The following is a 57671-nucleotide window of genomic DNA, read 5'->3' as shown; positions in this document are numbered from 1 at the left end:
TGCGAGTATTTTATCTCCAGGCTGAACGCCTGCTTTTTCCGCTGGCGAGCCTTTCATTGGACTTGAGACGATAACGTTTTGATCATCTTGCATAATTTCAGCACCAATACCGTAAAATTCGCCGGTAATTGATTCTTCAAAATCAGCTGTTTCGTCTACTTGCATGTATTCACTATATGGATCGTTTAAACCATTCACCATACCTTTAATCGAAGATTCAATTAAATGTTCTTTGTCAACGTCTGTATAATATTCTGAAGATAGAGTGTCGTACACGTTATATAATTTAACGAACTCTTGTCTCGTATCAGTTCCGACGTTTACTGCGCGTTCCGTTTTTCCACCTAAACTTAGTGCGGTAATTAATACAGAGAGAAAAATCGTCGTTAGTATGATGACGATAAACCAGAATATATTTAAACTGACTTTTAAACGATGACTACTTTTTGGTATTTCGTTGTTCACAGTTTCACCTAATTTCTAATATTACAATGATTCTGCAAATGGAAGAGCTGCATCTAATGCAATTTCAATCATCTCATTAAATGTCGTCTGTCTTTCCATTGCTGAAGTTTCCTCACCTGTTATTACGTGGTCAGATACTGTTAAAATACTCAGCGCTCTTGCGTTATATTTTTTAGCAATTGTAAATAATGCGCTTGACTCCATCTCTAACGCAAGTACACCGTATTCTGCAAGTTGTTCGATGTTTCCTTTTTCATCGTAAAATGAATCAGCTGTAAATACGTTACCGACAATCGCGTTCGTTCCGCGTTTCGTTGCTTCATTGTAAGCGGACGCGAGTAATTCAAAGTCTGAAGTCGGTGCATAACTGATATTATTAAATAATTTCGTGTTTTGACTAGAATCAGTCGATGCACTTTGAGCGATAATTAAATCACGTACATTAATATCTTCTTTAATCGCACCACAAGTACCAACACGAATTAAGTTTTTAACTCCGTAATCACGCATTAACTCATGGACATAAATAGAGATAGAAGGAATTCCCATTCCTGTACCCATAACAGAAATTCTTTTTCCTTTATATGTTCCAGTAAAACCGAACATGTTTCTTACTTCATTAAATTGTGTAACATCTTCTAAAAATGTTTCTGCAATGTATTTTGCACGTAACGGATCTCCTGGTAGTAAAATAGTTTCTGCAATGTCGCCTTGTTTTGCACCAATATGAATGCTCATGTTCATCCTCCTAATATTTTAACCAATTTTCATATTCTTCAAATAAAGTATCAAACGTGTGTAATGACGCACCGTCGTATGGTGTTTTTTCTAAATAGTCTGAAATATTATTATAGTCAGTAGAAAATTTGGGGAAATCTAAATCATTCACTACGTGTGTAGCGAACACTCCGCTTTCACTCTTTTCACCGACTTTTGTTTTCATAAACTGATAAAAAGAATAACTTTTCATAGTATCACTCAAACAATGTTAAATACTTTTCGTAATCTGTATCTTTTAACTCTTCTTTTGGAATAAAAGTTAATGCAGCAGAGTTAATACAATATCTCATTCCCCCTGATTCGACAGGGCCATCATTAAATACATGACCTAAATGTGAATCAGACGTATCGCTACGTACTTCAATACGACGCATTCCAAATGAATCATCAAAATGTTCAGAGACAGATTCATCGATTGTACGTGTAAATGATGGCCAACCACATCCAGCATCATATTTATCCGTCGAACTAAACAATGCTTGACCGGATAATTTATCGACGTATATACCCGCTTCAGTGTGCTGATCATACTCATTTTGAAACGGTGGTTCAGTACCATTTTCTTTCATGACGTGATATTCCATTTCAGTAAGTTCAGAAATGTCTTTTTTCATTAGTTTTCACTCCAATGTTTCTCAATAAACCCTTTACGACCAGAACCTTTATAAAACGCATTATAATGTGCACTGTTTTTCTTATAAAAATCTTGATGATAATCTTCTGCTGCATAAAAGTTCTTATACGGTAACACAGGTGTAATCACAGGATCGTTAAATACTTTTGAATCGTTTAATTCATCGATATATTTCTCTGCTTCTTCTTTTTGAGTGTCATCATGATAAAAGACAGCAGGCATATACATCGATCCACGGTCACCGAATTGTCCATCATTATCTGTTGGGTCAAATGTTTTAAAGAATACTTTTAAAATTTCACGGTATGAAATAACATCTGGATCAAAATCAATTTGTACCGCTTCTGTATGACCTGTTGTACCAGATCCAACCTCTTCATATGTCGGATTTTCTTTGTGGCCGTTTGAGTAGCCACTTGTTACTGAATTTACACCATCGTATTGGTCGAATGGTTTAACTAAACACCAAAAACAACCACCTGCTAATGTCGCTTTTGCCATCATATCACTCCTCTAAAATAATCCATCAACTGAAAAATACCACTTATCATTTTTATAATCAATTTCATCGATAGTAACGTCGTATTCAAGTTGTTGTTTAAAAACTTTTGAATCGATAATAATCTCTGGTGCATCATCACTAAATTCCATGCCATTATCTAATGTTACATGGTTTTTAAGTGTATCATATATTAAATCTAAGCTGACTGAAAATCTTGCGATATCAATATCTTTTAATTGTAAAATAATCTGATCGTCTTTTACAAGTGGTTCAATTGAAACGTTCACTGGAACATCGAAGTTTAAAACAGAATATAACGTTTCAATTTCGATGCCACTTGTTGAAACATTGACGTACATATTATCGTCTATGTTGTCATTGATAATTTTTTCAATTGTTTCGTTGTTGGCAACGACTTGTATATTAGAATCTTTTGACTGTGCGGAAGGCTCACTTAATTGGTCATAATCTGGTAACGTTATTACCTTATATCCAATTGTCCCAATAATTATTGCATTAATTGAAAATAATATTATAAATAAAAGTTTCCAAATATTATTCATAAGAATCCTTCTTTACGTAATGTAAATATGCGTACGGATAATTTACTTCTTCTGAAACGTCATAATCTTCTCTTGAAACTAATTCAAAATCATTTTTGTCATATTCCGGGAAGAAAGTATCTCCAACAAATGATTCATAAATTTCAGTGACGTACATCTCTTCAACATCATCGATCATTGCATCGTATAATTTGCTACCACCGAATACAAATACTTTACCGTCTAAAGATTTGATTTCATCGAGACTACGAATAATCTCAACACCGTCATCATCTATATCTTGACTCGTTAAGACGACATTTTTTCTATTCGGTAATGGTCTACCAAGTGACTCATACGTCGTTCGACCCATGACGATTGTATGTCCTGTTGTAATTTGCTTTAATCGTTTTAAATCATGTGGTAAGCGCCACGGCATGTCGCCTTTAAATCCGATAACGTTTTGATTTGCATATGCTACTATTAACGATAACATTATTTTTCTCCTTTAGACCGCAATTGGTGCTTTAATGCTTTTATGACTTTTATAATCAACGAGTTCAAAGTCCTCATATTCTAAATCGAACATAGATTTATCTGTGTTTATTTTAACAGTTGGTGCATCAAACCCATCTCTAGATAGTTGAGTCTCAACTGCTTCGATATGATTTTGATAAATATGAACGTCACCAAAAGTATGAACAAATTCACCGACTTCTAGTCCTGTTTCTCTTGCGACGAGTAACAATAATAGACTGTATGACGCGATGTTAAATGGAACTCCTAAAAATACGTCCGCGCTTCTTTGGTATAGTTGTAGACTTAACTTACCATCGTTTACGTAAAACTGAAACAGCGTATGACATGGCGGTAATGCCATCGTTTCAATTTCTGCAGGATTCCATGCTGAGACGATATGACGTCTAGAGTATGGAGTATTCTTAATTGAATCAATCAAGTTCTGTAGTTGGTCAACAGACTCTCCATTTGGACCAATCCAATCTCTCCATTGTTTACCATATACATTACCAAGTTCACCATATTTTTTTGCGAAGACATCATCTGTTAAAATGCGTTCTTTATATTTTTCCATTTCTTGCTGATAGACTTCATTGAAAGCTTTATCCTTTAACGCACGTCGACCAAAATCTGTCATATCTTCGCCATGATAATCTTCAGATTCAACAAAACGTTTAAATGCCCATTCGTTCCAAATGTTGTTGTTATACTGTAGCAAGTATTTAATATTCGTATCTCCGCGCATAAACCAAATGAGCTCTGTCGCAATCAATTTAAACGAAGTACGTTTTGTCGTTAGTAACGGAAAACCTTTACTTAAGTCAAAACGCATTTGATATCCGAAAGTTGAAATTGTACCCGTTCCTGTGCGGTCATCTTTAGTTGTTCCTTTATCTAACACATGTTGTAGTAAGTCGTGATACGCTTGATCGAAAGTGTTCATTAAAATCTTCCTTTCTTTTATTCGGTATTTTTAATATAATATAAGTAATCATATATACTTCAAACGAAGGAGTGTTCCGGATGGAAGCAGTAATGTTTACTGGATTAGTATTACTTTCACTTTACATGATTTCGATGTGTATTTTTGAATAATACTAATTAATAGACTAAAAAGGAAAGCATAATCAGTGCTTTCCTTTTTTATTGACAATACTCGTCAAAGACGTCTTTTAAATCCATCATAATATCTTCAATTTCTCTGCCCTCAATAAACATTCTCGGTAAGAAGTATTTTAACTCTTTACCTTTAAATAGTGCCATTGATGGGCTCGAAGGTTCCTGACCAATATATGTTCTCATTTCTTCAGTTGCTTCTTTATCTTGTCCCGCAAAAACAGTTACTAAATGATCTGGTGTATTTGGGTTTTGTAACGCGACTGTACGTGCTGCTGGTCGTGCAAGTCCTGCTGCACATCCACACATACTATTGATAACAACGAAAGTCGTCTCATCGTCATTTACATTGTCCATAAAGTCTTTGACCGCTTCTTTAGTTGTGAATTCTTCAAAATTGTATTTTGTTAGGTCTTTTCTATAAGCATCAACAAGTTCATTCATATATGCTTCATATGGATTCATTATTGTTTCCTCTTTTCCATTTGTTTCCAGACACTTCCAAGTGCTCTTTCGCCTTCTTCAATTCTTGAAATCGCAAGTTCTTTTTGCAATTTACATTCGTATGATGAATCTTCTCTATATTGATATAAAAATGGAAGACTAGAATCGTCACCGACTTCATATACAAACATCGCTGCACGCCAACGAACGATTGGACTTTTATCATCGAGTAACGGATACATATCTTTTAAACCAGACTTAAGACCAAGATCACTATATGCATCTCCTGCAGTTCTACGAACAGTCACGGATTTATCTTGGAGCGCCTGCTTTAAATAATTTAAAGTTTTCTCTTTTTCAATCATTGCTAGAAGTGAAACTGCCATACGACGAATTTGTACTTTTGAATCGTTTAGTGCGTATGATAAGATTTCATAATCGCCTTCATCCGGTGTATCAAAGTGATTTAAATAATAGAGTCTCTTCTTCCAATCCTCTTCTTGCTTGAAAGTATCTAAATCAATTTTAAAATAGCGTTTTGGTTCTGGTTGTTTATTTTCTTTAGCAGCCTTTACAAGATTAGTCAGACGCTCTTTTGTATAAAGTGCACCGATTTCTTCTTTTACTTCAGTTAGAACGTCATTAAGTTCACCATAATAGTATCCGATAGACTCCCATTTTCTACTAAATATAATATTGTCTTCAGGGAGTGTGGCAGATTCTACAGCGTTTAAAAAGTCATCGTTTAACGCTTCTCTCACTTCGCCATCATTAAGTTTAATTTGATAAGGAATTTCTTTAAATGTTAGTAATTCCACTTTTACTTCTCCAAAATGTTCGTCGACGTGCGCAATTACTTTTTTGTATCTTGTCCTTCAAATTGAGCTTCAATTTTAGGAATTACAACGTCCCACTCTGCTCGTGGATCTTTATCTACAGATATGAAATCTAGAGCGTAAAATACGCTAGTCACTTCATCGATTTCAAGTACACGGTTGATGAAGTCTGGATTTTCTGGACTTACTTCTTTATGTGTTGAAGATTTCATATCTGGTTTTTGCTCATCTAAAACAACTTTCATCGTATTTGGGTTTGGTGTTGGTTCGATTTTGATAATATTCATATACTTTCTCCTTATTTTACGTATTACAGTCATTATACTATTTTAAGAAATGTTTTTTAATTTTATTTGTTTAAATATTTATATAGCTCAGTTTTAGCGAGATGATCTGCGTGTTTATTGTGCTCACGTGTGATAAAAGAAACTAATAATAAATCAAATTTAGACTCGTAATTAACGTATGATGTTAAATATTGTTTAAAGCGCGGATCTTTTGCGAAACGTTTTTCAATTGAATCGACAACAATTTGTGAATCGGTATATATAATAGCTTGTTTGATATTCAATTCAATACACTTTTCAAGTGCAAAGATTAACGTCGCCCACTCTGCTTCGTTATTATCAATATGATGAAAAACTGACGTAAATTCGTGTGTAGTTTCATTTTTGATGATCACTGCTCCAACAGAAACGTGAGGATGTTGACGTGTTGCTGCATCGATGTGTACCGTTGCCATTATAAATCTAACCCTTCTACGTAACGTTTAGCGATTGTTAAGTCGTATTTATCGAGCACTTGTAACGTACGGTCAAGATTAAATGTATAATCACTATACTGAATCACATCGTTAACATTTATCGGAACATCCGTAATAATTTCAGCGAGTCGTCGGCTGAGTATTAAATGGTCGTAGTCTTTTAAAATGTTTTCTTTTTGACGTTTTGTTAAGGTGTCTAAATTTTCTAGTAAATGGTCTAAGGACTGGTGTTTTTGGATGAGTTTTAACGCGGTCTTTTCACCAATACCAGTGACGCCAAAATATCCGTCACCACTATCTCCCATTAACGCTTTTACATCGATAAATTGATGTGGTGTAATTGAAAATTCTTCAGTAAAACGGTTTAGATTATATATATCGTATTCTGTATATCCTTTTTTCGTTAGCCATAACTCGTTATCGTCATTAATGACTTGTAAAAGGTCTTTATCTCCAGAAATAATCACCGAATCATCATAGTGTTTTGTAATCGTTCCGATGAGGTCGTCTGCTTCATACCCTTTTAACCCAACTTGATATAAATCAAGCTCGGCAAGTACATCTTTCACTAAATCAAATTGAGGAACGAGTTCTTCTGGTGGTGCTGGTCGATTAGATTTATAATCTTCATACCACTCTGTTCGAACTGTCTCACTCCCCATATCCCACGTAATGATTACTTTTTCAGGTTGAATGATCTCAATTGCTTTATAAATATGACGAATTGTCCCTTGTACACCATTTGTTGGTAGATCACAGCTGTTATAAAAAAATTGTTTACTAAAACTTGTTGCAAAGAAGTGACGGAATAACAGAGCCATTCCGTCGACAATTAATAATTTACTCAATATTTAATACACGTTCCTTTAGCGTCGTTTCTTTCGTGACAATCGGTTCATCTTCACGAATCCACTCAGAAAAACTACCACCATATAATTTTACGGGAATGCCATTTTCATGTAAAAACGTAAACATCGGTGTTGCACTCATTCCTGACCCACAAGAGACAGTCACTGAATCAAACTTTTTAATGTCTTTTAATTCATCATGTAAGACGTCTAACGACATCGTACCGTTTTTAAATAGTGTCGTATTTGGAATGTTAACGGCTGTCGGAATATGACCACTTTTACTATCCATGTTATCTCCCTCACCGAGATAACGCGAACGTTCACGTACATCTATTAATAAATGCTTCGGATCTTTTATGCTGTTTTTAACATTTTCAAACGTCGCATATAAAGATTCATCAGGTAATTGATCAACATCTTCAAATACAGTTGGTAGTGTTACGTCATTATATTCAACTTTTTTCGCAACTTCTTTTAGCACACCTAAACTACCGATATATAGCGTCGTTTCATAGCCATATAGTTTAAAAACAACATATAAACGTGTATGAAAGAAACTGTTGTCGTTCGCAAACAATACAATTTCTTTACCTGGTTGACTTAATGCATCATATAATCCTTTTACGACACCTGCTGTTGGTATAGGGCTTCTCCCATTGTTATGGCCATCCGCTTCAACGATAAATGGATTCTCTTGAATGTGAATCGTATTCTCAACCGGATCATTAAGTACTAATTCTTTTGTCTTCTCTTCGTTCCCCATAACGTTTCTCGTGTCGACAAGTAATAATGTGGAAGGGTCTAATTCTAGTAGCTCTTTTTCATTAATGATTGTCATTTTCTTCACCTACAATTGAATGTATTTCGTTTAATAAATCGATACTTTCTTTGTACATTACTTCATCTGGTGCTTCGATTGGTGTATTTAACATCTGTAATACTCTAGTTTTATCTTCTAACAACTTATGATCGATATCATTAAAATAATACGTCGCATTTTGAATGACGTTATCTTTTAGTGCGTCTAATTGAATAGAATCTACAATCGTTTTACTCACTTCTAATAATTGCTCTCTCAGTTGTTTATGCGTTTTAACAGATTTTTCGAAGCGTTTTAATTCCGCGTTCACCTGTCTGTCATCTACTGAAACTTTTACTTGATGCTGTTCTACTTTTGGATATTGTAGCGTGTCTACAACGTTGCTTGCTCTCAGTTTAACATTAAAATCATTGATATGTTGATTTACTAAATCATCGATAAATCTATACACGTTGTTGATAATTGTATTACTTTCAATCGTTACATACTGCTCAATATCGTTTTTAATTAACTGACGATTTGCACTTAACATTTTTTTAGAAACGTCGTTCATCGAAATATTAGATGATAGATAATCATACAATTTAAGCTCTAGTTGCTTTCGTATGAATGCAAATAAATTTTCGATTTCATTCACTGTTTCATTTTTGACCGTATGTGCTGTAAAGTCATTTAACAAATGAGACGTATTTTGACGGTTTTCTTTAAGAGTGTTTATATACGACTCACCTTCATTGAATTGTTTAATATTTGATTTTAGTAATTCGATAAACTGCTTAATATTTTCATCAATAGATAGTGCAAGTAATTCTTTTGATTTATTTTCTGCATCTTTTAAAAATGATAACTTCACTGCTTCAAATGATGCATCTTCATGTTCTAATGCAGATTTACTTGAAACACCATAAATCTGATGTTGAATTTTTAATTGGTTTAGTGACTGATGCATATACGCTTCAACGTCTTCAATTTCTTTATCATTTTTTGCTAAGTCAACAGCGTTAATAACGACCGATAACGGAAACTCTTTTCCTTTAATCGATTGAATATACTTTAAAAACTGCGCATCAGACTGTGTAAACACATGGTTGAAATACGATACGTAAATGATTAAGTCACTATTTGCAATTATTTGGTGAGTTTCTTGTGTATGACGTTCGTTTATTGAGTTAATACCTGGTGAGTCGATAATCGTAAATTGATTTAATAACGGTGCATGATGGCCAATAAACGCTTTATCGATAAATATCGCATGTCTGTCTTCACTCGTTTTATAATCAATGTCTTCTCGAGTCGTTTCGATCTTTTGACCGAATAGTGGTCGATACGTCTCTAAATTTTCATTCACACCATTTTTAAGTGGTACAAATAATTTCGGCACATCCATTTTATTTAAATGTTTGACCTGGTCATCTAACGATAAATTGCTCTTTCCAGTGACGGATTCTAACAATTCAACGATTGATTCCTCAGATTTATATTGAATATAACTTTTATCGCTGTTACTAATCTCAGTAATTGAAGCGGTTGTTGGATTAGGGCTTGTCGTAAGAAGTTTTTCTTTTAATAAAGCGTTGATAAAAGTGCTTTTCCCTGCGCTAAATCCACCGAATACACTGATATTCGCTTCGTTATGCTTTAAACGGTTAAGTTTATTCGTTAATAATTTATAAATATGTCGATAGTTATTTGACTCTTTGATTAAATCAGTAATGCTATAAAATTTTTCTGTATCTAATGCTGTTGATTTAAAGTCATAACTCACAACGTCTTCTTTTTTCTCTGTTAAATCTTTTATCGTATCGAGTGACAATTCAATGTTCTCATTTAATGCTTTTAATTCATCTTCGACATGCGTATATAAATGTTTGTAGCTACCAGATAAAAATACAGATTTTAACTCAGCGAGTTGAAGTGCTTTTTTGTAACGATTTAATTCTTCGTCTACCGTATTATCTGCTTTAACATCATAAACTTTAATATCTAATTGCTTTATAAATACTTTAAGGAGATTTCTTACTTCTTTAGAAATCGTTTGTTTTAATTCTCCTAAATAGACATCTAAAATTTTCTCATTACTTTCAACGATTTCATAATCTGTAAGTAAAGCGTCGTGATACTCATATTTAAAGTATTCGTTTGAAGAGATTTTAAGCTCTAAAAACAAGTCATTGATTTGCGTATTAATTTGACGATCAATAACGTCTTGCATCAGTTGATGCACAATCTTTACTTGATCTTCTTTCATCGCTTGTAACTTTTTCTTTTTCCCAAATAAGCCTTTTACTTGTACGTCCCCAGTACTGATTTTGAAGAACTCTCGTATACTATCCTTTACGTCATGTGGGAATAAGTAACTATTACTTACAATATCTTTCGCATGCGCATCGACGTATTCAGTTAATTTATGAATATCACTTTTAATATGTGACGCATCGTGTGCTTGTTTTTCTTCTAGTAAATAATGGATATGTGTTTTTAGATCTGAATCTATTTCTGAATCTACGTCTAAACTATTTAACTGATCATCTAAATATTCGATATGCTTTTGCTCGATATTTTGAATGATTCGTTCATGATACAGCTTTTTAAACGACGCTCTTGAATCGTCTAATTCTTTTAAAAATGATTCTAATTGATCGTTTTGACGGTATGGTGTGCCGTAAATCGACGTAGTAAATATATGTTCTGGATGAATGTTGTGGTTTGATAACGTCGACTTTAAGCGATTAATGAACGTATCGTATGATAATTCACTATCGTCGTGTTTATCGATTTGGTTGACGATTAAAGAAAACGGAATATTATAAGATGCGATTTCTTCTAAAAATGATAAATTTGATTCACTTTCGACATGGTTATACTCTACTGTAAAAAATACATAGTCTGAGTTGAGTAAAAATTTATGCGTACTTTCTTCGTGTGCTGATGTTTTTGAATCCACTCCTGGAGTATCTTGAAACACGAACGTATCATTGTATTTTTTACTATCATGCATAATTTTAACGTATTCAATCTCAACGTCTTTTTTGTTAATTTGTTTTACTTCGCTTAAGTCATTAAGTTTAACGTAGTGATTTTTATCAATATAGACACGCGCACGTGTCTCATCGCAGATTTCTATTTGCACTGTTTTACTCGTCGTAGGAATCGGAGAAGAAGGCAACACTTCATCTTCTAATAAATAGTTAATTAAACTCGATTTCCCGGCAGAGAAATGTCCGATAAACGACACGACAAATAAGTCATCATAAACTTTTTTAATCGTATAATCGATTTCTGACAAAAGTTGTTTGTTGTTAGATTTACTAATTTCTTTTCGAATCTTATATAAAATATTTAAAGTATCATCGTTTACCATTACTTTTTACCCCAGTACTGATAATAAGTTGTTTCAATATAGCCGTTAAATAATTTCCTTCTATGTGTTGCACGTTTTCCAATAATGATTTCAAATTCTTTATTAGACGTCATTAAATAAACGTTTAACGTATCATTTTGCTCCATTAATTGTCCGATTTTGCGGTACATATCTTCGACTGCTTTAGCCTCTCCGATACGTTCACCGTAAGGAGGGTTTGTGACGATTTGTGTATGATTTTTTAAATGGTCAATATCATGGACATCTTTTACGCTGAATTGTATTTCTTCTAACAATCCGACTTCATCTGCATTTTGCTTTGATACTTCAATCATTCGTTCGTCGATATCACTCGCATATATTTCGACATCTTTATCGTAAAGAGCGTCATTTTCACATTGATTTCTTATATCTGACCATAATTCTTCAGGGATAATGTCCCATTTTTCTGCGTCAAATGTTCGATTTGAACCAGGTGCAATGTTTTTAGCGATCATCGCCGCTTCAATCGCGAATGTTCCAGATCCAGAAAATGGATCAACTAACGGGTTTTCACCAGTATAGTTAGCGAGTTGCAACATCGCTGCAGCAAGAGTTTCTTTAATCGGTGCGTCACCTTGAAGAACTCTATACCCGCGTTTATGTAACGCATCTCCTGACGTATCAATTGTGAGTAATGCTCTGTCTTTTAATATATTAATGTCTACTTTATAACGCGCACCTGTTTCAGGTAATTTACCATCGAGCTTAAATGCTTCTTTTAAATGTTCAACAATTGCTTTTTTAGTAATACGCTGTACGTCAGGTACAGAATATAACGTTGATTTATGTGAGCGACCTGTCACAGGGAAATTCGCATCAGGGCCTAAAATATCTGACCATGGTAAATCTTTGACAGCTTCAAAGAGACCATCAAACGTCGTGACTTTAAAATCCCCAATGATAATACGGATACGTTCTGCTGTTCGTAATTTTAAGTTCGTTTCGACAATTGTTTTTTCATCGCCTGAAAAATATACGCGTCCATTTTCTAAAGTCGTCTCAAGCCCGAGTGACTCGATTTCATTTGCAACAACACGCTCAAGTCCCATTGGCGTATTCGCTAAAAATTTAAATTTCATATTACGCATCCCTTTATATTGTGTTTATACATATTTAAAAAAAGACTCTCCATATACATATACGGAGAGTCACCTAGCCCGGCTTCTCTATAAGCCATGTTCTGTACTAATGTGTTCTAACGTGCACTAGATTACACTCACACAATAGTGATAATCATCTGTCTATATTACTTTCGTAATATCTCTTTCTTCTGTTGAATTCCAGAGAAAAAGTGCTCCTACCAAATTTGGATTGCTCACTCGAGGGGTTTACCCGTTCCACTTTTTACGTTTCCGTAAAACATCGTCACTGTGGCACTTTCAAGTTTTCTTTCATATCTTACGACTTAGAAAGTTAAACTGCCGTTAGCAAAATTTGCTACCTTGACTTATTGTTTCGTCAAGCACGAACACTACAATCATCTCAGACTGTGTGAGCATGGACTTTCCTCTAAGTTTCCTTAGCGATTATCCGATCCACCGGGAATTATTTACTTTGTCCAAATACTTTTTTCTCTAAATTAGAAAGACGTTTTAAAATATCGATATGTTGGTTTTGACTGTCTGACACATCACTACGTGAACGCGTCGCGACTCTAATTCTTAACTCTTCGATTTCTTTTTTTAAACGTTTGTTTTCTTCTTCAAGTTTTTGTAAGTTTTTGTTCATATCTGCCATACGCTGATAATCTGCAATGACATCATCTAAAAATGTATCAACTTCAATTGGTTGATACCCGCGAAGTGTTTTTTCAAATTCTTTTTCGAAAATATCTTTTGCAGACAAGTTAAGAGAGTATTCACTCATTTTTTTCACCTCTTAGTTGTCATATTGATAAGTGATAAAATCATTTAAATCATCAAATTGAATTCTTTCAATATTATAATCAGATTTGCTGCTATTTTCAAGTAAATCATCATATATGTACTTTAAATTAGATTCCGTAGATTCATCATAAAAAATTAATGCATCTGTCGTATTGTCTATTAAAAACTGATTGATTTCTCTAAACATACGTGGACCTTCGTACATGCGTTTATATACATACGAAGAAAACTCTGCATGAGATTCTATATCTTGTAAAATTAATTTGTCTTCTTCTTTAAATCGCTCGTCATATTCATAAAAAGGTTTTAAAATCGCATACTGAAAAGAATAGTCGTCTTTTAAATCTTGTAGCACTTCTCCTGCGTACATATCGATGCCAGGATAGTTTTGTAAGATAAACCACTCTGCCCCATTTTCTAAGTATTCGATTATTTTCATCTTTAAAAAAGCTTTTAATACTTCTACCTCTTTTTGAGTATGACTAAATATACCGAGCTCAAAACTTCTATACCCTAATATAAGTACTCTCATATAATCTCCTTATTTATAAAATAATTAAACCACATATTAATAAATTTAATCTTTTCATTATAAAGTCTTGGTTTTAACTCTTTTTTATGACACGCCATTGCAAGCTCTGTAATCTGTTTTGAAAGTTTTAACTGTGTAGAATCGTTAAAGTATCGATCAGTCGGCAATGACTCTATAAATGATGCAAGGGCATCTGCTTCTAATAGAAATGGTTGGATCTCATCATCAAAATGATACTCATACCCATCTTGTGCGAATCTGTATTTACGTTTTACGTCATCAATATATTTTAAAAGACACTCTTTAGTGTACGGTCTATTCAACGTTATCACCCTTTAAAACATTAGATTTATGTATGTATATTATTGTATAATAACTAAACATGAATGAATATAGCTAAGGAATGATCTAATGTGAAATACCCTGCTGGTATTCAAAAAAGTAATGTTACTAGTAATTCAAGGAAGAAAAAAGTACAATATGGACATCGTGGGATGACTCTTGAAAAAGATATTGACACGACAAATAAGTATTATTTAAATACGAATCGCGCGATTATTCATAAAAAACCGACGCCGATTACTGTTGTAAATGTCGATTACCCATCGAGACAAAAAGCTAAAATTACAGAAGCATATTACAAAACTCCATCTACAAGTGACTATAACGGTATTTATAGAGGGAAATATATCGACTTTGAAGTAAAAGAAACACGAAACGAAACTCGCTTCCCTTTTATTAATATCCATGAACATCAAGTTGAACATATGAGAAAATGTCACGAGCACGGTGGCATTGTTTTTATTATTATGAGATTTCATGCACACGACGAAGTGTTTTTATATCCGATTGAGAAGTTTTTAATCCACTGGGACAATTACAAACTTAAGAACGGTAGAAAATCCATTCGTTATGAGGACGTAAAACGTGACAGTCATATTATTACAGAAAAATTTAACCCGCGTTTTGATTATCTTCAAATGGTAGATGAATTATATTTTGGAATGAGGTAGCAGAATGAAAGATCCTTTATCTAGAAATAAAAGGAATAAAATGAATAAGAAAACATTGTGGAAACGAATTGCACTAATCTTTATGATGGCAGCTGTTTCTATCTTTGTTTTAGGGATAGTCGTATTTGCTTATTTTGCATCGACTGCGCCAGCATTTAGTGTTGAAAAGCTAAAAGACCCTATCCCTTCAAGAGTATTTGACCGTAACGATGAACTCGTTACAACAATTTATCAAGGTATTGAACGTGAATATATCGATATTACCGATACACCAGAACTTGTTACGGATGCAGTCCTTGCGGTTGAGGATAATAGATTCTATGAACATGGAGCGATTGACTTCAAACGTCTTGGCGGTGCTGTTATTAGTAACATAACAGGTGGATTTGGTTCTCAAGGTGCGTCGACGATTACTCAACAAGTTGTAAAACGTGCGTTTTTAACTGAAGAAAAAACGATTAAACGTAAAGCTCAAGAAGCATATTTATCGTACCGACTCGAGCAAGAATATGCGAAAGACGATATTTTAGAAATGTATTTAAATAAAATATATTATTCAGATGGTATTTACGGTGTAAGAACAGCAAGTTTATATTATTTCGATAAAGAACTCGATGACTTAAACTTAAAAGAAGCGGCTTATTTAGCTGGATTACCAAACTTACCAAACGTTTATAACTTATATGTAGACGCTGAAGCAGGTAATAAACGTGCGAACCAAGTACTCGCGCTTATGTTACACCACGGACGTATTACTGAAGATGAGTATAACGAAGGAGTAAATACTGACTTAACAACAAATTTAGTTGCAAGATCTGATGAAGAACGTTCTTCAACTGAACCGAAAGACCCACAATATGCATCATATATAAACGTGGTCAAGCAACAACTTGAACAATCAGATGAGTTTAAAAATATAGATATTTCAGAGCTACTCTCGTCTGGTATAGATATTTACACAAATATGGATGCAAATATTCAGCGTACGTTACAAAACACTGTAAACGATAAAGACTTTTTCTATGGTGATAAATTTAAAAGCGATGATTTTAATATCGCATCTTCAATTATAGATACACAGTCAGGTGCATTAATTGCGATTAGTGGTGGTCGAGATTATCAGGAAGTCGTTAAAGAAAACTTAGCAATCACTCAGCATAATACAGGTTCTACAATGAAACCGATTCTTTCATATGCACCAGCAATTGAAAATATGGAAGTGCCGACGAACTATACGATTCAAGATGAATACGAATATAGCCCAAAACATTTTGAAGGTAAAATTTATAACTATGATAATCAAGGTCATGGTACTGTCACGATACGTGATGCACTGCGTAAAAGTTATAACATACCAGCCGTTAAACTTTTTGAAGAAGTTCGTGAAGAATCAGGAGATAATGTACCTGAACAGTTCGCAAAAGATTTAGGGTTAGATTATTCAAAAAAATCTGATGGTAATTATACGTTATCATTTAACGATGTTCTCGGAGGTAACGAATCTAGATTTAGCCCACTTCAAATGGCGCAAGCGTATGCCGCATTTGGTAACGGTGGTACATTCAATGAAGCGGGAGCCGTTCGTTACATCATAAATTCTGAAAACGAACAAGTCGACATGGAATATGAAAGCCATGAAGCAATGAAAGACTCTACAGCATATATGATTACAGATATGTTAAAAGGTACGTTCCAGCCATACGGAAGTGCGGATTATATTAATATGAATGGTTTAAATATCGCAGGTAAAACAGGAACGACGTCATATTCAGAAAGTATGTTAGCTGAATATAATTTACCTTCAAACGCTGCAAAAGATGCGTGGATCGTCGGATATACACCTGAATACACAATGAGTGTGTGGACAGGATTTACAAGTACTAAAAAAGACGGTGCGACGTCATTTGTCGGAACACAAGAACATATCACACCACAGTGGTTCTTCCAAAATATTATGACACAAATTAGCACGTATAACGGTCAAGACTTCACGATGCCAGAAAGTGTGACTTGGGTGGGTGGTCAAGAATTAGGTGTAGTAAATAGTTCTTTCCAATTTAACCCAAATCGAATTAGACGATACTATTACGAAGCACCTGAGGAAGAAACTGAGGTTGAAGAGGATAATACTGATGAAGAAGTTATCGATGAAACTGAGCCAGAAGAGCCTGTAGAGACACCAGAAAATGGTGATGATGGCAGTACGGATAATTCAGATACTACAAACCCAGACACCGATAGCGGTGAGTAAAATTTAATACAAATAAAAAAGCAAAGTAATTTAGAAATTACTTTGCTTTTTGTTTTAATAAATTTCTCTCTCTTTTTTGTCCTTCTCGGCACATGTACAAAAGTGGACATTCAAAACATTTAGGATTTCTCGCTAAACAATGATAACGTCCAAAGAAGATAAGTTGATGGTGCGCTTTACTCCATCTATTTTCTGGGATTTTTCTCATCAATGTTTCTTCGACTTGGTTTACATTATCTTTCCAACGTGCGATTCCTAGTCGTTTTGAAACGCGTTCAACGTGTGTATCGACAGCGATTCTTGGAGTGTCAAACGCGACACTTAATACGACGTTAGCTGTCTTTCGACCGACTCCTGCGAGTGTTATGAGTTCTTCGTAAGTCGTCGGTACTTCTCCATTAAATTTATCGATTAAATCTCTACATAACTTTTGTATGTTTTTTGCTTTCGTACGGTATAGTCCAATTGATTTGATATCGTTCTCTAGTTCTTCTAGTGGAACGCTTAAATAGTCTTCAGGTGTCTTATATTTTTGAAATAACGTATCTGTCACTTTATTTACAGATACGTCTGTTGCTTGAGCAGATAATAATACTGCAATTGTCAGTTCAAAATCATTTGTATAATTTAGCTCTGCTTCCGCATCTGGAAACATCTCATGGATAATATCGAGTGCTTCCATCGTCTTTACTTTACTCAGCACGACTAAATATCTCCTTTTAACCAATTTTTAAACGGAATAACCGGTTCATCGTTTGATTCTTTTTTTATACTATTCAGTATTTTTTCGACATAACTTAATGATGTAATATCATTTTTATAGGCAATATCAACGCCTTCCTTGATTTGATCTACAGAATATCCATCATCTCTTAACCACGCCGTCATACGTTCATACTCACTCGGCCCGAGCGTTCGTCCATATAGCTTTTCAATATATTGAAATAGATCACTCACATCATTTTTTGTATAAGTATGGGTAGCTTTATTTGTTATGATATTTTCAAGTTTTTTATACAGCGGATTAAAATCGTAACTTTCTACGTGTTTTCCACTAACCACTTTATTATTAATTCCAATAAATTGATTAGCAATTAAATGTTGTATTAACTTTGATAGTTCTTCACGAGTAAAAGTTGAACCGTCAATAATATCATCAAATGTAACTTCTGTTAGACCGTCATTACTATAACTCATTAGACGGATTAAAAGCATCGTCATCTTTTCATCGAGCCCAATAGTTGCATAGTGATCGATTAAAATTTTATTGACAGGAATATTTATATATTTAATATATTCATCCATCCTACTCTCTCCTAGTCGCTAACAATAAAGAGATATTAGCAACTAATATCTCTTTAGATCGATTATTTGTTTAAATATTTGTTAACAAAAGTTTGAATACGTTCTATCGCTTCAGAAAACTTTTCTTCACTTAATGCATAACTGAAACGTAAGTTTGACGGTATACCAAATGCAGATCCTGGTACGAGTGCAACGTATTGTTCTTTCAGTAGCTGTTCAGTGAACTGATCTACACTTTCGAAATTACATTTTTCAACGAGTTCACTCACATCAGGGAATAAGTAAAACGCTCCATTTGGTTTTGCACATTTTATATACGGAAGCTTTTGAAGTTGACTATATGCGTGATCTCTTCTTTTCTTAAATGTTTCATTATATTCTTTTAAGTATGAATTATCTAACTCATAAGCTTTTAATGCTGCGTACTGCGCAGGTGTTGTAACGTTTGAGACAGATTGACTTTGAAGTTTAGACATCGCTTTGATTAATTCTTTGTCACCACAAGCAAAGCCGATTCTCCATCCCGTCATTGCATATGATTTACTAACACCATTAACGACAATTGTATTTTGCTTCATCTTTTCACTCATTTGAGCGATTGAGTAATGCGCGCCTTCATAAACGAGCACTTCGTAGATTTCATCTGAAACGATAATAATATCTGTTTCATCTAAGTAATCTGCAAGTCTTTGAAGCTCTTCTTTACTGTAAACTGCACCAGTAGGATTGTTCGGTGAATTTAATACGAGAGCTTTTGTTTTATCTGTCACGTACTGATCTAATATTTCAGGTGTAAGTTTATAGTCTGTTTCACTTGTCGTTTCAGCAATTACCGGTACACCTTCTGCAAATTTTACTTGATCACCATAAGATACCCAGTACGGAGAAGGAATAATTACCTCATCTCCCGGGTTTAAAATCGCAAAGAATATATTAAATAATACTTGCTTTGCACCTGCACCGACAAAAATTTCATCGACTGAGTAATCCAAGTTATTATCACGTTTCATTTTGTCTTTTATTGCTTCACGTAGTGGCAAAATACCAGGTGTTGCAGAGTATTTTGTTTGCCCATTTAACGCTGCTTCATGTGCTGCTTCTATTACTTTTTTTGGAGTGTTAAAATCTGGTTCTCCGGCAGATAAACTGATGACGTCATTTCCTTCTTCTTTTAGGCGACGTCCTAAATTTGTTATCGCTATTGTCGGACTTGGCTGTAAGAGGTCCATTCTATTTGAAATTTGCACTTTGTTTCCTCCTAAAAATCATATTAATATAATTATAATCTAGATAACATCTCAATGAAAGCGGTCCTATCACCGTGTATAAGACTTTTCTCATTAAAGTACTTTAAAAATGCATTACGATACGGTTTCTCGAGCAATCGCTCATCAAATAGCACAACACGGCCACGGTCAGAATCATCTCTTTTAATGCGCCCAACAATTTGTCTAAACATAAATACTGCATCAGGCAGGTCGTGTTTATAAAAATGTCTAAAACCTTTACCTGTTGGTACTGGGAAAGGTAACTTAGTTAAAAAGATTGTACGATCGTTTAGATTTTCCAAATTAATTCCTTCAGTAAAACTTTCAGTTGCGAGTAATATACAATTTTGAAGTTGATTATACTGAAGTAATAATTTACTAGGTGTATCGTTTTTATTTTGTTTGATAATAGGAATATCAAACAGTTCACCGTCTAGTAAAAATTGATAGACTTCGTTTAGCAATTTATAATTCGTAAATAAAACGATTACTTTATCTTCTTTAATTGAATGATAAGTCGATAAATAATCGACTAAATCTTCAATATATGAATCTCTATCATTTAGGTCGTGAATATCGTTCGGTATAAATAGTTCTACGTCTTTAAACAAATTATCATTAGCAATTATTTTTGTATCAAATTCATCTAAAAACCACGGTTCTAGATGGTTAAATGATCCATTAACTTCTAATGTACCAGAAATTAAAACTTGTCCGTGTAGCCCTTTTAAATGATGAAATAGACGGTCTTTACAATTATTGTTAACGAGTAACGCTGTTTTTTGATAATTATTGTCTTGATGGATAGTATAATTATCTAACGTTAAACTCTTTTGCATATCTTTTAATTTAAACTGAAAATGCTTTAAATAATTATAAAGAGATTCATAATTGTTCGTGTCGACAATCGATTTTAGAACGAAATCGATTAAGTAATTTGAGTGATTTAATTGTTGAATTGCTCGTTTTATTTCCTCGATACGTAATGATGAAAATACATCATCGATTGTTTTATTTAAATCTGTAAGCATACGTACAAGAAAGTCGTTTGCTCGAATATCATTATGTTCAAGATATTCTTTTAACATTTTATCTTTATTGTTTATACCGATTTGAGATAGTAAAAATTTAAGGTCCATATATTTATATTCTGTGATAGACTGACGCTCTACAGTATTTAACACTTGGTGTGCTTCATCGACAATTAAATACTTATTATCGAGTTCTGATAAGCACTCTTCAATAAAGTAATGATTTGTAATGCAAATACGGCTATTTTTTGCATGTTCCACTGCTCTATTATAAAAATAATTGTCATGAGAATTGATTTGAAAATGTGCAGTGTCATAGTAAAGTCGTTCTGGTCCTTTTAATGAAATCTCACCTAAATCACCGGTCATCGTCTCTGTTAACCAAACAAGCAATTTCATTTTTAACATGACAATTTCATAGTTATCATCTTTAAAACTTAAGAGCTTTAAAATGGTATCTATGTCGACGTAATTTGTTTTTCCTTTTAACATAGATACTGGTAATTCATTTAATTTAGACGACTCCAGAAGACGAATTAAACTTTGATAATACATTTGATCTTGTAAAATCTTCTTACTTGTAGAAATCAATACATGCTGATTTGTCTCATTTGTATATACGATACTCGCGATTAGTATTGCTTCTGTTTTACCTAGTCCCGTATAAGCTTCTAGAGCAATATTTTTATTTTCTTTTAGTGCACTATAAATCGTATATATTAAATCGAGTTGATCTTGGCGATGCTTAAAGTTATTTTGATCTATAAAATTTTTATACAAGTCCTCTATTGTAATTTTGTGATTTGATTCAAAGTCAAATTTTGGATGTTGTATAGATAGTGACTGCACTGTATAATCCGCGTCTCTATGATTATTTTCACTTAGAGAAGCAAATAAAAGATCACTGACATTTGTTTCGAGATATTTTGAAATGTTATATAGACGTATTATCGTCTCTTTGTCGAGTTGATTAATTCGCTCTAAAATTTTAATAAATAGTTTTGCTGTTGCAAGTGCATCATCATAGGCACGATGTGCATGTTTTAAAGATAAATTAAGAGTCTCAGACAACATACCAAGTTGATAAGAGTTGAGTGTAGGGAAAAATATTTTAGATAAATCGACTGTATCGAGTGTTAAGTGTGGTTGAAAATGAATACCTGTATTTTGGAATGCGACTTTTAAAAAATTAAGATCGAATTCAATATTATGTGCGATGAAACAACAGTTCTCTAGTAATTCGTATACTTCATTTGAAATATCGTTAAACTTCGGTGCTCCTTTAATATCCTCTAATGTAATAGAAGTTAATTCTGTTACAAAAGCTGGTATATCAGAAGCATCCGACAATAAAGTACTATATGAATTGATTACTTCGTTATTTTTTACAAATACAATGCTTAACTCGATGATATGATCTTTTAATGGATCATTACCTGTTGTTTCTAAATCCACAACAGCAAAACAACTGTCTAACATACTAAATCCCTACTCTTCTATATCTGCACTCAAAACTGATTTAATTTGACCGTCTCGGTCGATTACTTTCAGTATACCAAAATCATCTATATCTATCGCTGTAGCCTCATACTGTTCTGAAGGTGTTGTGATGATAATTTCTTTACCTAATACGGTTGAATAACTGACATACGTATCTCTAATCATACTAAAATCATTTTTTAAAAATAAATCATAATACTTTTCTATATTTTGAAAGAGTGTTTTTACAAATGCTCCAACATCTATCTCTTCATCAGCAAAAGTTTCTAATGCAGCTTTCTTACCTACTTCAGATGGTGAATTGAAAATATTTACACCAATACCACAAACGATAGTATCAAATTGACCGTCTGGGATCATCTCTGTTAAAAAACCACAAAGTTTTTTGCCTTCTACGTATATATCGTTCGGCCATTTTATACCAATCGGACGATTTATAAAGCGTTCAATTGTTTTTGTAATAGCGAGAGCAATAAATAAATTAAACTGCATAAGTTTGTCTCGATTTACATTTGGGCGAACGACAAACGTGCTATAAAACCCACAATTATCTGGTGATTCAAATTCTCTTTTAAATCTACCGACACCTTGTGTTTGATGTAGAGACGACACGACAAAAGAATTTTCAATTTCAAATAGTTTCTCTTTAGCTATTGTTTGTGTCGATGTCACGACATCTTCAAAAATGATATATTTAAAATATTTACTATTCTCTGCTGATTGTAAAACTGACTGTTTAATGATATTCATTGTGCACCCACTCTATAATTGCGTCAAAATCGTTTGGTAATGTTTCGAACAATATTTGGCGTTCAATTTCATCTAATAACTCTTTTAGCCATGGTCCACCACGTTTATTTAAAGAATTCATTAAATCGTTACCGTTCACTGCAAGGTCTTTTTTACTTTGAATTGTTAATGATTCTTTCTTTTGAATTGCTTCTAATAGGTCATCTTCCATATTTATATTTAATGCAGAGTTATCACTTAAGATTTTTAACATATTTTTTAACAACATTGTGTCGTATTTATAGGCAACAATGACTGTTTCTAATTTGTTTTTTAAGTCATCGTATAATTGAATTGAAGTGTTTATATACTTTTTGTCTTCATTCGATAGTTTTAATTCATTTTTAAATGAGACACTATCATTGAATAATAACTGTATAATAATCTCATTATTTAATGTATGTACTACAGACTTTTTTAAATCATCTTTACCCACACGATTAAAAAATGGAATGTATTTATACATATCGCTTTCTATTAGTAATCTTTTAGACGCTTCTATATTTATACCCTTATATAGCTTTTTCAATTCTTGCACAATACGTTCTACCGATATATGTTGAACGTTAGAAACTAACTTTTTAATCGCATTATATGAATCTTCATTTAAATCAAATTGTAGTTGAGACATAAAGCGTAATGCACGTAACATTCTAAGTGCGTCTTCATTAAATCGTTCGTCTGGATTACCGACGGTGATAATTTCTTTATCCTCTATTGCGGATTGTCCGTCATAAGGGTCATACAGCTTAAAATGTTTGTCCATTGCGATTGCATTCATCGTAAAATCACGTCTTGCGAGATCTTCTTTTAACGATGTTGTAAATTCAACACTGTCCGGACGTCTAAAGTCTGAATACGTCGTTTCAGTACGGTACGTCGTCACTTCATAAGGTGTTTTGTTAATAACGACTACAATAGTCCCATGCTCAATACCAACATCTATCGTATGTTTAAATAATGCTTCAATTTGTTTCGGTAGCGCATTTGTCGTGATATCGATATCACCGACTGATTTACCCATACAATAGTCTCTAACTGATCCTCCAACATAATATGCTTCAAATCCGTTAGATTCTAATGTATCTAGAATAAATTGTCCTTCTTTAAATGCGTTCTTATTTGTCATCGTTATTGTCCTTAATAATCGATCTGTATAAGTCTTCATATTGAGCGACGATTTCTTTTTCTGAGAAACGACTTCTGACGTCTGTAATCATCGCTTCTCTCATCTCGTTATATAACGCTTCTTTTGTCATAAGCTCTACTGCATATTGAGCTGCATTTTCTTTATCCATCGGATCAACGATAAATCCTGTTTTTTCATGTTGAATCACTTCAACAATTCCTCCCGCATTTGAACCAATTGGAACACAGCCACAGTTCATAGCTTCAAGAAGTGCAAGACCAAAACTTTCTTTTAAACTCAGTAACATAAATAAGTCACTCATCTTATAAAATGACGTCATATCTGATTGTCGTCCGACGAGATGTACGTTATCACCAACTCCTAGTTCATGTGCCAAGTCATATACAACACTCATTTCTGGCCCATCCCCAACTAACACAAGATCACTTTTAACTGATTCTCTAACTAATTTAAAAGCTTCTACAATTGTCGTTATGTTTTTAATTTTTCTAAAGTTGGATGAATGAACAATGACTTTAGAATCTTCATCAATACCAAGCTGCTGTTTCATACGACTTCTAACTACTTTAATATTGTCACGATTAAATCGTTTTTCATCGACAAAGTTATAAATTGTTTTAATCTCTTTATTAGGTTGAATCATTTCTTCTGTTTGCTTTTTTAAACTATAAGACACAGCCGTTGTAATATCAGATTTCTCGATACCAAAGCGAATTGCAGGCTCTAAACTTCTATCATGACCTAGTACTGTAATATCTGTACCGTGAAGTGTTGTTATAATACCTACGTCACGTTTTGACATTTGATTTGCTAAAATACCTGCAACCGCATGAGGAATTGCATAATGCATATGTATACAATCTAATTGATGTACATCGATGACTTCAGCAATTTTCGACGCGAGTGTAATATCATATGGTCTATATTTAAAAACGTTATAATCATTAATTTCTACTGTATGGACATAAATGTTTGAGTAGTTTCCTGCGAGACGAAATGGAACACTTGATGATATAAAATGGATTTCATGACCGAGTTTCGCCATCTCAATTGCGAGTTCAGTCGCAACAATTCCACTTCCACCAACACTTGGATAACATGTTACTCCTATTTTCATTTAAATCCTCCTAACATACGTATTCTTTATAAGTATAATAAAGAATAGTTCTATTGTGAATTAAAAAAACTACTCAATAAATATTGAGTAGTTTAGTTATTACGTGCTATGAGTATTAAACGAACGAGCTCTGCGATAGCAGTTGCTGTTGCTGCTACATATGTCATTGCTGCTGCACTTAATACTTTTTTAGCATGTCTGTATTCTTTTTCGTTAACGATATTTAAACGTTCTATTTGTTTCATCGCTCGATTTGATGCGTCGAACTCAACAGGTAATGTGACGATTTGGAATAATACAGCGAATGCAAATAGTCCAATACCACCCCATAATAGGTAAGTTCCAAGAGTCGGACCAGATGATTGCATACCAGCTGTTAAAACGATACCTGCCATAATCAAGAAGAAAGCAAAGTTACTTCCGAATTGTGCAAGAGGGAAAATCGCGGCTCTTAAATTTAAAAATTTGTAGCCAGTTGCGTGTTGAATCGCGTGCCCTACTTCGTGTGCTGCAACTGCTGTACCAGCAACTGATGGTTTGTCATAGTTATCTGGTGATAATACGACAACTTTTTTCCCTGGATCGTAGTGGTCTGTTAAATGGCCTTTGCCTCTTAGTACTTCTACGTCATAAATACCATTTTCTCTTAAAATTAACTCCGCAACTTCCTTACCAGTTAAACCACTCGTCGAACGTACTCTACTATACTTTCTAAACGTAGACGTAACATTCATTTGAGCGAGCATAGGTACGATTAATAGAATTGCGAAATAGATAATATACATTAACATAAAACAACTCTCCTATTCTCACTTTACATCATACTTTAATTATTAATTTAAAGTCAACGCATACGATTTATTGGAACTAACGTTTTAAGTAATATTAAAACGATAACCGTTAACCAAAACGATAAATAACCAATATGATCACTAAAACGGTCTAATGACCCGTATTTTGGGTATTGCATATATACATAATCAATCACATCGTTGTGGAATAGCCAAAATGCTGTTACATAAAAATGCCACGGTTTTATCTCTAAATGTGGTAAAAATAAAAATGCTTGAAGTGCCATAATGCTATGAGAAAAAATAAGCATGACACCGACAGGTGTTATCATATTTATCTCTATAAAATATAAAAAGTTCATAATTACAGCCCAAACACCGTATTTGATTAATGTCGTAAAAGCTAATGCGTCGATGAGACCATATTTTTTATTAAATAAAATCGCTAGTATGACGATACATAAGAATAAAGTTGCAGTTGGACTATCAGGAACAAATGGATAAAAATACCATTCAGTAACGGATAACTGCCCTCGGTACCAGTAGTAACCATAAATGGTACCTAAAAAGTTAGATATAAATAACAAAATTAAAAATATTCTATTAAACATTAATTGATAAAGATAATGAATCATACATTCACCTATAAAAATACCCTCAATGCGTGCTTGCATCGAGGGTACGATTTAATTATTTTTCACCAGTATTTTCAGCGTTCTTTTTATCTGTAAGTTCAAGGTTTGCTATGAATTTAGAGATTTCATCAATCTCTTCTTCTGTTAACGAATCTTTGAATGGTGGCATTGTTTCAGCACCATTTTCTACGAAAGCTTTAACAGTTGCTTCATCAAGCTCAGGAGTTACTAAGTCTGGACCTGATGCACCTGTTAATTCTCCTCCGTGACAACTTGTACAGTTCGTTCTAATTAATTCATTGAATACTGGATCTTCTGTGTCTAAGTTAGAGAACACAATTTTACCTTGTTCTGATTGTTGCTCCCAATCGTGATATGCAACTGATTCCCATGTTGCATAGAAAATAATCGCTACAGAAACTACCATTAAGCTTGTTGCTACTGGACGTTTTTTCCAGTTTCTATGTTTAGAGTTATCTAACCAAGGCATTAATAGTAATGCACCCATTGCTAGACCAGGAATAATAATCGCACCAACTACGTTGAATGGACCTGAAGCATATGTGTACTTTAGAATCTGGTATAAGAATAAGAAATACCAGTCAGGTAACGGAATGTAACCTGTGTCAGTTGCATCAGCCATTCTTTCAAGAGGTGCCGGGTCAGCAACGATTAAGCATAGGAAACCGACTAAGAATACCGCGCCCGTTAACCACTCTTTTAATAAGAAGTCGGGATAGAATTCTTCTGTTCTACCAGGGAATTCTGAGTAGTCGCGATTTAATTTCGGCTTTTCGTAGCTTTGAACTCGTGAGTCTCCAACAAATTTAAGACCTTTACCGCGCTTCATTGATTTCTACCTCCCCTTAAATTAGGTCCTATAGTGGACCTGAAATTCCTTGTCTACGTATTAGGATAAAGTGTATCCCCATTAATACAAATAATGCCGCAGGTAGGAAGAATACGTGAATCGCAAAGAATCTTGTTAATGTTTGTGCTCCTACAATTTCAGCATCTCCTGCGAGTAATGTTTTAATCCATTCACCGATAAATGGAACTGATTCAGCAATATCTAAACCAACGTTAGTTGCGAATAATGCTTTCATATCCCATGGTAGTAAGTATCCTGTGAATGCTAATCCAAGCATAACCATGAAGAGTAGAACACCTACAACCCAGTTTAACTCACGTGGAGATTTATAAGCACCTGTAAAGAATACTCTTAGCGTATGTAAGAACATCATTACAACTACTAAACTTGCACCCCAGTGGTGCATACCGCGAACGATCATACCAGCCGCAACATCGTTCTGTAAGTAATATACAGAATTCCAAGCGTTAACGATGTCTGGTACGTAATACATTGTTAAAAACATACCGGATAGAACCTGAATTACTGTAATGAAGAAAGTTAATCCACCAAAACAGTAGACGAATGCTGAGAAGTGATAGGCAGGGTTAACGTGCTCAGGCACTTCGTGATCAGCGACGTCTCTCCATATCGGAGTGATATCAATTCTATCATCAATCCAATCGTAGATACGATTTAGCATAAAATCCCTCCTATTTTACTCAAACAAGCGTGTTCTCTTTTTTCTTACCAATTGTAATGTACCCATCTTTTTCTCCAACCTCGAACTCATCTAATGGTCCACGTGGAGGTGTTCCTGGTACGTTGTTACCATCTTTAGTGTACAGTCCGTTATGACAAGGACAGAAGAACATATCTGGGTTACCATCGTCTCCAGCCCACGTTACTGTACAACCTAAGTGTTTACACACTGGTGATAAACCGATGAGCTTATTACCATCTTTGTAGACCCATGCGAAGTTTGTAACTTCACTTTCGTACCAAGCATCTTGTTGAGTAAATGTGAAATCAACCTTTTGAGGTTCTTCTGTTATTTCACTTACTTTAACGCTCGTAACGATTTCGTCACCTTCAGCATCTGTCTGGAATAATGGATCTAAAGCGAATCTACCCATTGGTAGAATCATTCCGGCTGCCATAAAAGAACCGACACCCATTAATGAATAGTTTAGAAATTGGCGTCGAGTAACTTTATTTGACATTCCATTTCCCCCCTCAAACTTACAAACTTTTCTATATTAATAACTAAGACATATTAAGTTTATCCTATTAAATAAGCACGGTCAATAAGTCTTTTCATATTTTAGACAAACTTTTATTGATTCCAAAATTGAATAATTTGTTTTAATACATTTGTCATCTCATCTTTTACTAGAGATTGCATCACATCAGGCTCCATTGTTTCTAAAGGAATGCTATTTAGCTTAATGAGTTCTAAGTCGTTGATATCACGTGGATTCACAGTTAATACAACGACGTGTTTAAAGCCAAATTCCTTTAATTGAGCACCATAATCTGAGACGTGAGACACGTCGTTGTTAATTACAGAAAATAAGGGTGTGATAAGTAATCGACCTTTTAGTTGTTTCTCTAGCAAATAAATTACGTGTTGCATGAGTTCAATGTTATTTGCGTTCTCTTGTCTTCTATTTGTAATATCAATATCTATGACAGGTATAATCGCAGTGTCTACAAATTCAATTTCATCTTGTATAAGAGATAAGTCTTGATAATTATATAGCATTAAAATCCCTCTTTAATAATTATATTCTAAAAATGATCGATATCATCTTGTATACGTTCTAACTCTAACTGCCATTCTGGATTTGATGGTTCCAGTGCAATCAAATGTTGTAAGATATCTACTCGTCGTTCATCTCTAATTTCGCTTAGATAAGAATAATAATCTGATAAAAATTCAACGTTATCTTTTAAAAACTTAGCAGCTTCTTCAAAATATTGCATTGCATTTTCATCATTTTCATTTCGCGCTTCAATCGTTCCAAGTAAATGAAGTGCTTCAGGTGATAATTCTTTAATATCTAAATGTTTTATATAATCGTTAATTTCATCAGTCGTATCGGACTCTAATATACTTTGGAATAATTTTAATAGTGCATCTTCATACTCAATATCTAATTCAGTTGCACGCTTAAAATAACCTTTAGCATCTTCTAAAGAACCGAGCTTTAAGCTTAAACGACCGAGATGGTAAAACATTAACGGATTTAGATCATCGATGACGACGTAATCTTTTAATAGCTCAGTCGCACCTTCAAAATCGTACTCTTTTTCTTTAATCTTCATAAGTAAAATATATGCGTTCGTATAGTACGGTTCATTTTTTATAACGTTATCTAACATTTTCTCAGCTTCATTATATTGTTCTAGCTGGAAGTGAACGAGACCTTTTAAGAAATAGTCATCATTTTCTAGTTCATGGTCCTCTACTTCATTGAAATAACTTAATGCCATTTCTGACTCCATTAAATTACTATAAATGTTAGCAAGTCTTAAATTAATGTTAATATTGTTGATACGGTCAACTGTCTTTAACGTGTTTTTATAGTAATAAATTGCTTCTGTTAAATTACCTTCATAATAATATAATTCAGCAATTGCAAAATCTATAATTGCGTCATTACTTAAAGAACGAGCTTTCATTAAATGCTTTAATGCGACATCGTTTAAATGCATTTGTTGAAATACTTCTGCTTTTAAAAATAACACAGTCGGTGTTTCTTTTGCCTCATTTAAGAGAAGTAAGGCATTATCTATGTCGCCATTTGTAATATAAATATCAATGAGATAGGAAAGTATATTATCATCGTGTTCATTAGACTCATATAGATATTTAAAAATTGTTAGTGCATAATTTTTTTCACCAATTGAATCTAATAAATCTCCTAAGACAAAAAGAAGCTCTTCATCTTCTTCTGTATAATCATTAAGATGATTAACAACCGCTTCAATCGTCGCTTGATTATACGTTCCTGTTTTTAACTCATCAATTGCCTTCGTAATTGTATTATTCATAGTCCACCTCTATTTTCAGAGATTCAATATCTTTTAATATATTCGGGTACGATACATTTAAGTGTGATGTATTATCGATATTGAGTCGTTGATTCATTTTTATCGTTATAATAATTAGCATCATGATGATCCGGTGATCGCTATAACTTTTTAATTCTTCATTTGCTTTTTGTAAGTTTTGGTTCTCTAATATTTCAAATCCATCATCATAAATATTAAAATCTGCACCGAATTTTTCTAGTTCACGTGTGACCGCTAATATGCGATCAGTTTCTTTAACTCGTAATTCGTGTGCATCCCGTATTATACTTTTACCATTCGTAAAGAGTCCGAGGACTGTAAGAATTGGAATTTCATCGATTAGCTTTGGAATTAATGGCCCGTCTATAATAAACGGTTTTAGATTTTCCTTATATTTTACGCGGATATCTCCATACGGTTCACCGGCGTTATTTCTTTCTAAAACTTTAATATCTGCACCAATCATTTTAAAAACAGTAATAATGCCATCTCTAGTTTTATTTAGAGATACGTTTTCTATAGTTATATCACTTCCAGGAATAATTGCTGCAAGAACCATTAAAAATGCAGCACTTGAAATATCACCAGGAACGGCAACCTCTTTTCCTAATAAATTATAGCCAGGGTGTACGGTAATCGTATTACCATCAGTATGAATATTCGCTCCAAAATCTTCTAACATACGTTCAGTATGATCTCTAGAAATATCTTTTTCAATGATCCTCGTTGGACCTTTTGCTCCTAACGCTGCAAATATAATTGCACTTTTTACTTGAGCACTTGCGATTGGCATATGATACGTAATACCGTTTAGAGATTTTCTTTTAATATTAATTGGAGGAAAATTTTCACGTGTAAGTTCTATAGACGCGCCCATTAGCTCAAGTGGTGTCTTTATACGCTGCATCGGACGTTTTTGTATCGTTTCGTCACCATTAATAGTTGCATTGAAGTTTAAACCCGCAATAACCCCTGTTAAAAGTCTTGTTGTTGTACCGCTGTTTCCGGTATATAGTATGGTGCTAGGTTCTCTTAGTGACTCCACACCATTACTTTTTATAACGATTTTCTCATCTATTAATTCAATTGATACACCGAGCTGTTTCATACAATCGATTGTCATTAAAATATCATCACTAATTAACGGACGGTATATTGTCGTCGTACCTTTACTTAAACTCCCTAACATAACTGCACGGTGCGTAATTGATTTATCTCCAGGTACTTCTATCGTGCCTCGAAATCTCTTTTTATATTTATCGATCATATAATCTCCTGAAATTCTTTTAAATAATGTGTTAATTCATCGATACATATATTATCAAACTTTGGTGTACCGAATGCTTCAAGTAAAACGAATTGAATTTTGTCAGTTTCATTATTCTTTTTATCGTGTGACATCCGTTCAATTAAACTCGGAATATTGAGTTCGTTTAAATAAGACACGTCATAACCAACTGATTTAAAATATTCGACATATTTTTGTAAATTGAATGATTTATTTAGTCGCTCATTTGAAACATAAAGCATAAATAATAAACCTAAGACTACCGCATGTCCGTGCTTTAATTGATATTCATATTCTAATGCATGACCTAATGTATGTCCTAAATTTAATGCTTTACGGACGTTAGATTCAGTTTCATCTTCTGTGACATATCTAAGTTTTGTTTTAATACCAGTAATAATAAATGGCTCTAGTTGTTCTATGTGTATACAAGGTCTATTTTGATGCATTAAATTTTCTACAGTAATTTGATCATTTAACATTGCATGTTTAATGACTTCTCCGAATCCACTGAGTATTTCTTCGTCATCTAACGTCTTTAAAAAGTTTAAATCAAAAATAACTGCTTTTGGACGATAAAATGTGCCGACTAAATTTTTTCCATGTGGACGGTTAATTGCGGTTTTACCACCGACAGATGAGTCGTGACTAAGAAGTGTAGTTGGAACGTGTATATAATCGACACCACGAAGTATAATACTTGATAAAAACGCACCCGCATCCCCTGTCGCGCCACCACCGATAACGACGATTAAACTATTTCTTTTTATATTTAAATCTAATAGTGAATCAATTGTATTCATAACGGGATTAATATGCTTAAAAGCTTCACCTCTCGGTGCTTTTATTACATGATTAAGCTGTGAAAATTTAGTTTCATATAATTCATATACATATTCATCGATAATATAATAGACGTCTTTATAGTCTTTTGTGTAATCATGAATAAGTGTGTCATAAATATTATGACCGACATGAATCGTATAATTGTCATCATTATAAGTCATTTTAATGTCCATTAGTATTCCTCTAAACGCTGATTATATTTTTTTATATTTTCTTGAATATCTGAGAAATCATCGCTACCAAACTTATCCAATATCGCTTTTGTAATCTCGATTGCAACCATATGTTCTGCGACGATACTCGCTGCCGGAACAGCAGTTGGATCACTACGTTCAATCGTCGCCTTAAATGGTTCTTTCGTGTCGATATTGACACTCATTAATGGTTTATAAAGTGTTGGTATTGGCTTCATTACTCCGCGTACGACAACAGGCATACCTGTTGTCATTCCACCTTCAAAACCACCTAAATTGTTTGTTCGTCTCGTAAATCCATCGTTAGGATTATATAGAATTTCATCATGGACTTGACTGCCTGGATAGTCAGCCATCTTGAATCCCATTCCAAATTCTACACCCTTAAATGCGTTAATGCTAACGATAGACTGTGCTATTTTACCATCGAGTTTTGTATCGTAATGTACGTGTGAGCCAAGTCCAACAATCGGATTTTTAACGATGACTTCTACAACTCCACCGAGCGTATCTCCAGCCGCTTTTGTTTGATCGATTAACAATTCAGCTTTTTTAGTTTTGTCATCCGAAACCATTCGAACAGAAGATGATTCTTTATTATTTTTAATTTCATCAAACGTATATGTGCCGTCATCTATAACTGTACCTATTTGAACGACACGACTTGTCATTTCAATATTTAAAGCGTGCAATAACTCTTTACAGAGTGCTCCAACGAGTACGCGTGCTGTCGTTTCTCTTGCTGATGAACGTTCGAGTACGTTTCTTAAGTCTCTGTGATTATATTTCATTCCACCGACTAAATCAGCATGACCAGGTCTTGGTTCTTTAATCACTCTTCTCATCTTTTTAATTTGTTCATCTGTAATCGGTTCAGACTGCATCACGTTTACCCATTGTTTGAAATCATCGTTATTCACTTCCATTTGAACGGGACTGCCTAACGTATAGCCATGTCTTACGCCACTACCAAATTCAAATGTGTCTTTCTCTATTTGCATACGCCGACCTCGACCGTATCCACCTTGACGCATGAATAATTCCTTAGTCATACGTTCTTTATTGATCGGAACATTTGAAGGAAATCCTTCAACAATCGCCGTCACTTTTTTACCATGAGATTCACCTGCTGTTAAAAATCTCATTGAATCCACCTCTTATTTATATAAAATAAAAAGCTGAGTAGTTATACTCAGCCTTGTTATCATTAATAGATCCAATCTTTATTGATTAAGCTATAATCGATAAGCTCTGATTCATCAAAGAAAAGATTAATTTCACGCTCAGCACTTTCAGGTGAGTCTGAACCGTGAATAATATTTTTACCAACTGTTAAACCAAAGTCTCCGCGGATTGTTCCTGGAGCTGCTTCTTGAGGGTTTGTAGCACCAACAACTAAGCGAGCAGTACTGATGATGTTTTCACCTTCTAAAACCATTGCGAATACTGGTCCTGAAGTAATGAAGTCTACTAACTCACCGAAGAATGGCTTTTCGCTGTGTTCACCGTAGTGAGTTTTAGCAAGCTCATCTGATACTTGCATTAATTTTGCACCTACAATTTTAAACCCTTTGTTTTCTAAACGCTCAACGATTGGTCCAATAAGGTTTCTTTGAACGCCGTCTGGTTTAATCATTAAAAATGTTCTTTCCATTTGACATAATCTCCTTTAACTAGTCTCTGTATATCATATCATTTATGAGTAATAAATGTCACTTTAATTTAATCTGTCTCTCAGTTTTTCTACTACTTCAACTAAATATTCTTTAATTGGTGACTCAATATCCGTCACATTTTGTAATGCGTCATCTAAATATTTATTACTTATTGCTTTTGACTCTTGAATCGCATTAGATTCTAATATATATTTGGATAATTCTTCACTGTTTGCTCTATGCTTACTATACTTTTTTAACATTGATCTAAATGTGCTATCTTTATTTCTAAGTAATAGTACAGGTAATGTATAATGACCATTTTTTAAATCTGAAAATTTAGGTTTACCAAGGATTTTTTCACTAGCTGTAAAATCTAAACAGTCATCTATAATTTGAAAACTCATTCCAACGTTATATCCGTATTCAATCAAAGATTTAAGTACTTTTCGATCAACATTGGTAGCAAATGCTCCAAGTTTAATACTTAATACGATGAGTAACGCTGTCTTTTTATAAATTTTATCTAAATAATTATCTATTGTCTGCATATCGTCAAACTGAGTATCGAATTGGAATAGCTCTCCCTCTACAATTTGACGCATCGCAAGAGCATATGTGTCGTGAAACTCTTGATGTTCTATGTGAGACACTGCTTCTATCGCACTGGAAATTAAAAAGTTACCTGTATTAACTGCTTGAAAGTAACCATGTTTATAAAACGTAGTCTTACGTTTTCTTCTCGTCTCTGAGTCATCGATAATATCATCATGAACTAAGCTTGCCATATGAATTAGTTCTAAACTCGCTGCAGTTTTAATTAAATCATTATATTTATCTTTGTCCCCTAATTTACCAACGAGAAGTGCAAGTGATGGTCTAAGCTTTTTACCGCCTGTGACGTATAAATTAAAACTTTCATCGTTTACTATAGAAGTTCCTGGGTCTAGATTCTTTTTAATATACGCCTCTATTTTCTTTAAATCAGGCTTTATAAAAGATTTAAACGGTTTTGTCATAATCAATCGGTTTATATGCTAAATGGGTTGCAGCCATACCCATGTTATGAGGGACTATTTTTATATTTGTAAACCCAGTTGAATCCATTAAATCTTTTAACTCTTCTTTTGATAGAAAATCTCTCGTTGACTCATAGAGCCATTTGTACTCTTCGCCACTTTTCGCAAAGATTTTTCCAAATAATGGCATGATTTTACCGAAATATATGTTAAATAATGTCGCAACGACTTTGTTATTCGGATTAGATGTTTCTAGAATAACGAAATGACCGCCTGGTTTTAGGACTCTAGCCACTTCAATAAGCGCTTGTTTATAATCTGGTAAATTTCTTAAACCAAAACCAATCGTAATCAAATCAAATGAATTATCTTCAAACGGTAAATCCATTGCATCACCTTGAAGTAACTCTACATTTTGAAGATGTTTCACTTTACTCTCTGCAACTTTTAGCATGTTTTCACTGAAGTCTAATCCAATTACATTTACATTAGGATTACTTTCAGCAAGTTGAATTGTCCAGTCACCAGTTCCACAACATAGATCTAATACATTATCATCATCGTGAAGAAAAATTTCAGACATCGTCTTTTTACGCCATACATCATGTTGTTTAAAACTTATAATGTCATTCATTTGGTCGTAATCTTTTGAAATTGTGTTAAATATATTTTGTATTTTATTATCTTTCATTATTTTCACCATCATCTAAAAATGCTTCAATCGTTTTATCTATAGTGTTACTGATATATCCATTTGAAATTAAATAATCAATCGGCGTAAACAATAACTCTTTTTTATTTTTAAACGATAATTGATTCATTTCATAACATTTTGATTTTTTTGAGATTGATTGTTTTGTTAGCACTACTATATCAGATAGTATTTTGTAATGACCTTTATCTGCCATCGCACTGTAAAACTCTGTCATTAATAAATCATTGTATAAAATATGTGTTTCGACTGTATCTGTGTTAGGCTCTTCATCGAGTAGAAGTAATGCGATATTAAATTTTATAACAGCTTCAATCATTTCTTTATCTTTAAATAAATAATATGTATCATCAGTTAGTTCATTTACAAAGTTTGAATATTTGTTTTGAATGTCATCATCAAAATAAGTCATAATTTCACTTAACGCCAACAAAAAAATCACCCTTATAAATGAATAGACCTAACATCAGTTAGGTCTATTAAAATTCTTATTTTACTGCGTCTTTTAGAGCTTTACCTGCTTTGAAAGCTGGTACTTTAGATGCTGCAATTTCAATTTCTTCACCAGTTTGTGGGTTACGTCCTTTACGTGCAGCACGCTCACGTACTTCGAAAGTACCGAATCCGATTAATTGAACTTTTTCACCTTTAGTTAGTGATCCTTGGATTGCTTCGAAAACTGCGTCTACAGCAGCACCTGCATCTTTTTTAGTAAGATCAGCTTTGTCGCTTACTGCGTTAATTAAATCAGTCTTGTTCATAATTAAATGACCTCCTAGATTCTATATAATGATTAATCATTATGTTTTGACTTTACCACAGGAATGCCGTCACTTCAACATATTTCAGCATTCTTTAATATATTATTATTTATTTGCTTCTTTTTTTATTTTGCTCGTCATAAAGATAACATTATTGTTTTCATCGACGGTTAATTCTGGACTGTAAATCGGTACGACAGGTGTTTGTTCATATAAAACGTGGCGTACGTCTTCGCCAGGTTTAAACGACAATTCTTGGTCATCAATGATATGTTGCACATCTTCACGATAATCAACCAAAAATTCTTCTCCACCGTTAAAGTATACGTTTAATGGATTACCTGTATATGGGCTCGTAACTGTTGGATTTTGATCGAGATGATAATGATCTAAATCTAACATATAAACGTTCGGACCGACCGTATCACCTAATTTAACATGGTCACTAAGTATGTTTAAGCGAGTCGTTAACGAGCGAATTGTGTTCGTAATTCTTAAATCTGCGATTTTAACTTTAGGATCTGTATCTTCATCGATAATGACATATTGATAATGTCCACCATTTTCAAACGCTGTCGGTGGAATATCACTAATATAGTCCGGAACTAATTTGTTAAAGTCTACTTGGTATTGTAAATACTCTCTATTTTCTAGATGATTTTCAGTTGTTTTAAATGGTAATAATCCATCGTTATCTTCTTGGAATTGTTTGACTGCGTTCTCGACCATTTCAATTTGTGATTCTTTTGGCTGTGCATTTTTATCACGCTCACTCTGTGGATACATACAAGCACTTAGTAAGAGTGAAACTGATAATAAAACGAATAGTTTTAATGCGTTACGCATGGTTACTGCCTCCTAATACGAGTATCATTGTTATAAATGCAAATATTAGAAGTAACCATGCAATAATTGACATGATAATACTTACGAAACGATATGGCATTTTATAACGTGCGATATATATTAAGAGTGCCGCAAGTGCCATCGCACCCATCGAATAAAACGACACCCACATTAAATCCATTCTAGATATATCAAACATTTTATTTCTCCGCTTCTAAATGATTTCTCATAATTTCTAATAAACCTTCCGTTTCAGACTTTCTTTCTCTCATCATTAAAGAGATTAAAGCATCTGTCTCAGAGATTGATTCAAATAAATATTCGTACAATACATTCGTAATCGGCATATCGACGTCGTGAATTTTTGCAAGCTCGTATGCTGCTTTTGTCGTGTTAACACCTTCGACGACCATTCCCATATTTTCAACAATATCGTCGAGTGACTGTCCACTAGCGAGCATCTTCCCACATCTGAAGTTTCTAGAATGTTCACTCATCGCTGTTACAATTAAGTCACCGACACCTGTTAATCCCATAAAAGTTAAAGGATTCGCACCCATTTTAGTACCGAGTCTTGCGATCTCATGAAGACCTCGCGTAATAACAGCAGATTTTGTATTATCTCCAAATCCTAGACCATCTAAAATACCAATTCCAAGGGCGATAATATTTTTAAGCGCACCGCCTACTTCCACGCCAATTAAGTCATTGTTTTCATACACTCTAAAGTATTTATTTATAAATACATCTTGAATTTGCTTTTGACCTGTTTTATTTATTGAGGCTGTACTTACTGTTGTCGGTTGTTTTAATGCGATTTCCTCTGCGTGTGATGGTCCACTTAAAATTGCGACGTCTGTATAATTTTTTTCGTCAATTTCTTCAATGATAATTTCAGACACACGTTTATGAGTACCTAGTTCTAATCCTTTAGCAACGTGACATATTAACACTTGTTTATCTAATTCATTTAAATAATCGTTAATTTGTTTACTTACAGTTCGGACTGCTTTTACTGGAACTGCGAGTATTAATATATCACCATGCTTAATAGCATCTTTAAGATCATCTGTCGCTTTAATTGTCTCACTTAGCGTAATATCTTTTAAATAGTTTTTGTTCGTATGATCTTTGTTGATTTCTTGAACAGTACTTTTATTTCTGCCGTACATTAGTACATGATGATTGTTAGAATCGAGTATCATTGAAAGACTTGTACCAAAACTACCTGTCCCTATAATTGTTATATTCATAAAACTCTCTCCTATATTAATTTCGACGACGTGTAATGATATGAATTGGTGTTCCTGTAAAGTCAAAAGCTTCTCTTAAACGATTTTCTAAGTATCGCTTATAACTAAAATGCATGAGCTCTGGATCGTTTACAAAAACTACAAACGTCGGTGGTGCGACGCTGACTTGAGTCCCGTAGAAAATATTTAATCGTTTTCCTGTCTTATCTGTCGGTGTAGGATTCATTGCAACACTATCTACTAGCACTTCGTTTAACGCACTCGATTGAACGCGTTGCTTATGTGCATTATCGACTGTATGAATAAGTGGGAATAACGTATGCACACGACTTTTAGTTTTCGCTGAAACGAATGCAATTGGTGCATAATCTAAAAATCTAAATTGATCTCTAATCTTTAGTTCGAATTTACGCATCGTTTGTGTATCTTTTTCAACGGCGTCCCATTTGTTAACGACTATAACAATTGCTCTTCCTGCTTCATGTGCAATTCCTGCAATGCGTTTATCTTGTTCTCGAATACCTTCTTCGCCGTTTAAAACGAGTAAAACTACGTCGCTTCGTTCAATCGCAACGTTAGCTCGTAATACCGAATATTTTTCTGTGTTTTCGTACACTTTTCCTCGTTTACGAATACCCGCCGTATCGACAAATGTATAGTTAAACCCGTCTTTTTCAAGTTTTGTATCGATAGCATCTCGAGTCGTCCCAGCAATATTCGAAACAATGACACGATCTTCACCGAGTATTGCGTTGACTAAACTAGATTTACCAACGTTCGGTCGTCCAATTAAAGAAACTTTAATTGAGTCATCTTCATCCACTTCATAGTTTAATGTACTAAAGTTTTCAATGACTTTATCTAGAACATCACCTAATCCTAAACCATGAGAACCAGATACTGGATAAGGTTCGCCTAGACCTAATTCATAAAACTGATATATTTCTGAACGCATTTCGTAAGAATCGATTTTATTGACCATTAATACGACAGGTTTTTTTGAACGATGTAAAATATTTGCAACGTGAACATCATCATTTGTAACACCTTCACGTCCATTTACTACCATTACTATTACATCAGCTTCATTAATTGCAATTTCTGCTTGTACTGAAATTTCATTTTGGAATAAGTTGTCATCGAGTTCAATTCCACCAGTATCTATGATATTAAATTCATGACCGAGCCAATCTCCTGTAGCGTATATTCGGTCTCTTGTAACGCCTGGAGTATCTTCTACAATTGATTTTCTTTCTCCAATAATTCTGTTAAATAACGTGGATTTTCCAACGTTCGGTCGTCCCACGACTGCTACTGTAGGTATCATTCAACTTCCCTCATTTCTCTTATATTTTATCATAACTCTAATTTTATTCTATAAAAAAATAAAGAGCGAGTTCCCTCGCTCTTTTACGTAAGATTAAAGACCTAAATCTTTAAGTTTATCACCTAAAATATCTCTTAATGTAGGTGCATCGTCTTCTTCGTCTTTATAAACTGTTTTATCTTTTTGTTGAACTGAACGTTGTGGTTTTTCTTTTGTTGCTTTAATTGAAAGTGATGTTTTTTCGTCTTCTTCGTTGAATCCGATAATTTTAACATCGACTTCTTCTTCTGCTTTTAATACGTCTTGTGGGTGTTCAACATGATCATATGAAATTTCTGATACGTGTACAAGCCCCTCTACACCTTCAGCCACTTCTACGAAAGCACCGAAGTCTACTAGGCGTTTAACAGTTCCTTTTACGACGTCACCGACTTTATGATCGTTGAAGAATTTATCGAACGGACTGTCTCCAGCTTGTTTAATTGAAAGTGATACTCTTTCGTTATCTTTGTCTACTGAAAGAATTTTAACGTTGACCGTGTCACCGATTGAAACAGCATCTTCAACGCTATCTACTCTGTTGTAGTCAATTTCTGAGATGTGTACGAGACCATCTACCCCATTAACATTAACGAAAGCACCGAAGTTTGTTGTACGAACAACTTCACCTTCAACGACTTCACCTTCTTCAAGTGAATCGAAGTTTTTAAGTAATTCTTCTTTTTCAGCTGCTTCTTCTAAAACGCGTCTGTTTAAAATAATACGGTTATTTTCTGGATCAACGTCTTCAACTTTAACGTCTAGAGTTTGACCGTCAAATTGAGTAAGGTCTTCAACGAATTGTGTTGAAATAAGTGATGCCGGGATGAAACCACGTGCACCGACGTCAACAACTAATCCAGCAGGAACAACCTCAATTACTTCTGCTTGAATTGTTTCATCGTTATCTTTTTTTGATTTTAAGTCATTGTATGCTTCTTCTGTCTCATATTGACGTACAGAAACAACTACTGTTGACTCATCTTCGATTTTAATTACTTTAGCTGTAAGCTCATCATCAAGACTTACAATCTCATCTGTTGTATCAATTCGTTTTGAAGTTAATTGACTAATTGGAACGACTCCAGTCGTACCGTCTTCAAGTTCAACTTCTACAAACTTTTCTTCAACTTTAGAAACTTTACCAGTTACAACGTCGCCTTCGTTGTATTTAGACTCAACAGTTTCTGTGTTTTCAACTTCTAAGTTTTCTTCAAATTTTTCTTCGTTTGTCATACCGTTATCCTCCAATTTTAAAACGCTTAATACTATTAAGTTCCTATAAATCTAGCTATTTGTCAAGGTGTAAAGGTCCATTTAACAAATTATTTAGATTATTTTCTAAAATTTTCGTAATATCTTTTCTCTTTAATCCATCTTTCCTTAACTCATCTGTATATATAGGTTGACCGAATATAATCGTTACGCCATTTTTATCATCATAATTTCCACGTACAGCAACTGGCACAATCGGTGCTTTTGCACTCATTGCGATAAAGCTTGCACCTTCTTGAAGGGGTCTTAACTCATCCTTTTTATCTTTGTTACGTGTCCCTTCAGGAAACATTAAAAGCATACGTCCCTCTTTTAATGCCTCGATCGACGTTTTTAATGCCGCACGATCTCCTTTACCTCTATTGACAGGTATTGCATTTAAATTACGGATTGCTGCTCCGAATAATTTGTTTTTAAACAGCTCAGATTTTGCAAAAAATGACATCTCACGTTTTACGGAAATACCAATTGCTGGTGGATCGTGTAATGATTTGTGATTTGCAGCGAGTAAAACTGGACCTTCTTTTGGAATGTTGTTTTCACCGATGACTGTGATTTTATGACGCACTCGGTAATATAACGTCACAAATACTTTCATAATTTTATAAAACATTGTCGTTAATCCTTTCGCGTGCATAATTTAAAATTGCCGATGCAACTTCGTCAATCGTCATATTATCAGTATTAATCTCTATTGCACTGTCTGCTTTTTTTAAAGGTGAATGTTCGCGGTTCATATCACTTTCATCACGTGCGATGATTTCTTTAATTAAATTATCTAATGTAATATTATTTCCACGAGCTTCTTCTTCAATAAGTCGACGTTTTGCACGAATTTCAGGACTCGCTGTTAAATAAATTTTTAACTCAGCATCTGGAATTACAACAGTACCGATATCTCTACCGTCCATTACAATACCTTTATCTGCTGCTATTTCACGTTGCATATCAACGAGATAATCACGTACAAAATCGATCGAAGCAATAGAACTTACTTTATTTGTTACTTCACTATTACGAATATCTTTCGTAACGTTCGTATCGTTTAAAAATACATCTCCAGATTCACTAAAATTTATTTTAGCGTCTGTAATATTTGATTCCGTAAGTGATTCACTTAGATTCAGAGAATATAAAGTAACCGCTCGGTACATTGCACCGGTATCTAAATATTTATAATTTAAATGGTTCGCAACAATTTTTGCGATGGTACTTTTACCAGCGGCAGCAGGACCATCAATTGTTATATTAATTTTTGACATTCATGACACCTTTTCTTATGGAATAATGAGTTCTTGACCAACTGTTAAGTTGTTTCCTGAAATACCGTTCGCGCTTCTTATTTTCTGGATGTTTTCTTCTGTACCAGCTCCGTAATATTTAAGTGCAATTCGGTATAAGTTATCTTGCGCAGTAACAACGTGTGTCGCTCCGACTTTTTTCTCTTCTTCTTCTTTCTTTTTAGCCTCTTCAGCTTGGCGTTCACGTTCTCTTTCTTCAGCTGCTTTTTGTTCGGCCTTCTTTACGTCAGATTCTTTCTTAGACGAGATGACTGATTGACCAAGCTTTTCAAGACTTGCGATTTGTTCTTCAGAGTATTTCGCTGGCAGATTACCATCTTTATTTGAAGCGACTTCTTCACCGTCTTTATTATCTTTACTCTTTTTATTAGAGTTACTATCTTTGTTTTTTGCAAACTGCTTTTCTAATTCAGCTTTTTTACTTTCAAATTCTTTGTCAATTTGTCTCGTGTTCTCTTCTTTTTTATCGCTTGCAACAGATTTTTCATCTATACCGTCACCTGAAGGCCAAAAGTTAGAGACAATCATTACACCTAAAACGAGAGTTAACGGAATTAAAAGTGCGAGTAAAACGAGTAGAGACTTTTTATTTTTATTGTTTTTAATTGATTGAGTGTTTAAATGTTTGTTTTTAAAATCTTTTAACTTTGATTTTGATTGCTGCATCTCTTTAGAAAACTGATCACCATATTTCGATGAAGTACTCTTGAAGGATGCTAAAATTGCAGCAATTACAGACTTATCGTCATCTTTTTTAGGTTTGTTTTCTTTTTTATTTTCATTTTTTACAGTTTTATTTTCTTCACGATTATACTTCGCGCTACGGCTGAACTGTTCGTCTACTTTATTTTTTCTAGATCGACGTCTTGTTCGTTCATCTTTTTTTGTATCAGTACGTTTATGCTGTATATCTTTATAAAAATCATCTTTCATAATACATTCCTACCCTACATACATTAGTACTTTTATTATAGTCTTTTTTCCTATACTTTTAAAGGGAATTCGAAAGCGAGGAATTTTTGAAAAGCAATTGGTTGAAAAGAAGAAATAAACACCTTAATATAGTGTTATTAAGAGGTGACAATGTGACGATTAAATATACTATTTCTGACCAGGACACTTGTATTGCTTGTGGAGCATGTGGAGCATCAGCGCCGGATATTTTCGATTATGACGATGACGGGATTTCGTACTCCATACTCGATAACAATGAAGGTATAACACCTGTTCCTGAAGAACTCCTTGGTGACCTTGAGATGGCGTATCTAGGGTGTCCGACAGATTCCATAAAAGTAGCCGATGAACCGTTCGACGGAGATCCGTTAAAGTTTGAATAAAAAAGAGTACTCTGTTTTTAATGAGCTGCACCCCTAAAGTTGGACACTAAAATCCAACTTTAGGGTAGCACATCAGTTTTACAGAGTACTCTTTTCTTTTTGCTTTTTCAGTATTGGAATTAATTTTGTGTGAACGATATAGATGACTACACCGAGTAAAATACCTTTTACGATGTTAAATGGAATGATACCTGCTGTTACAAGTGTTTTTACGTTTTCAAACACTGCACGCTGATCTAAAATCATTCCATATAATGGTAATAAGATAAAGTAATTAAGTATCGATAACACGAACGTCATGAATAGTGTACCGACGACAATTCCCGTTATTAAACTTTTGCTCGTTTTACTTTTAACATAGATAATATATATCGGAATTAAGTAACTAAGTGATGCGAGTAAATTCGCTATCGGACCGATTGGTTCACTGGAAACGAGAAAACCATATATGATAATTTTTATAACTATAATTAAAACTCCGACTCCACCACCGAATAGTATAAATCCTATATAGGCAGGAATATCTGCAATATCAAACTTTAAAAATGGTGGAAAGAATGGTAGTGGTACGCTTATCAGCATGAGTATAAAAGAAATCGCTGATAAAATACTAATCATAATTATTTTGTAAATCTGTGACTGGTTCATAGTTGTTCTCCTTTGCTTAACGTCATAATAAATGTTGTGCCTTTTTCGTACTCGCTATCAACCGTAATTGTTCCTTTATGGCCATTAATAATACTTTTTACGATACTAAGTCCAAGACCTGTACCTTGTTTACCTCTGGTTCTTGCTTTATCTTCTTTATAGAAACGTTCAAATATACGATTTAGCGTTGAAGCTTTCATACCAATACCTGTATCAGATAATGTAATCACTACATGAGTGTTCGTTTCGTCAATGTTTATTGAGATAGTATCTCCGTCTGAAGTATATCTAATTGAATTATCGATTAAATTCGTAAACACTTGGTACATTTTATCATAGTCAAAAGGAACGAGAGAATTATTTAGCCTATTTTTAACTTTAAAGTTCAACTGATTTTTCTTCATTTCATAATCAAATCGCTTCTGTAAATCAGCCATCAACACGTTTAAATCATTTTCTTTAATATTAAATAATCCCGATTCAGTTTCTAACTTATTAATTTCAATTAACTCGTTGATTAAGTGATTCATACGGTCAGATTCTTCTTTAATAATACTTAACATATTCTTTATTTGTTTTGGATCAGTGACAATTTCATCTAGTAATGCCTCAGTATAACCAGTGACCATAACCATTGGAGTTTTTAACTCATGAGATACACTCGATATAAACTGTGCGCGCATCGTTTCTAGTTTCTTCTCATGCGACACGTTACGGATAGTCATCGTAACACCTGTTTTTGACTCTGCATAATTCACAGGTGTGAAGAAAATTTCAATATACGTATCTGTATCTAGCTCTTCAGTAATCGAATAAGATTCAAAGTTTTCCCGACAGCGAATAATACATTCGTTTATTTTTTCTATTAAGCTTTCATGCTGTGAAATCTCTTTGAACCATGTATTACCTTCTTTATTTCGGTAAATTTGACTGTTTGATTCATCAAAAAATACTATACCATCAGAAATTGATGTGAATATTGATTCTCTCAAGTTTTTCTCATACTCGAGGTTATCGATATTTCCTTTAATATCTTCACTCATCTTATTAAATGCAAGTGTCAATTCTCCGATTTCATCAAAATTTTTAACTTCTAATTTTTGGAATTTTCCACTTGCCATTTTTAACGAAGCATTTCTCAAATCAATTAATGGATCAGTAATTCTTTGGATTAAAATAAAAGCAAATAACGTCGTAACGATAAATAATACAAAAGCACTCACTGATATGATCATCGTAATATCACGTATCGATTTATAAATCGGTGACATATCCGAGTATTTTATAAGCATTGTATCTGTATCATAGTACTGCGTCATATTAAGCACTTTTACCATGTAATCGATGTTTTCTTCATCTTTAACGAAAAAAGTATCCTCTTGTAGGCCTTCACTATTTAAAATGTAGTTAAACACAGATCGGTCTGTCTCTGTATTACTCGATACAAATTGACCGTCTTGGTAAATGATTAAGTTCTCTTCAGTAATTACTTTTGTAGATTCAATGACAGGTTCGTGTTGACTGAGTATTTCTTGTTCTATACGCTCTAAATCGTTTAATAGTTTTTGATCGCTACTATTTAGAGCGTAGTTTCTAAAGTAAAAAGCTAAACTAATGGACAATATAATTAAAACTGCGGTTACTATCATGATGATAGTAAACCACAGTTTTACAACTAAACTATTTTTAATCGTCATTCTGTAACCACGAATTTATATCCGACGCCCCAAACAGTTTGAATCATTAAACTTGCATCGACAGATACATCATTTAACTTCTCTCTCAAACGTTTAATATGTGTATCGACTGTTCGTAAATCACCGTAAAACTCATAATTCCAAACCTCTTTTAACAGTTCTTTACGATCGAATACTTTGTCAGGATTTTCAGCTAAAAATAGTAATAACTCGTACTCTTTCGGCGTTAAATTTACATATTGTCCATCTACAGTTACTTTGTGTGCGTCGTTATCAATTTCTAGATGCTCATAGACGATAATGTCGCGACTTGATGAATCGAATTTCATATACGCAGTTTGTGATGAACGTTTTAAAATAGCTTTAGTTCTCTGTAACACTTCACGTGGAGAGAATGGCTTTTTAACGTAATCATCAGCACCTGCTTCAAAACCTTCTAATACGTCATTTTCTTCACCTTTAGCAGTTAATAAGAGAATCGGTGTTGACTTATGCATTCTTAGCTGTCTCGTCACTTCAAACCCATCTTTTCCAGGCATCATTACATCTAAAATAATTAAATCAAAGTCTTCATTCAGTGCAAGTTCTAAAGCATCGTCACCATTATCTGCTTCTGTAATTTCATAATCATCTGCTTCTAAATATAAGATGACAAGTTTACGAATTCTTTCTTCATCATCTACAACCAATACTTTACGTTTCGACATTTCGTCACCTCTTTAAGCGTATGAATGTAAGCCAGCGACAATTAAGTTAATTGCGACTAAGTTGAATAAGATTAAGAAAAATCCTGCAACGGCTAACCACGCTGATTTTTCACCTTCGTACCCTCTATTAATACGTAAGTGTAAGAAAATTGTATAGAACATAAACGTAATAAACGCCCATGTTTCTTTCGGGTCCCAGCCCCAGAATCTACTCCAAGCTGCTTGTGCCCAAATTGCTGCGAAGAAAATACCACCTAATGCAAATAATGGGAAACCGATTATTACTGAACGATATCCAATGTCGTCCATTAAGTTTAAGTCGGCTTTATTTGCAACTGGTTTAAGTAATGTGTAAATACGTCTTCTTAAAATGAGTCGTAATAAACCATAAACAATTAAACCGACACCGATAGACCATATTACCGTATTTAATGAATGAGCTTTTATGATCGGTGGAACTTCAATACCTGTTGTAAAGTGCTCTGTACGATCGTATTCATTATTTCCTAAATGCTCAACTGGAATTGAATCTTTATAGTTAATTAAGCTTGGTAAATTATACGTTACAACGGATTCATTCCCTTGCTGATCAACGTAGAAGAAGTCTGCTTCGTATTTCACGACACCGCGCATAAGAACCATCATTAACATAAATGTCACAATGACGATTATAAAATACGTAATTGCTTCTAGAGAAAATGATCTCCAAGACTTTTCATTCTCCGGAATAATTTTTAGTAAATAAATGAATCCCGCAACAGCACTCATCGATAATATCCCGTATGAAATCGTTACTGTTATTACGTGAATTGCAAGCCAGTTACTTTGTAACGCTGGAATAAGTGGTGCAACATCTGTTGAGAATAACGCACCATATCCAAGTAATAATAACGAAATAGGAATCGCAAATAATCCAAAAACTTTCGTCTTATAGTAGTGATACGTTACTAAGTATCCAAAAATTAGCATGATAGAGAACATTGCAATAAATTCAAAAAGGTTTGATACTGGCGCATGTCCAGTTGCAAGCCATCTAAACACAAAATATGCAAGCTCTAGTACAAATGCAAGAGTAACGATCCAAACTGCTATATTCGCGTAACGCGCTGATCTTTTAGAGCTAATACTCATACCAAGTGGTACGAGTGATATGAGTAATAAAATAAATCCTATATAAATTGAGATGTTACTTATTTTTAATAGTAGATGATCGGTCATAACCATTATCCTTTCATTCGTTCGTTATGAACTTTTGAGTCGCTATCTTCTACATAGCCTAAATTATACTTATCGAGTGCTTCATTAATCTCTTTTGTAATACTGTAGTAGTTACGATTCGTATGTGCTGCAAGTGTAAGACCATTATCAGAATTAATCCAAATACGTCTATGGTTAACATATGAACCGATAAACACACCGATTAAGAAAATAACAAAACCTGCACCGATTAAGAACATCGTTTTATCTTTCTTAAGTGTTAATACACTAACAACTTCGTTTTCCATCGATACAAATTTAATACTGTATTTATTATCTTTGGAAATATCTGTCGTATTCTGTATTTGAATGAGAGAATACTCTTCGCTACCTTCACTATCATTAACTTCAAATAAGAATGCAGGATTTCGTGGAACAGGTGTGTTAGAAATTAACGTTCCATTATTACCAACTCCAGCATAGTCTGGTGCAAATGATCTAAGTTGAACTTCAAAGTCATTTCCATCTTTACCTTTAACTTTATACGTGTCTAAATAATCTTTTAACATAATCTCAAAAGGTTCAGATAAAACATTCCCTTCTTTATCTTGAAGTTCAAACGTCATCGACTTCATTGCAGACATATCAAAACTCGATTGGTATAAGTGATAACTATCATATATGAACGGATGATTGACTTTTATTTCCGCTTGATCTATTTCTTTTAAATCAGGCTCTGAACCGACGATATCTGCTGATTCATTTTCATAAAACGTAATGTTCGTTTGATAGTTACTTGCAAGTTCTCCTTGCGTGCTTAAAGATTTGTCAAACACTGATCCTGAATCTTTATCGTACGTGTCAATGATAAATTTGTCGTTACGAATATAATATTGACCACCTGTACCTGGAAGTTGTACCGTCTCTCCTTCAGGTGCATAGACAAGTTCATCTAAATACATTCCAGGGAAGAAGCGAAGCATACTTCCGATTAATAATATAATTAATCCAGTATGGTTAATGTACGGACCATAACGAGACAAACGCCCCTTTTCAAGGAGGTACGAGTTATCTTCTTTGCGAATAATATATTTTTTCTTTTTAAATTCACTAATTAACTGATCAACATCATCATTTGCTACATCTTCATTATGTAGGTATATTCTTTGTCTTTTGTAGTATGAAGGGTGTTTTTTAACCCCTTGATTATATAGTGTTTTAAATAATGGTACTCCACGGTCGATACTTGCCGCAATAATAGACAATGCGAGCATTGCATTTAATAGTAAGAACCACCATGAAGAATATAAGTTATGCAATCCTAAACTATAATATAATTTTCCAAACGAACCATAGTTTTCATAGTAATAATCACTTGCATTTACACCGACAGGAATAAAGTATTCTTGTGGTAGAATCGTTCCGATTGCCGATGCGATAGCAATTAACGCGATAATAATGACACCGTTTCTAATGGAAGTGAAAAATATCCATATTTTATCGAATAAAGAAGACGATTTTACTTTAGAACGAACTGCACTTCCATCATAACGCATGACATCCTTAATTTTCTTTTTGTCATAATCTTCATTAATCAGTAATCCACATGACTGACATAATTGAGTCCCCGGTGGATTGAAATGTCCACAGTGCGGGCATTTGATTGAATCATTTTCGCTAGACATATTATTCACCTTTATCATTTAATGCTTTTATAAAATCTTGTATGTCTTCTTGAGTTAACTGATATTCTTGTTTTTTAACAATTTTATTATTTTTATCAACAGCAATCGTCGTTGGTAAAGGTCCAACGTTATAAGCTTTAGTTACGCTACGATCACTATCCATAGCCATTCTTAAGTTGACTTCTTCTTCAAGGCTGTTTAAGAATTGATTTATTTGTTGTTTGTTTTCTGAAACATTGACTGTAATAATCTCATAATCACTACCATCACCTAAATCGTTCGCTTCACTTAAGTGTGGTATTTCTTCACGACATGGTTTACACCATGTACCCCAGAAGTTGATGATGACTCCTTTTTCTTTAGTGAGTTCATATAGATGTATGACCTCACCTTCTGTTGTTTTCAATTTAAAATCTACAGCGGTATCTCCGACTTTTGTCGATTGATTTTTCGATGAAAAATTGAACCACAGAGTCACAGCAGTTAATACAACGATTCCGATAATAATCGTTATACGTATGATATTACGTACGGATCTACTCAATGAACGCTCCCCCCTCTTTAATATCTTATATATATTATAGCATTTATAGTATCTTGTTTTTGACAGAACTATGACAATTAAACTACTTCGAAACTGCTTTTGCATGTCCGACTAATTGTTTAACTTCGTGAGGTGTTAAGAAACGATATTCACCAGTCGGAACTCCTTCGATTGTTAAGAAATCGTAGCTGATACGCTTAAGTTTAATTACTTCTGCATCAAAGTATTCAAACATACGACGGACTTGATGATTTCTACCTTCAGTAATTGTTAATTGTACAATCATATCCATATCTTTTTTATCTCGAATTACTTCAACGATTGCTTTAGAAGTTTTTCCGTCTTCCAGCATAACTCCGTTTTCTAATTCTTTAAGTTCTCTGTCCGTTAAACTTCTATTTATTTTTGCACGGTATGTTTTTTCTACCTCATAACGTGGATGGGTCATATAATTTGTAAATTCTCCATCGTTTGTGAGTAATAAAATTCCCGAAGTATCGTAATCTAGACGACCAACTGGATATATGCGCGTATTTAAGTGGTCGAACTTGTCTACAACCGTACGACGATCTTTATCGTCACTTACTGTAGACACCTCTCCAGTCGGTTTATGGTAAAGAATATAAATGGGCGTTTCATTTTCAATTGGAATACCATTAACTTCTACTTTGTCTTTATCAGTAACGAACGTTGCAAGTTCTTTACATACTTTATCGTTTACTTTTACTTGACCATCTAATATTAATTGTTCTGCTTTACGACGGGACGTTATACCTGCATCTGCAATTTTTTTGTTTAATCTAACTTTACTCATCATTTTCTCCTTTTAACTGATTAAAGAATAGTTCGATATGTTCATCTTCTTCAATTTCATCGGCACTTGGTAAATCTGTAATTGTCTCGAGACCGAAAATCTCTAAAAATGTCTGTGTCGTCTTATAAAATGTTCGGCGGTCATTTTCAATGGATACACGTTGAATCAAATTCTTATTTAAAAGTGTCTGAATTGGACCGTCTGGAGATACACCTCGTAACTCTTCAATCATACCTCTTGCTACTGGTTGATTATACGCAATGATAGACAATACTTCCAAAGCTTGGTTTGACAATTTATTACTTGGACGTTCCTTTAATAACTTTAGAATGTATTCTTCAACAATCGGAGTCGTTTTTAAATAATAAATGTCTTCATGAACGAGAATATTTAAGTGTTTTTTATGTTTGTTGTATAACTCTACAGAATGTTCTAACTCATCTTTTGTAATTGGGATATTTTTAATTAATGATGACTCTTTCACACCAATGTCTCCTGCGATATAAAGCATCGCTTCTACGATATCAATTTTTTCTACACTCATTATGCTACGTCCTTTAATTTTATAAATGTATATTCATCGTTATTTTTTTCGAACTTAAATGTGCTTTGGCTAATACCTTCTAACAGCGTTAGGAATATTTGAACGACTTGATATCGTTTTACGCCAGACGAAAACATTTCTTCTAACGTTAATTCATTCTGATTTTCAAACCGTTTTTTTAAAAAGAGTGTCGCTTCCTCATGTGTATACGATTCTGTTGTAATAAAACTGTGTGTATTTTGAACGTCAACTCTTTGTCTTACTTTGTTATAAGCTGTAATGAGTTCTTCTAGGGAAATAGAAAATGTATCACTCACTTCGACTTCTTCAAATTCATGAGGTGCTTTCACTAAAAATTGTTCAGCTGCTTCTTTTAGTTGCTTTAACTCCTCAGCATACATTTTATAGTTCTGATACTCTAGCAATTGTGAAATTAACTCTTCACGCGGATCTTCTGTATATTCTTCAAGTGGCGGTTCAGGTAAAAGCATCTTACTTTTAATTCTTAAAAGTTCGCTCGCCATAACTAAATATTCACTCGCAACGTTAATTTCAAGCTCTGTCATCTGCTTAATATAATTCATATATTGTTCCGTTAAAACTGCCATCGGTATATCATAAATATCAATTTCTAACTCTTTAATAAGATGAAGTAATAAATCGAGTGGTCCGTGAAAGACGTCTAACTCTACTTCATAATTTTTCATAAGTTCACAACCTATCTTTAATTAAAAAAGACTAAACGTGACGTTTAGTCTTAGACGACGTATATCCAGTAAATGAAACCCCAAATTAACGAGACGATCAATATAAATAGAAATACAAATACTTTTGCCTTATCCATCTATTTTATTTCTCCTAAAAAGCTATTACCATGTGTACTAAATTGTACATTAAAATTGTCTGCAATAGTAGCAGCTACATCACTAAAAGTTTTACGGTCATTTATTTTTTTGTAATCAAACTGCTTTTTTGAAGTTACAATTAATGGAACATACTCTCGTGTGTGGTCTGTACCTGTAAATGTTGGATCATTACCGTGGTCTGCAGTGATAATCAGTAAATCATCTTCTTTTAATTTACTAAAAATCTCTGGTAAACGGTCATCGAATTCTTTTAATGCATCCGCATATCCTTCACTATCTCTTCGGTGACCATAAACTGCATCAAAATCTACTAAGTTAGTAAATGATAGTCCCTCAAAATCTTTATCCATAACATTGAGTAATTTATCGACACCATCCATATTATTTTTCGTACGAACCATATCAGTAATACCCTGACCGTTGAAAATATCATTTATTTTACCGACGGCATATACTGTATAATCGTTATCTTTTAACGCATCTAATACAGTCGGTTCAAACGGACTGAGTGCATAATCGTGACGATTTTCAGTTCTTGTAAATTTACCTTTACCTTCTCCAATGAATGGTCTTGCAATTACGCGACCAACTAAAAACTCATCGTCTAATGTCAGTTCACGGACCGTTTCACAAATCTCATATAATTCATCGACAGGAATGACCTCTTCATGTGCAGCAATTTGAAGTACAGGGTCTGCTGAAGTATAGACGATTAAATCACCCGTCTTCATATGGTATTCACCGTAATCATCGATCACTTCAGTTCCTGAATATGGTAAATTACATACGACTTTACGATTCGTTTTTTCTTCTATTTTTTTGATAAGTGCGTCAGGAAATCCGTCTGGATATGTTTTAAATGGTGTTTTAATGTTTAAACCTGCAATTTCCCAATGACCAGTCATCGTATCTTTTCCACGTGATACTTCACTCATCTTCGCAAAAAATGCATTTGGTTGTTTAGGACAATTTAATCCAGGTAATTCTTCTATACATCCTAGACCAAGTGATTCAAGGTTTGAAAGATCTACTGCTTTAGATTCTAACGTGTGTTTTAAAGTGTGTGCTCCTTTATCACCAAAGTTTTCAGCATCTTTAGCTTCTCCTATTCCAACAGAGTCTAATACGATTAAATGAATTCTTTTAAACATAATTAACCTTCTTCCTTTATTTTCGCGGATGAAATTTGTCATACATTTCTTTCACTGATTTTTTAGAAAGATGTGTATATACTTGTGTTGTTGAAATGTCTGTATGACCAAGTAGTTCTTGAACAATTCTTAAGTCTGCACCATTTTCAATTAAATGTGTTGCAAAAGTATGTCTGAATGTATGTGGTGTGACATTTTTTGAAATACCACTCAGTAAATTATACTTTTTAATCATCTTCCATACGCCTTGCCTTGTAAAACTATTACCACGATTTGTTAAAAATAATGCATCCGTATCTTTATCTTTTAGTAGATTGATTCGTATATCGACTATATATTCTTGTAATAACTCTGCGACGTAATCCGTAATTGGGATAATACGTTCCTTTTGGCCTTTACCGACAACAGTAATAAAACCCATTTCACTATTTACATTGATCGTATTCATTGAAATGAGTTCTGAAACACGGATACCTGTTGCATAGAGTAGTTCCATCATAACTTTATCTCTAATGCCTGACGTCGTAGGTTCCGGTGTATCTAGTAGCTGTTCCATCTCTTCAATCGTTAAACTGTCAGGAAGTGATTGTTCGATTTTTATACTACTCAAAAGTGCAGCAGGATTTTTATCTGTTTTCCCGTCATTAATTAAATATTGATGGAAATTTCTTAACGTTGACTGGAGTCGTGCAAGTGTTTTCGAGCGTTTGCCTTTTTCTTTTTCTTCTTTTAAAAAGTTAATGATATCAGTAGAAGAAACTGTACTAAAAGTAAGGTCTAATTTGTCTAAAAAATCGCGATATAAATTAAGGTCTTGTGCGTAAGAGTCTAAAGTACTGTTAGAAAGACCGCGTTCTATTCTTAAAAACGACAGATAATCTTCTATATCTCTTTCGTTATTTTTCATTAATGTCTTCCTTCATTTGGCATTCGTGACATACACCGTGAAATGTCAAACGATGATTCAGTACTTTAAAATTAAACTCGTGTTCGACGATTTGTTCAACGTCATATAAAAGATCATCTTCAACTTCAATAATCTTTCCACACTTTACGCAAATCAAATGATGATTAAAGTGCTTTTCACCAGGCTCTTTAAAATCATACCTTGAGACACCGTCGCCGAAATTTGCTTTAACAATAATTTTTAGATCACATAGTAATTCTAATGTACGATATACAGTTGCAAGACCAATTTCAGGATACTTTTCTTTAACGCGTTGAAACACATCTTCTGCACTTAAATGTTTACTGTTATTTTCAAGTAATACGCGTAACGTGACTTCCCTTTGAGGTGTCAGTTTATAACCTGATTGTTGTAACTGTTCTTTAACTGTTTTCAATTTAGTTTCCACTTGCACCACTCCGATTTTCATAGTTAATTATACTAGAAATGGTGCTTATTTAAAATAGTTTAAATAAAAACGACTGTTTTATGTTCTTATTTATAATTGTTTGAATATAAAACGTGTTGAACTGCGATTAACGTTTTCGCATCTCTAAACACGTTTTCTTTCATTAAGTGTTCTAGATCAGTTATTTTAATTTTTTCAATTTCTAAAAATTCATCTTCATCTAATTTTTGTTCTTCAAGCTCTAATTGATCTGCTTCAAATAAATAGATGATTTCATTAGAAAATCCTGGAGATACATAAAACTCTTGTAAATATTGAACCTCTTTAGCGACTAGACCCGTTTCTTCTTTTAACTCTTTTATAGCTGTTTGTTCAGGTGTATCTTTCGGTTCTATCTTACCAGCAGGAATCTCTAATAAAACTTCTTCTGCCGCAATTCTATACTGTTTTACAAAATACATATATCCATCGTGCACAGCGATAATTCCTACTGCACCTTGATGATACACAACTTCTCTACTACTCGTTTCTCCGTTTGGTAATTCAACATCGTACACAGTAACATCAATAATTTTTCCTTTATAAATATCTTTATGCGATAGTTTCTTTTCAACTAATTGATCATCATTTTGATTCATCTTGTATTACCTCACTATATTCAGTAGTTAAATTGAGTTATACTTATTTATATATAATATTGTAAACGTTAGGAGTGACATTTTGAAATATTTTGTTACTAAAGATAAGCAATCCATTTCACAATTTGCACTAGGTACGATGAATTTACCACTAGATGACCGTGAAGAGTTAAGTGAGATTATTAGATTAGCATTTGAGTCCGGTATTAACTACTTCGATACTGCGGACTTATATCAATATGGTAAAAATGAAGCTGTTATTGGTTCAATTTTATTCGATTACGGACAGTTTTTCGAATATAATATCGGAACAAAAGTAGGTAATGAATTTGATGCAGCACTTCGTGAAAAAATTAAATGGAATCCAAGTGCAGAATATATTAAACATGCTGTTAGTCAGTCAAAACTTCGTTTATCACGCGATGTGATTGACTTATTAATGTTACACGGTGGAACTGTTCACGATAATATGGATGAAACAATCCGTGAGTTTGAATCATTAAAAAGAAAAGGCGACATTAAAAGTTACGGTATCTCAACTACGCGTAAAAATGTCATTGACTACTACACTGAAAATAGTGATATATCAGTACTGATGGCACCACTAAACATTATCGATAATCGAAGTGAAGAATATCTATCTGACGACTATGTATTTTTAGCCAGAGGTCCGTTAATGCAAGGACTCCTCACTGAAAATTATGATGTAGCACTTAAAACAAAGTTTAAACATGGTTATATGGGATATTCACAGGATGAATTAAGAGAAATTATATTAATGATCAAAGAATATGGCTACCCTCTTGAAGCTATCGCTTATAAATATTTAATGAATAAAAATGTCGTAATCGTACAAGGTGTAAGTACTGTTTCTCAGCTCAAGAAAAACTTACGCCATTATGAAACAGCAAAAACTATACGAGACGAAGTAATTGAAGACATTTGTTCTAAAGTTGAGAAGAAACATTACAAAGAACATAGAGATCCAAAAACAGTTACACATCAAGAAGATAACGATAAAAAGAATGTTTTGAAGAAATTACGTAAAAAAATAAGTCAGCCATAAAAAATGTTGTGCTACCCAAAAGTTGGACTTTTGGA

General features: G+C 33.7%; 66 protein-coding genes and 1 other RNA gene (1 of these 67 running past the window's edge). 4 read left to right on the top strand and 63 right to left on the bottom strand.

The features are described from left to right. The 20 genes from HMPREF2767_RS04405 to HMPREF2767_RS04315 all read right to left on the bottom strand — a co-directional run. Positions 1 to 465 carry the start of a S41 family peptidase gene (locus tag HMPREF2767_RS04405; protein ID WP_070622735.1) on the bottom strand. The gene continues 1080 nt to the left of window position 1, outside the view, so 465 of the gene's 1545 nt are visible here — the first part of the coding sequence; the start codon lies at positions 463 to 465; its stop codon lies beyond the left edge, outside the window. A 21-nt stretch (positions 466 to 486) separates the two neighbouring features. Then, entirely contained in the window at positions 487 to 1203 is a 717-nt protein-coding gene (deoD, locus tag HMPREF2767_RS04400) for a purine-nucleoside phosphorylase (RefSeq protein ID WP_068130073.1), read from the bottom strand. 10 nt (positions 1204 to 1213) lie between these two features. Further along, entirely contained in the window at positions 1214 to 1435 is a 222-nt protein-coding gene (locus tag HMPREF2767_RS04395; RefSeq protein ID WP_068130076.1) for a YozE family protein, read from the bottom strand. A 4-nt stretch (positions 1436 to 1439) separates the two neighbouring features. After that, the gene (msrB, locus tag HMPREF2767_RS04390; protein WP_068130080.1) at positions 1440 to 1859 is read right to left on the bottom strand and encodes a peptide-methionine (R)-S-oxide reductase MsrB; all 420 of its coding nucleotides are present in this window, start codon (positions 1857 to 1859) and stop codon (positions 1440 to 1442) included. Continuing rightward, the gene (gene msrA / locus HMPREF2767_RS04385) at positions 1859 to 2380 is read right to left on the bottom strand and encodes a peptide-methionine (S)-S-oxide reductase MsrA (RefSeq protein ID WP_070622734.1); all 522 of its coding nucleotides are present in this window, start codon (positions 2378 to 2380) and stop codon (positions 1859 to 1861) included. Before msrA ends, msrB begins: the two co-directional genes overlap by 1 nt. Positions 2381 to 2392: 12 nt before the next feature. Next, entirely contained in the window at positions 2393 to 2944 is a 552-nt protein-coding gene (locus HMPREF2767_RS04380; RefSeq protein ID WP_070622733.1) for a DUF2140 family protein, read from the bottom strand. Then, positions 2937 to 3422: a dihydrofolate reductase gene (locus HMPREF2767_RS04375; protein ID WP_070622732.1), complete on the bottom strand. Its 486-nt coding sequence runs from the start codon at positions 3420 to 3422 to the stop codon at positions 2937 to 2939. The genes HMPREF2767_RS04380 and HMPREF2767_RS04375 overlap by 8 nt, the downstream gene beginning before the upstream one ends. 9 nt (positions 3423 to 3431) lie before the next feature. Continuing rightward, entirely contained in the window at positions 3432 to 4385 is a 954-nt protein-coding gene (locus tag HMPREF2767_RS04370) for a thymidylate synthase (RefSeq protein WP_070622731.1), read from the bottom strand. A 200-nt stretch (positions 4386 to 4585) separates the two neighbouring features. Then, a complete protein-coding gene (locus HMPREF2767_RS04365) occupies positions 4586 to 5023 on the bottom strand; it encodes a BrxA/BrxB family bacilliredoxin (protein ID WP_068130097.1) in 438 nt (145 codons plus the stop codon). Continuing rightward, a complete protein-coding gene (locus tag HMPREF2767_RS04360; protein ID WP_246828764.1) occupies positions 5023 to 5820 on the bottom strand; it encodes a virulence factor in 798 nt (265 codons plus the stop codon). Before HMPREF2767_RS04360 ends, HMPREF2767_RS04365 begins: the two co-directional genes overlap by 1 nt. A 35-nt stretch (positions 5821 to 5855) precedes the next feature. Continuing rightward, positions 5856 to 6125: a NifU N-terminal domain-containing protein gene (locus tag HMPREF2767_RS08860; RefSeq protein ID WP_238315990.1), complete on the bottom strand. Its 270-nt coding sequence runs from the start codon at positions 6123 to 6125 to the stop codon at positions 5856 to 5858. Positions 6126 to 6187: 62 nt separating this feature from the next. Then, complete coding sequence (locus HMPREF2767_RS04355) at positions 6188 to 6580, bottom strand: ribonuclease HI family protein (protein ID WP_070622730.1); 393 nt, start codon at positions 6578 to 6580, stop codon at positions 6188 to 6190. Further along, a complete protein-coding gene (locus HMPREF2767_RS04350) occupies positions 6580 to 7452 on the bottom strand; it encodes a 5'-3' exonuclease (RefSeq protein WP_070622729.1) in 873 nt (290 codons plus the stop codon). The genes HMPREF2767_RS04355 and HMPREF2767_RS04350 overlap by 1 nt, the downstream gene beginning before the upstream one ends. Beyond that, entirely contained in the window at positions 7442 to 8290 is an 849-nt protein-coding gene (locus HMPREF2767_RS04345) for a sulfurtransferase (protein WP_068130105.1), read from the bottom strand. The genes HMPREF2767_RS04350 and HMPREF2767_RS04345 overlap by 11 nt, the downstream gene beginning before the upstream one ends. After that, the gene (locus HMPREF2767_RS04340) at positions 8277 to 11633 is read right to left on the bottom strand and encodes a dynamin family protein (RefSeq protein WP_070622728.1); all 3357 of its coding nucleotides are present in this window, start codon (positions 11631 to 11633) and stop codon (positions 8277 to 8279) included. The genes HMPREF2767_RS04345 and HMPREF2767_RS04340 overlap by 14 nt, the downstream gene beginning before the upstream one ends. Continuing rightward, the gene (locus HMPREF2767_RS04335; RefSeq protein WP_070622727.1) at positions 11633 to 12754 is read right to left on the bottom strand and encodes a THUMP domain-containing class I SAM-dependent RNA methyltransferase; all 1122 of its coding nucleotides are present in this window, start codon (positions 12752 to 12754) and stop codon (positions 11633 to 11635) included. The genes HMPREF2767_RS04340 and HMPREF2767_RS04335 overlap by 1 nt, the downstream gene beginning before the upstream one ends. Before the next feature lie 85 nt (positions 12755 to 12839). Then, an RNA gene (rnpB, locus tag HMPREF2767_RS04330) (RNase P RNA component class B) lies at positions 12840 to 13213 on the bottom strand. Positions 13214 to 13220: 7 nt separating this feature from the next. Further along, positions 13221 to 13541, bottom strand: coding sequence for a cell division regulator GpsB (gene gpsB, locus HMPREF2767_RS04325; protein ID WP_040928122.1), 321 nt, complete (start codon positions 13539 to 13541; stop codon positions 13221 to 13223). Between the two features lie 12 nt (positions 13542 to 13553). After that, positions 13554 to 14093: an SLOG family protein gene (locus HMPREF2767_RS04320; protein WP_070622726.1), complete on the bottom strand. Its 540-nt coding sequence runs from the start codon at positions 14091 to 14093 to the stop codon at positions 13554 to 13556. Beyond that, the gene (locus HMPREF2767_RS04315; protein WP_068128461.1) at positions 14090 to 14416 is read right to left on the bottom strand and encodes a hypothetical protein; all 327 of its coding nucleotides are present in this window, start codon (positions 14414 to 14416) and stop codon (positions 14090 to 14092) included. Before HMPREF2767_RS04315 ends, HMPREF2767_RS04320 begins: the two co-directional genes overlap by 4 nt. Positions 14417 to 14506: 90 nt before the next feature. Here HMPREF2767_RS04315 and recU point away from each other — a divergent pair, with 90 nt between their 5' ends. Both recU and HMPREF2767_RS04305 read left to right on the top strand, forming a co-directional pair. Continuing rightward, positions 14507 to 15106, top strand: coding sequence for a Holliday junction resolvase RecU (gene recU, locus HMPREF2767_RS04310; RefSeq protein WP_070622725.1), 600 nt, complete (start codon positions 14507 to 14509; stop codon positions 15104 to 15106). A 4-nt stretch (positions 15107 to 15110) separates the two neighbouring features. After that, on the top strand, positions 15111 to 17357 hold the full coding sequence (locus HMPREF2767_RS04305) for a transglycosylase domain-containing protein (protein WP_068128458.1): 2247 nt from the start codon (positions 15111 to 15113) through the stop codon (positions 17355 to 17357). Positions 17358 to 17394: 37 nt separating this feature from the next. Here the strand turns inward: HMPREF2767_RS04305 and nth are convergent, their stop codons facing one another. From nth to HMPREF2767_RS04155, 30 genes are all read right to left on the bottom strand, one after another. Further along, on the bottom strand, positions 17395 to 18060 hold the full coding sequence (nth, locus tag HMPREF2767_RS04300) for an endonuclease III (RefSeq protein ID WP_068128456.1): 666 nt from the start codon (positions 18058 to 18060) through the stop codon (positions 17395 to 17397). Between the two features lie 2 nt (positions 18061 to 18062). Further along, positions 18063 to 18662, bottom strand: coding sequence for a DnaD domain-containing protein (locus HMPREF2767_RS04295; protein ID WP_070622724.1), 600 nt, complete (start codon positions 18660 to 18662; stop codon positions 18063 to 18065). A gap of 62 nt (positions 18663 to 18724) precedes the next feature. Further along, positions 18725 to 19909, bottom strand: coding sequence for a pyridoxal phosphate-dependent aminotransferase (locus tag HMPREF2767_RS04290; protein WP_144265401.1), 1185 nt, complete (start codon positions 19907 to 19909; stop codon positions 18725 to 18727). Between the two features lie 32 nt (positions 19910 to 19941). Then, positions 19942 to 22440, bottom strand: coding sequence for an exonuclease domain-containing protein (locus tag HMPREF2767_RS04285; RefSeq protein WP_070622723.1), 2499 nt, complete (start codon positions 22438 to 22440; stop codon positions 19942 to 19944). Positions 22441 to 22449: 9 nt separating this feature from the next. Continuing rightward, positions 22450 to 23211, bottom strand: a complete 762-nt coding sequence (locus HMPREF2767_RS04280) for a biotin--[acetyl-CoA-carboxylase] ligase (RefSeq protein WP_068128451.1) — start codon at positions 23209 to 23211, stop codon at positions 22450 to 22452. After that, the gene (locus HMPREF2767_RS04275) at positions 23198 to 24379 is read right to left on the bottom strand and encodes a CCA tRNA nucleotidyltransferase (RefSeq protein WP_068128449.1); all 1182 of its coding nucleotides are present in this window, start codon (positions 24377 to 24379) and stop codon (positions 23198 to 23200) included. Before HMPREF2767_RS04275 ends, HMPREF2767_RS04280 begins: the two co-directional genes overlap by 14 nt. Next, positions 24369 to 25517, bottom strand: coding sequence for an N-acetyl-alpha-D-glucosaminyl L-malate synthase BshA (gene bshA / locus HMPREF2767_RS04270; protein ID WP_070622722.1), 1149 nt, complete (start codon positions 25515 to 25517; stop codon positions 24369 to 24371). The genes HMPREF2767_RS04275 and bshA overlap by 11 nt, the downstream gene beginning before the upstream one ends. A gap of 92 nt (positions 25518 to 25609) precedes the next feature. Next, on the bottom strand, positions 25610 to 26308 hold the full coding sequence (locus HMPREF2767_RS04265) for a zinc metallopeptidase (protein ID WP_068128442.1): 699 nt from the start codon (positions 26306 to 26308) through the stop codon (positions 25610 to 25612). Positions 26309 to 26361: 53 nt separating this feature from the next. Continuing rightward, the gene (locus HMPREF2767_RS04260) at positions 26362 to 26943 is read right to left on the bottom strand and encodes a DUF1405 domain-containing protein (protein WP_070622721.1); all 582 of its coding nucleotides are present in this window, start codon (positions 26941 to 26943) and stop codon (positions 26362 to 26364) included. Between the two features lie 55 nt (positions 26944 to 26998). Further along, on the bottom strand, positions 26999 to 27793 hold the full coding sequence (locus HMPREF2767_RS04255) for a menaquinol-cytochrome c reductase cytochrome b/c subunit (RefSeq protein ID WP_052327218.1): 795 nt from the start codon (positions 27791 to 27793) through the stop codon (positions 26999 to 27001). 28 nt (positions 27794 to 27821) lie between these two features. Beyond that, positions 27822 to 28496, bottom strand: a complete 675-nt coding sequence (qcrB, locus tag HMPREF2767_RS04250) for a menaquinol-cytochrome c reductase cytochrome b subunit (protein WP_040928134.1) — start codon at positions 28494 to 28496, stop codon at positions 27822 to 27824. Between the two features lie 19 nt (positions 28497 to 28515). Continuing rightward, the gene (locus HMPREF2767_RS04245; protein WP_068128436.1) at positions 28516 to 29016 is read right to left on the bottom strand and encodes a Rieske (2Fe-2S) protein; all 501 of its coding nucleotides are present in this window, start codon (positions 29014 to 29016) and stop codon (positions 28516 to 28518) included. Positions 29017 to 29129: 113 nt separating this feature from the next. Further along, positions 29130 to 29558, bottom strand: coding sequence for a DUF2487 family protein (locus tag HMPREF2767_RS04240; RefSeq protein WP_068128434.1), 429 nt, complete (start codon positions 29556 to 29558; stop codon positions 29130 to 29132). A gap of 26 nt (positions 29559 to 29584) precedes the next feature. After that, positions 29585 to 30850 carry a tetratricopeptide repeat protein gene (locus HMPREF2767_RS04235; RefSeq protein WP_070622720.1) on the bottom strand — a complete coding sequence of 422 codons (1266 nt, stop codon included), beginning with the start codon at positions 30848 to 30850 and terminating at the stop codon, positions 29585 to 29587. Beyond that, the gene (gene aroA, locus HMPREF2767_RS04230; protein WP_083302054.1) at positions 30843 to 32138 is read right to left on the bottom strand and encodes a 3-phosphoshikimate 1-carboxyvinyltransferase; all 1296 of its coding nucleotides are present in this window, start codon (positions 32136 to 32138) and stop codon (positions 30843 to 30845) included. Before aroA ends, HMPREF2767_RS04235 begins: the two co-directional genes overlap by 8 nt. Then, positions 32135 to 33178: a 3-dehydroquinate synthase gene (gene aroB, locus HMPREF2767_RS04225; RefSeq protein ID WP_070622718.1), complete on the bottom strand. Its 1044-nt coding sequence runs from the start codon at positions 33176 to 33178 to the stop codon at positions 32135 to 32137. The genes aroA and aroB overlap by 4 nt, the downstream gene beginning before the upstream one ends. Next, a complete protein-coding gene (gene aroC / locus HMPREF2767_RS04220; RefSeq protein WP_070622717.1) occupies positions 33178 to 34344 on the bottom strand; it encodes a chorismate synthase in 1167 nt (388 codons plus the stop codon). Before aroC ends, aroB begins: the two co-directional genes overlap by 1 nt. Before the next feature lie 62 nt (positions 34345 to 34406). Next, a complete protein-coding gene (gene ndk / locus HMPREF2767_RS04215) occupies positions 34407 to 34853 on the bottom strand; it encodes a nucleoside-diphosphate kinase (protein ID WP_068128426.1) in 447 nt (148 codons plus the stop codon). A 63-nt stretch (positions 34854 to 34916) separates the two neighbouring features. Next, entirely contained in the window at positions 34917 to 35873 is a 957-nt protein-coding gene (locus HMPREF2767_RS04210; RefSeq protein WP_070623008.1) for a polyprenyl synthetase family protein, read from the bottom strand. Then, entirely contained in the window at positions 35857 to 36564 is a 708-nt protein-coding gene (locus HMPREF2767_RS04205; RefSeq protein ID WP_068128425.1) for a demethylmenaquinone methyltransferase, read from the bottom strand. Before HMPREF2767_RS04205 ends, HMPREF2767_RS04210 begins: the two co-directional genes overlap by 17 nt. After that, positions 36554 to 37015 carry a hypothetical protein gene (locus HMPREF2767_RS04200; protein WP_070622716.1) on the bottom strand — a complete coding sequence of 154 codons (462 nt, stop codon included), beginning with the start codon at positions 37013 to 37015 and terminating at the stop codon, positions 36554 to 36556. Before HMPREF2767_RS04200 ends, HMPREF2767_RS04205 begins: the two co-directional genes overlap by 11 nt. 58 nt (positions 37016 to 37073) lie before the next feature. Then, a complete protein-coding gene (locus HMPREF2767_RS04195; RefSeq protein ID WP_040928142.1) occupies positions 37074 to 37346 on the bottom strand; it encodes an HU family DNA-binding protein in 273 nt (90 codons plus the stop codon). A 105-nt stretch (positions 37347 to 37451) separates the two neighbouring features. Beyond that, positions 37452 to 38192 (bottom strand): hypothetical protein, encoded by a 741-nt coding sequence (locus HMPREF2767_RS04190; RefSeq protein WP_070622715.1) that lies wholly within the window; start codon positions 38190 to 38192, stop codon positions 37452 to 37454. Beyond that, complete coding sequence (locus tag HMPREF2767_RS04185; protein ID WP_083286818.1) at positions 38185 to 38391, bottom strand: DUF2768 domain-containing protein; 207 nt, start codon at positions 38389 to 38391, stop codon at positions 38185 to 38187. The genes HMPREF2767_RS04190 and HMPREF2767_RS04185 overlap by 8 nt, the downstream gene beginning before the upstream one ends. A 1-nt stretch (position 38392) precedes the next feature. After that, on the bottom strand, positions 38393 to 39445 hold the full coding sequence (locus tag HMPREF2767_RS04180) for an NAD(P)H-dependent glycerol-3-phosphate dehydrogenase (RefSeq protein ID WP_070622714.1): 1053 nt from the start codon (positions 39443 to 39445) through the stop codon (positions 38393 to 38395). 16 nt (positions 39446 to 39461) lie between these two features. Further along, positions 39462 to 40772, bottom strand: coding sequence for a ribosome biogenesis GTPase Der (gene der / locus HMPREF2767_RS04175; RefSeq protein WP_070622713.1), 1311 nt, complete (start codon positions 40770 to 40772; stop codon positions 39462 to 39464). Between the two features lie 93 nt (positions 40773 to 40865). Then, positions 40866 to 42047 carry a 30S ribosomal protein S1 gene (gene rpsA, locus HMPREF2767_RS04170; RefSeq protein WP_070622712.1) on the bottom strand — a complete coding sequence of 394 codons (1182 nt, stop codon included), beginning with the start codon at positions 42045 to 42047 and terminating at the stop codon, positions 40866 to 40868. A gap of 55 nt (positions 42048 to 42102) precedes the next feature. After that, positions 42103 to 42699, bottom strand: coding sequence for a lysophospholipid acyltransferase family protein (locus HMPREF2767_RS04165; protein WP_068128413.1), 597 nt, complete (start codon positions 42697 to 42699; stop codon positions 42103 to 42105). Beyond that, the gene (gene cmk, locus HMPREF2767_RS04160) at positions 42689 to 43348 is read right to left on the bottom strand and encodes a (d)CMP kinase (RefSeq protein WP_070622711.1); all 660 of its coding nucleotides are present in this window, start codon (positions 43346 to 43348) and stop codon (positions 42689 to 42691) included. The genes HMPREF2767_RS04165 and cmk overlap by 11 nt, the downstream gene beginning before the upstream one ends. A 15-nt stretch (positions 43349 to 43363) precedes the next feature. Next, positions 43364 to 44320, bottom strand: a complete 957-nt coding sequence (locus HMPREF2767_RS04155; protein WP_070622710.1) for a LysM peptidoglycan-binding domain-containing protein — start codon at positions 44318 to 44320, stop codon at positions 43364 to 43366. A 152-nt stretch (positions 44321 to 44472) separates the two neighbouring features. Here HMPREF2767_RS04155 and HMPREF2767_RS04150 point away from each other — a divergent pair, with 152 nt between their 5' ends. Further along, positions 44473 to 44724: a ferredoxin gene (locus tag HMPREF2767_RS04150; RefSeq protein ID WP_102167314.1), complete on the top strand. Its 252-nt coding sequence runs from the start codon at positions 44473 to 44475 to the stop codon at positions 44722 to 44724. 78 nt (positions 44725 to 44802) lie between these two features. Here HMPREF2767_RS04150 and HMPREF2767_RS04145 read toward each other — a convergent pair whose 3' ends face one another. From HMPREF2767_RS04145 to HMPREF2767_RS04085, 13 genes are all read right to left on the bottom strand, one after another. Next, the gene (locus HMPREF2767_RS04145; RefSeq protein WP_070622709.1) at positions 44803 to 45372 is read right to left on the bottom strand and encodes an ECF transporter S component; all 570 of its coding nucleotides are present in this window, start codon (positions 45370 to 45372) and stop codon (positions 44803 to 44805) included. Further along, on the bottom strand, positions 45369 to 47069 hold the full coding sequence (locus HMPREF2767_RS04140) for a HAMP domain-containing sensor histidine kinase (protein WP_070622708.1): 1701 nt from the start codon (positions 47067 to 47069) through the stop codon (positions 45369 to 45371). The genes HMPREF2767_RS04145 and HMPREF2767_RS04140 overlap by 4 nt, the downstream gene beginning before the upstream one ends. Then, complete coding sequence (locus HMPREF2767_RS04135) at positions 47066 to 47776, bottom strand: response regulator transcription factor (RefSeq protein ID WP_068128401.1); 711 nt, start codon at positions 47774 to 47776, stop codon at positions 47066 to 47068. Before HMPREF2767_RS04135 ends, HMPREF2767_RS04140 begins: the two co-directional genes overlap by 4 nt. Before the next feature lie 12 nt (positions 47777 to 47788). Further along, a complete protein-coding gene (gene ccsB, locus HMPREF2767_RS04130) occupies positions 47789 to 48994 on the bottom strand; it encodes a c-type cytochrome biogenesis protein CcsB (protein WP_070622707.1) in 1206 nt (401 codons plus the stop codon). Positions 48995 to 48999: 5 nt separating this feature from the next. Further along, positions 49000 to 50658, bottom strand: coding sequence for a cytochrome c biogenesis protein ResB (locus HMPREF2767_RS04125; RefSeq protein WP_070622706.1), 1659 nt, complete (start codon positions 50656 to 50658; stop codon positions 49000 to 49002). A 1-nt stretch (position 50659) separates the two neighbouring features. After that, positions 50660 to 51202, bottom strand: coding sequence for a redoxin domain-containing protein (locus HMPREF2767_RS04120; protein ID WP_070622705.1), 543 nt, complete (start codon positions 51200 to 51202; stop codon positions 50660 to 50662). A gap of 82 nt (positions 51203 to 51284) precedes the next feature. Beyond that, on the bottom strand, positions 51285 to 52016 hold the full coding sequence (locus tag HMPREF2767_RS04115) for a pseudouridine synthase (RefSeq protein ID WP_070622704.1): 732 nt from the start codon (positions 52014 to 52016) through the stop codon (positions 51285 to 51287). Then, a complete protein-coding gene (gene scpB, locus HMPREF2767_RS04110; RefSeq protein WP_070622703.1) occupies positions 52009 to 52560 on the bottom strand; it encodes an SMC-Scp complex subunit ScpB in 552 nt (183 codons plus the stop codon). Before scpB ends, HMPREF2767_RS04115 begins: the two co-directional genes overlap by 8 nt. Next, on the bottom strand, positions 52560 to 53267 hold the full coding sequence (locus HMPREF2767_RS04105) for a segregation and condensation protein A (protein WP_068128390.1): 708 nt from the start codon (positions 53265 to 53267) through the stop codon (positions 52560 to 52562). Before HMPREF2767_RS04105 ends, scpB begins: the two co-directional genes overlap by 1 nt. A gap of 137 nt (positions 53268 to 53404) precedes the next feature. Further along, positions 53405 to 54577 (bottom strand): phosphopentomutase, encoded by a 1173-nt coding sequence (gene deoB, locus HMPREF2767_RS04100; RefSeq protein WP_070622702.1) that lies wholly within the window; start codon positions 54575 to 54577, stop codon positions 53405 to 53407. 16 nt (positions 54578 to 54593) lie between these two features. Next, positions 54594 to 55484: a site-specific tyrosine recombinase XerD gene (gene xerD, locus HMPREF2767_RS04095; RefSeq protein ID WP_068128387.1), complete on the bottom strand. Its 891-nt coding sequence runs from the start codon at positions 55482 to 55484 to the stop codon at positions 54594 to 54596. Beyond that, entirely contained in the window at positions 55474 to 55932 is a 459-nt protein-coding gene (locus HMPREF2767_RS04090) for a ferric iron uptake transcriptional regulator (RefSeq protein ID WP_070456491.1), read from the bottom strand. The genes xerD and HMPREF2767_RS04090 overlap by 11 nt, the downstream gene beginning before the upstream one ends. An 86-nt stretch (positions 55933 to 56018) precedes the next feature. Then, a complete protein-coding gene (locus HMPREF2767_RS04085; protein WP_070456489.1) occupies positions 56019 to 56570 on the bottom strand; it encodes an NUDIX hydrolase in 552 nt (183 codons plus the stop codon). A gap of 82 nt (positions 56571 to 56652) precedes the next feature. Between HMPREF2767_RS04085 and HMPREF2767_RS04080 the strand changes: the two genes are divergently transcribed. Next, positions 56653 to 57636 carry an aldo/keto reductase gene (locus HMPREF2767_RS04080; protein ID WP_070622701.1) on the top strand — a complete coding sequence of 328 codons (984 nt, stop codon included), beginning with the start codon at positions 56653 to 56655 and terminating at the stop codon, positions 57634 to 57636. Positions 57637 to 57671: the final 35 nt, after the last annotated feature.

It is taken from the genome of Nosocomiicoccus sp. HMSC067E10, from assembly GCF_001810835.1.
Lineage (GTDB): Bacteria > Bacillota > Bacilli > Staphylococcales > Salinicoccaceae > Nosocomiicoccus > Nosocomiicoccus ampullae_A.
The sequence above is the reverse complement of the archived record's forward strand: the minus strand, read 5'-3'. Positions and strand labels throughout refer to the sequence as shown.

What these genes read in the sequence shown, in the direction of transcription:
- deoD (WP_068130073.1), bottom strand. Translation starts at nt 1,203, where the DNA reads ATGAGCATTCATATTGGTGCAAAACAAGGCGACATTGCAGAAACTATT.
- HMPREF2767_RS04395 (WP_068130076.1), bottom strand. Translation starts at nt 1,435, where the DNA reads ATGAAAAGTTATTCTTTTTATCAGTTTATGAAAACAAAAGTCGGTGAA.
- msrB (WP_068130080.1), bottom strand. Translation starts at nt 1,859, where the DNA reads ATGAAAAAAGACATTTCTGAACTTACTGAAATGGAATATCACGTCATG.
- msrA (WP_070622734.1), bottom strand. Translation starts at nt 2,380, where the DNA reads ATGGCAAAAGCGACATTAGCAGGTGGTTGTTTTTGGTGTTTAGTTAAA.
- HMPREF2767_RS04380 (WP_070622733.1), bottom strand. Translation starts at nt 2,944, where the DNA reads ATGAATAATATTTGGAAACTTTTATTTATAATATTATTTTCAATTAAT.
- HMPREF2767_RS04370 (WP_070622731.1), bottom strand. Translation starts at nt 4,385, where the DNA reads ATGAACACTTTCGATCAAGCGTATCACGACTTACTACAACATGTGTTA.
- HMPREF2767_RS04365 (WP_068130097.1), bottom strand. Translation starts at nt 5,023, where the DNA reads ATGAATCCATATGAAGCATATATGAATGAACTTGTTGATGCTTATAGA.
- HMPREF2767_RS08860 (WP_238315990.1), bottom strand. Translation starts at nt 6,125, where the DNA reads ATGAATATTATCAAAATCGAACCAACACCAAACCCAAATACGATGAAA.
- HMPREF2767_RS04355 (WP_070622730.1), bottom strand. Translation starts at nt 6,580, where the DNA reads ATGGCAACGGTACACATCGATGCAGCAACACGTCAACATCCTCACGTT.
- HMPREF2767_RS04345 (WP_068130105.1), bottom strand. Translation starts at nt 8,290, where the DNA reads ATGACAATCATTAATGAAAAAGAGCTACTAGAATTAGACCCTTCCACA.
- HMPREF2767_RS04340 (WP_070622728.1), bottom strand. Translation starts at nt 11,633, where the DNA reads ATGGTAAACGATGATACTTTAAATATTTTATATAAGATTCGAAAAGAA.
- HMPREF2767_RS04335 (WP_070622727.1), bottom strand. Translation starts at nt 12,754, where the DNA reads ATGAAATTTAAATTTTTAGCGAATACGCCAATGGGACTTGAGCGTGTT.
- gpsB (WP_040928122.1), bottom strand. Translation starts at nt 13,541, where the DNA reads ATGAGTGAATACTCTCTTAACTTGTCTGCAAAAGATATTTTCGAAAAA.
- HMPREF2767_RS04320 (WP_070622726.1), bottom strand. Translation starts at nt 14,093, where the DNA reads ATGAGAGTACTTATATTAGGGTATAGAAGTTTTGAGCTCGGTATATTT.
- HMPREF2767_RS04305 (WP_068128458.1), top strand. Translation starts at nt 15,111, where the DNA reads ATGAAAGATCCTTTATCTAGAAATAAAAGGAATAAAATGAATAAGAAA.
- HMPREF2767_RS04295 (WP_070622724.1), bottom strand. Translation starts at nt 18,662, where the DNA reads ATGGATGAATATATTAAATATATAAATATTCCTGTCAATAAAATTTTA.
- HMPREF2767_RS04285 (WP_070622723.1), bottom strand. Translation starts at nt 22,440, where the DNA reads ATGTTAGACAGTTGTTTTGCTGTTGTGGATTTAGAAACAACAGGTAAT.
- HMPREF2767_RS04280 (WP_068128451.1), bottom strand. Translation starts at nt 23,211, where the DNA reads ATGAATATCATTAAACAGTCAGTTTTACAATCAGCAGAGAATAGTAAA.
- HMPREF2767_RS04275 (WP_068128449.1), bottom strand. Translation starts at nt 24,379, where the DNA reads ATGACAAATAAGAACGCATTTAAAGAAGGACAATTTATTCTAGATACA.
- bshA (WP_070622722.1), bottom strand. Translation starts at nt 25,517, where the DNA reads ATGAAAATAGGAGTAACATGTTATCCAAGTGTTGGTGGAAGTGGAATT.
- HMPREF2767_RS04265 (WP_068128442.1), bottom strand. Translation starts at nt 26,308, where the DNA reads ATGTTAATGTATATTATCTATTTCGCAATTCTATTAATCGTACCTATG.
- HMPREF2767_RS04260 (WP_070622721.1), bottom strand. Translation starts at nt 26,943, where the DNA reads ATGATTCATTATCTTTATCAATTAATGTTTAATAGAATATTTTTAATT.
- HMPREF2767_RS04255 (WP_052327218.1), bottom strand. Translation starts at nt 27,793, where the DNA reads ATGAAGCGCGGTAAAGGTCTTAAATTTGTTGGAGACTCACGAGTTCAA.
- qcrB (WP_040928134.1), bottom strand. Translation starts at nt 28,496, where the DNA reads ATGCTAAATCGTATCTACGATTGGATTGATGATAGAATTGATATCACT.
- HMPREF2767_RS04245 (WP_068128436.1), bottom strand. Translation starts at nt 29,016, where the DNA reads ATGTCAAATAAAGTTACTCGACGCCAATTTCTAAACTATTCATTAATG.
- HMPREF2767_RS04240 (WP_068128434.1), bottom strand. Translation starts at nt 29,558, where the DNA reads ATGCTATATAATTATCAAGACTTATCTCTTATACAAGATGAAATTGAA.
- HMPREF2767_RS04235 (WP_070622720.1), bottom strand. Translation starts at nt 30,850, where the DNA reads ATGAATAATACAATTACGAAGGCAATTGATGAGTTAAAAACAGGAACG.
- aroA (WP_083302054.1), bottom strand. Translation starts at nt 32,138, where the DNA reads ATGATCGATAAATATAAAAAGAGATTTCGAGGCACGATAGAAGTACCT.
- aroB (WP_070622718.1), bottom strand. Translation starts at nt 33,178, where the DNA reads ATGGACATTAAAATGACTTATAATGATGACAATTATACGATTCATGTC.
- aroC (WP_070622717.1), bottom strand. Translation starts at nt 34,344, where the DNA reads ATGAGATTTTTAACAGCAGGTGAATCTCATGGTAAAAAAGTGACGGCG.
- ndk (WP_068128426.1), bottom strand. Translation starts at nt 34,853, where the DNA reads ATGGAAAGAACATTTTTAATGATTAAACCAGACGGCGTTCAAAGAAAC.
- HMPREF2767_RS04210 (WP_070623008.1), bottom strand. Translation starts at nt 35,873, where the DNA reads ATGACAAAACCGTTTAAATCTTTTATAAAGCCTGATTTAAAGAAAATA.
- HMPREF2767_RS04205 (WP_068128425.1), bottom strand. Translation starts at nt 36,564, where the DNA reads ATGAAAGATAATAAAATACAAAATATATTTAACACAATTTCAAAAGAT.
- HMPREF2767_RS04195 (WP_040928142.1), bottom strand. Translation starts at nt 37,346, where the DNA reads ATGAACAAGACTGATTTAATTAACGCAGTAAGCGACAAAGCTGATCTT.
- HMPREF2767_RS04190 (WP_070622715.1), bottom strand. Translation starts at nt 38,192, where the DNA reads ATGCGTAACGCATTAAAACTATTCGTTTTATTATCAGTTTCACTCTTA.
- HMPREF2767_RS04185 (WP_083286818.1), bottom strand. Translation starts at nt 38,391, where the DNA reads ATGTTTGATATATCTAGAATGGATTTAATGTGGGTGTCGTTTTATTCG.
- HMPREF2767_RS04180 (WP_070622714.1), bottom strand. Translation starts at nt 39,445, where the DNA reads ATGAATATAACAATTATAGGGACAGGTAGTTTTGGTACAAGTCTTTCA.
- der (WP_070622713.1), bottom strand. Translation starts at nt 40,772, where the DNA reads ATGATACCTACAGTAGCAGTCGTGGGACGACCGAACGTTGGAAAATCC.
- rpsA (WP_070622712.1), bottom strand. Translation starts at nt 42,047, where the DNA reads ATGACAAACGAAGAAAAATTTGAAGAAAACTTAGAAGTTGAAAACACA.
- HMPREF2767_RS04165 (WP_068128413.1), bottom strand. Translation starts at nt 42,699, where the DNA reads ATGTTTTATAAAATTATGAAAGTATTTGTGACGTTATATTACCGAGTG.
- cmk (WP_070622711.1), bottom strand. Translation starts at nt 43,348, where the DNA reads ATGTCAAAAATTAATATAACAATTGATGGTCCTGCTGCCGCTGGTAAA.
- HMPREF2767_RS04155 (WP_070622710.1), bottom strand. Translation starts at nt 44,320, where the DNA reads ATGAAAGATGATTTTTATAAAGATATACAGCATAAACGTACTGATACA.
- HMPREF2767_RS04145 (WP_070622709.1), bottom strand. Translation starts at nt 45,372, where the DNA reads ATGAACCAGTCACAGATTTACAAAATAATTATGATTAGTATTTTATCA.
- HMPREF2767_RS04140 (WP_070622708.1), bottom strand. Translation starts at nt 47,069, where the DNA reads ATGACGATTAAAAATAGTTTAGTTGTAAAACTGTGGTTTACTATCATC.
- HMPREF2767_RS04135 (WP_068128401.1), bottom strand. Translation starts at nt 47,776, where the DNA reads ATGTCGAAACGTAAAGTATTGGTTGTAGATGATGAAGAAAGAATTCGT.
- ccsB (WP_070622707.1), bottom strand. Translation starts at nt 48,994, where the DNA reads ATGACCGATCATCTACTATTAAAAATAAGTAACATCTCAATTTATATA.
- HMPREF2767_RS04125 (WP_070622706.1), bottom strand. Translation starts at nt 50,658, where the DNA reads ATGTCTAGCGAAAATGATTCAATCAAATGCCCGCACTGTGGACATTTC.
- HMPREF2767_RS04115 (WP_070622704.1), bottom strand. Translation starts at nt 52,016, where the DNA reads ATGAGTAAAGTTAGATTAAACAAAAAAATTGCAGATGCAGGTATAACG.
- scpB (WP_070622703.1), bottom strand. Translation starts at nt 52,560, where the DNA reads ATGAGTGTAGAAAAAATTGATATCGTAGAAGCGATGCTTTATATCGCA.
- HMPREF2767_RS04105 (WP_068128390.1), bottom strand. Translation starts at nt 53,267, where the DNA reads ATGAAAAATTATGAAGTAGAGTTAGACGTCTTTCACGGACCACTCGAT.
- deoB (WP_070622702.1), bottom strand. Translation starts at nt 54,577, where the DNA reads ATGTTTAAAAGAATTCATTTAATCGTATTAGACTCTGTTGGAATAGGA.
- xerD (WP_068128387.1), bottom strand. Translation starts at nt 55,484, where the DNA reads ATGAAAAATAACGAAAGAGATATAGAAGATTATCTGTCGTTTTTAAGA.
- HMPREF2767_RS04085 (WP_070456489.1), bottom strand. Translation starts at nt 56,570, where the DNA reads ATGAATCAAAATGATGATCAATTAGTTGAAAAGAAACTATCGCATAAA.